The sequence below is a fragment of the Nonomuraea sp. NPDC050643 genome, from assembly GCF_040654715.1.
Taxonomy (GTDB): domain Bacteria; phylum Actinomycetota; class Actinomycetes; order Streptosporangiales; family Streptosporangiaceae; genus Nonomuraea.
In genome coordinates, this window is the sequence record NZ_JBFAIM010000062.1 from 1 (window position 1) to 56,464 (window position 56,464).

The 56,464-nt window shown below is 70.5% G+C and carries 52 protein-coding genes and 1 pseudogene (1 of these 53 cut by a window edge); 37 read left to right on the plus strand and 16 right to left on the minus strand.

From position 1 onward, the window contains the following. The 10 genes from AB0I15_RS50605 to AB0I15_RS50650 form a co-directional block, all read left to right on the plus strand. Positions 1-816, plus strand: an 816-nt coding sequence (locus AB0I15_RS50605) for a hypothetical protein (protein ID WP_358113656.1), incomplete at its 5' end; no start/stop codon positions are given. A gap of 11 nt (positions 817-827) precedes the next feature. Beyond that, positions 828-1,970, plus strand: a complete 1,143-nt coding sequence (locus AB0I15_RS50610) for a GNAT family N-acetyltransferase (RefSeq protein WP_358113658.1) — start codon at positions 828-830, stop codon at positions 1,968-1,970. 167 nt (positions 1,971-2,137) lie between these two features. Continuing rightward, the gene (ruvC, locus tag AB0I15_RS50615) at positions 2,138-2,668 is read left to right on the plus strand and encodes a crossover junction endodeoxyribonuclease RuvC (RefSeq protein WP_358113660.1); all 531 of its coding nucleotides are present in this window, start codon (positions 2,138-2,140) and stop codon (positions 2,666-2,668) included. Positions 2,669-2,927: 259 nt separating this feature from the next. After that, positions 2,928-3,548, plus strand: a complete 621-nt coding sequence (gene ruvA, locus AB0I15_RS50620) for a Holliday junction branch migration protein RuvA (protein ID WP_358113662.1) — start codon at positions 2,928-2,930, stop codon at positions 3,546-3,548. Positions 3,549-3,632: 84 nt separating this feature from the next. Further along, positions 3,633-4,664 (plus strand): Holliday junction branch migration DNA helicase RuvB, encoded by a 1,032-nt coding sequence (gene ruvB, locus AB0I15_RS50625; RefSeq protein WP_358113664.1) that lies wholly within the window; start codon positions 3,633-3,635, stop codon positions 4,662-4,664. A gap of 211 nt (positions 4,665-4,875) precedes the next feature. Next, complete coding sequence (yajC, locus tag AB0I15_RS50630; protein WP_358113666.1) at positions 4,876-5,265, plus strand: preprotein translocase subunit YajC; 390 nt, start codon at positions 4,876-4,878, stop codon at positions 5,263-5,265. Positions 5,266-5,356: 91 nt separating this feature from the next. Further along, positions 5,357-7,201: a protein translocase subunit SecD gene (gene secD, locus AB0I15_RS50635; RefSeq protein ID WP_358113668.1), complete on the plus strand. Its 1,845-nt coding sequence runs from the start codon at positions 5,357-5,359 to the stop codon at positions 7,199-7,201. A 1-nt stretch (position 7,202) separates the two neighbouring features. Continuing rightward, entirely contained in the window at positions 7,203-8,195 is a 993-nt protein-coding gene (gene secF, locus AB0I15_RS50640; RefSeq protein WP_358113670.1) for a protein translocase subunit SecF, read from the plus strand. A gap of 130 nt (positions 8,196-8,325) precedes the next feature. Continuing rightward, on the plus strand, positions 8,326-8,844 hold the full coding sequence (locus AB0I15_RS50645; protein WP_358113672.1) for an adenine phosphoribosyltransferase: 519 nt from the start codon (positions 8,326-8,328) through the stop codon (positions 8,842-8,844). Between the two features lie 188 nt (positions 8,845-9,032). Continuing rightward, entirely contained in the window at positions 9,033-11,225 is a 2,193-nt protein-coding gene (locus AB0I15_RS50650) for a bifunctional (p)ppGpp synthetase/guanosine-3',5'-bis(diphosphate) 3'-pyrophosphohydrolase (protein WP_358113674.1), read from the plus strand. 24 nt (positions 11,226-11,249) lie between these two features. Here AB0I15_RS50650 and AB0I15_RS50655 read toward each other — a convergent pair whose 3' ends face one another. The 3 genes from AB0I15_RS50655 to AB0I15_RS50665 form a co-directional block, all read right to left on the minus strand. Further along, positions 11,250-12,341 carry a cupin domain-containing protein gene (locus AB0I15_RS50655; RefSeq protein WP_358113676.1) on the minus strand — a complete coding sequence of 364 codons (1,092 nt, stop codon included), beginning with the start codon at positions 12,339-12,341 and terminating at the stop codon, positions 11,250-11,252. 227 nt (positions 12,342-12,568) lie between these two features. Further along, the gene (locus tag AB0I15_RS50660; RefSeq protein ID WP_358113678.1) at positions 12,569-13,798 is read right to left on the minus strand and encodes a DUF349 domain-containing protein; all 1,230 of its coding nucleotides are present in this window, start codon (positions 13,796-13,798) and stop codon (positions 12,569-12,571) included. 62 nt (positions 13,799-13,860) lie between these two features. Further along, positions 13,861-14,730 carry a peptidylprolyl isomerase gene (locus AB0I15_RS50665; protein WP_358113680.1) on the minus strand — a complete coding sequence of 290 codons (870 nt, stop codon included), beginning with the start codon at positions 14,728-14,730 and terminating at the stop codon, positions 13,861-13,863. A gap of 138 nt (positions 14,731-14,868) precedes the next feature. Between AB0I15_RS50665 and AB0I15_RS50670 the strand changes: the two genes are divergently transcribed. Genes AB0I15_RS50670 through aspS form a run of 3 tightly spaced genes read left to right on the plus strand, consistent with a single transcriptional unit; the run spans position 14,869 to position 18,603 of the window. Beyond that, entirely contained in the window at positions 14,869-15,549 is a 681-nt protein-coding gene (locus AB0I15_RS50670) for an MBL fold metallo-hydrolase (RefSeq protein WP_358113682.1), read from the plus strand. Then, positions 15,549-16,811: a histidine--tRNA ligase gene (gene hisS, locus AB0I15_RS50675; RefSeq protein ID WP_358113684.1), complete on the plus strand. Its 1,263-nt coding sequence runs from the start codon at positions 15,549-15,551 to the stop codon at positions 16,809-16,811. The genes AB0I15_RS50670 and hisS overlap by 1 nt, the downstream gene beginning before the upstream one ends. Before the next feature lie 55 nt (positions 16,812-16,866). Then, positions 16,867-18,603 carry an aspartate--tRNA ligase gene (aspS, locus tag AB0I15_RS50680; RefSeq protein ID WP_358113686.1) on the plus strand — a complete coding sequence of 579 codons (1,737 nt, stop codon included), beginning with the start codon at positions 16,867-16,869 and terminating at the stop codon, positions 18,601-18,603. Positions 18,604-18,669: 66 nt separating this feature from the next. Here the strand turns inward: aspS and AB0I15_RS50685 are convergent, their stop codons facing one another. After that, complete coding sequence (locus AB0I15_RS50685; RefSeq protein ID WP_358113688.1) at positions 18,670-19,596, minus strand: peptidylprolyl isomerase; 927 nt, start codon at positions 19,594-19,596, stop codon at positions 18,670-18,672. 168 nt (positions 19,597-19,764) lie between these two features. Between AB0I15_RS50685 and AB0I15_RS50690 the strand changes: the two genes are divergently transcribed. The 18 genes from AB0I15_RS50690 (at position 19,765) to AB0I15_RS50775 (ending at position 38,951) form a co-directional block, all read left to right on the plus strand. After that, on the plus strand, positions 19,765-20,244 hold the full coding sequence (locus tag AB0I15_RS50690) for a DUF2231 domain-containing protein (protein WP_358113690.1): 480 nt from the start codon (positions 19,765-19,767) through the stop codon (positions 20,242-20,244). A gap of 9 nt (positions 20,245-20,253) precedes the next feature. Next, positions 20,254-21,558 carry a replication-associated recombination protein A gene (locus AB0I15_RS50695; protein WP_358113800.1) on the plus strand — a complete coding sequence of 435 codons (1,305 nt, stop codon included), beginning with the start codon at positions 20,254-20,256 and terminating at the stop codon, positions 21,556-21,558. Beyond that, positions 21,555-22,301 carry a cyclase family protein gene (locus AB0I15_RS50700; protein WP_358113692.1) on the plus strand — a complete coding sequence of 249 codons (747 nt, stop codon included), beginning with the start codon at positions 21,555-21,557 and terminating at the stop codon, positions 22,299-22,301. The genes AB0I15_RS50695 and AB0I15_RS50700 overlap by 4 nt, the downstream gene beginning before the upstream one ends. A gap of 24 nt (positions 22,302-22,325) precedes the next feature. Beyond that, entirely contained in the window at positions 22,326-23,201 is an 876-nt protein-coding gene (locus AB0I15_RS50705) for an oxygenase MpaB family protein (protein ID WP_358113694.1), read from the plus strand. Positions 23,202-23,286: 85 nt separating this feature from the next. Then, the gene (locus AB0I15_RS50710; protein ID WP_358113696.1) at positions 23,287-23,673 is read left to right on the plus strand and encodes a DUF948 domain-containing protein; all 387 of its coding nucleotides are present in this window, start codon (positions 23,287-23,289) and stop codon (positions 23,671-23,673) included. Beyond that, a complete protein-coding gene (locus AB0I15_RS50715; protein WP_358113698.1) occupies positions 23,670-23,900 on the plus strand; it encodes a hypothetical protein in 231 nt (76 codons plus the stop codon). Before AB0I15_RS50710 ends, AB0I15_RS50715 begins: the two co-directional genes overlap by 4 nt. A gap of 21 nt (positions 23,901-23,921) precedes the next feature. Further along, on the plus strand, positions 23,922-26,594 hold the full coding sequence (alaS, locus tag AB0I15_RS50720) for an alanine--tRNA ligase (protein WP_358113700.1): 2,673 nt from the start codon (positions 23,922-23,924) through the stop codon (positions 26,592-26,594). Between the two features lies 1 nt (position 26,595). After that, on the plus strand, positions 26,596-27,075 hold the full coding sequence (gene ruvX / locus AB0I15_RS50725) for a Holliday junction resolvase RuvX (protein WP_358113702.1): 480 nt from the start codon (positions 26,596-26,598) through the stop codon (positions 27,073-27,075). Between the two features lie 556 nt (positions 27,076-27,631). Beyond that, a complete protein-coding gene (mltG, locus tag AB0I15_RS50730) occupies positions 27,632-28,813 on the plus strand; it encodes an endolytic transglycosylase MltG (RefSeq protein ID WP_358113704.1) in 1,182 nt (393 codons plus the stop codon). 211 nt (positions 28,814-29,024) lie between these two features. Further along, the gene (mltG, locus tag AB0I15_RS50735) at positions 29,025-30,176 is read left to right on the plus strand and encodes an endolytic transglycosylase MltG (protein ID WP_358113706.1); all 1,152 of its coding nucleotides are present in this window, start codon (positions 29,025-29,027) and stop codon (positions 30,174-30,176) included. A gap of 220 nt (positions 30,177-30,396) precedes the next feature. After that, a complete protein-coding gene (locus tag AB0I15_RS50740) occupies positions 30,397-31,266 on the plus strand; it encodes a shikimate dehydrogenase (RefSeq protein WP_358113708.1) in 870 nt (289 codons plus the stop codon). 579 nt (positions 31,267-31,845) lie between these two features. After that, the gene (gene infC, locus AB0I15_RS50745) at positions 31,846-32,433 is read left to right on the plus strand and encodes a translation initiation factor IF-3 (RefSeq protein WP_358113802.1); all 588 of its coding nucleotides are present in this window, start codon (positions 31,846-31,848) and stop codon (positions 32,431-32,433) included. 125 nt (positions 32,434-32,558) lie between these two features. Beyond that, on the plus strand, positions 32,559-32,753 hold the full coding sequence (rpmI, locus tag AB0I15_RS50750) for a 50S ribosomal protein L35 (RefSeq protein ID WP_090761693.1): 195 nt from the start codon (positions 32,559-32,561) through the stop codon (positions 32,751-32,753). A gap of 23 nt (positions 32,754-32,776) precedes the next feature. Continuing rightward, positions 32,777-33,160 carry a 50S ribosomal protein L20 gene (rplT, locus tag AB0I15_RS50755; RefSeq protein WP_358113710.1) on the plus strand — a complete coding sequence of 128 codons (384 nt, stop codon included), beginning with the start codon at positions 32,777-32,779 and terminating at the stop codon, positions 33,158-33,160. Between the two features lie 120 nt (positions 33,161-33,280). Next, entirely contained in the window at positions 33,281-34,084 is an 804-nt protein-coding gene (locus tag AB0I15_RS50760; RefSeq protein ID WP_358113712.1) for an RNA methyltransferase, read from the plus strand. A 50-nt stretch (positions 34,085-34,134) separates the two neighbouring features. After that, positions 34,135-35,226 (plus strand): ATP-binding protein, encoded by a 1,092-nt coding sequence (locus AB0I15_RS50765; protein ID WP_358113714.1) that lies wholly within the window; start codon positions 34,135-34,137, stop codon positions 35,224-35,226. Positions 35,227-35,355: 129 nt separating this feature from the next. Continuing rightward, positions 35,356-36,396, plus strand: a complete 1,041-nt coding sequence (gene pheS / locus AB0I15_RS50770) for a phenylalanine--tRNA ligase subunit alpha (protein ID WP_358113804.1) — start codon at positions 35,356-35,358, stop codon at positions 36,394-36,396. Next, a complete protein-coding gene (locus tag AB0I15_RS50775; protein WP_358113716.1) occupies positions 36,396-38,951 on the plus strand; it encodes a phenylalanine--tRNA ligase subunit beta in 2,556 nt (851 codons plus the stop codon). Before pheS ends, AB0I15_RS50775 begins: the two co-directional genes overlap by 1 nt. A 49-nt stretch (positions 38,952-39,000) precedes the next feature. On the opposite strand, the pseudogene AB0I15_RS50780 reads toward AB0I15_RS50775, so the two are convergent. Further along, positions 39,001-39,093 (minus strand): annotated as a pseudogene (locus tag AB0I15_RS50780) (Uma2 family endonuclease); the annotation flags it as partial. Positions 39,094-39,257: 164 nt separating this feature from the next. Between AB0I15_RS50780 and AB0I15_RS50785 the strand changes: the two are divergent. Further along, complete coding sequence (locus AB0I15_RS50785; RefSeq protein WP_358113718.1) at positions 39,258-39,491, plus strand: hypothetical protein; 234 nt, start codon at positions 39,258-39,260, stop codon at positions 39,489-39,491. A 90-nt stretch (positions 39,492-39,581) separates the two neighbouring features. Next, on the plus strand, positions 39,582-40,325 hold the full coding sequence (locus AB0I15_RS50790) for a metallophosphoesterase family protein (RefSeq protein WP_358113720.1): 744 nt from the start codon (positions 39,582-39,584) through the stop codon (positions 40,323-40,325). Between the two features lies 1 nt (position 40,326). Here AB0I15_RS50790 and AB0I15_RS50795 read toward each other — a convergent pair whose 3' ends face one another. From AB0I15_RS50795 to AB0I15_RS50810, 4 genes are all read right to left on the minus strand, one after another. Beyond that, the gene (locus AB0I15_RS50795; protein ID WP_358113722.1) at positions 40,327-41,616 is read right to left on the minus strand and encodes an MFS transporter; all 1,290 of its coding nucleotides are present in this window, start codon (positions 41,614-41,616) and stop codon (positions 40,327-40,329) included. Between the two features lie 129 nt (positions 41,617-41,745). Further along, the gene (locus AB0I15_RS50800) at positions 41,746-42,096 is read right to left on the minus strand and encodes a nuclear transport factor 2 family protein (RefSeq protein ID WP_358113724.1); all 351 of its coding nucleotides are present in this window, start codon (positions 42,094-42,096) and stop codon (positions 41,746-41,748) included. A gap of 35 nt (positions 42,097-42,131) precedes the next feature. Then, a complete protein-coding gene (locus AB0I15_RS50805; RefSeq protein WP_358113726.1) occupies positions 42,132-42,539 on the minus strand; it encodes a hypothetical protein in 408 nt (135 codons plus the stop codon). Between the two features lie 155 nt (positions 42,540-42,694). Further along, positions 42,695-44,356: a class I adenylate-forming enzyme family protein gene (locus AB0I15_RS50810; protein WP_358113728.1), complete on the minus strand. Its 1,662-nt coding sequence runs from the start codon at positions 44,354-44,356 to the stop codon at positions 42,695-42,697. 361 nt (positions 44,357-44,717) lie between these two features. Between AB0I15_RS50810 and AB0I15_RS50815 the strand changes: the two genes are divergently transcribed. From AB0I15_RS50815 to AB0I15_RS50825, 3 genes are all read left to right on the plus strand, one after another. Next, positions 44,718-46,334: an endo-1,4-beta-xylanase gene (locus tag AB0I15_RS50815; RefSeq protein ID WP_358113730.1), complete on the plus strand. Its 1,617-nt coding sequence runs from the start codon at positions 44,718-44,720 to the stop codon at positions 46,332-46,334. Positions 46,335-46,474: 140 nt separating this feature from the next. After that, the gene (locus AB0I15_RS50820) at positions 46,475-47,290 is read left to right on the plus strand and encodes a maleylpyruvate isomerase family mycothiol-dependent enzyme (protein ID WP_358113732.1); all 816 of its coding nucleotides are present in this window, start codon (positions 46,475-46,477) and stop codon (positions 47,288-47,290) included. A 148-nt stretch (positions 47,291-47,438) separates the two neighbouring features. Next, positions 47,439-47,639 carry a hypothetical protein gene (locus tag AB0I15_RS50825; RefSeq protein WP_358113734.1) on the plus strand — a complete coding sequence of 67 codons (201 nt, stop codon included), beginning with the start codon at positions 47,439-47,441 and terminating at the stop codon, positions 47,637-47,639. On the opposite strand, the gene AB0I15_RS50830 is transcribed toward AB0I15_RS50825, so the two are convergent. The 6 genes from AB0I15_RS50830 to AB0I15_RS50855 form a co-directional block, all read right to left on the minus strand. Further along, on the minus strand, positions 47,636-47,995 hold the full coding sequence (locus tag AB0I15_RS50830) for a hypothetical protein (RefSeq protein ID WP_358113736.1): 360 nt from the start codon (positions 47,993-47,995) through the stop codon (positions 47,636-47,638). The genes AB0I15_RS50825 and AB0I15_RS50830 overlap by 4 nt on opposite strands. Before the next feature lie 99 nt (positions 47,996-48,094). After that, a complete protein-coding gene (locus AB0I15_RS50835) occupies positions 48,095-48,700 on the minus strand; it encodes a VOC family protein (protein ID WP_358113738.1) in 606 nt (201 codons plus the stop codon). A gap of 49 nt (positions 48,701-48,749) precedes the next feature. Further along, a complete protein-coding gene (locus AB0I15_RS50840; protein ID WP_358113740.1) occupies positions 48,750-49,112 on the minus strand; it encodes a hypothetical protein in 363 nt (120 codons plus the stop codon). A gap of 75 nt (positions 49,113-49,187) precedes the next feature. Beyond that, positions 49,188-50,009, minus strand: a complete 822-nt coding sequence (locus tag AB0I15_RS50845; RefSeq protein WP_358113742.1) for a carbohydrate ABC transporter permease — start codon at positions 50,007-50,009, stop codon at positions 49,188-49,190. After that, the gene (locus tag AB0I15_RS50850) at positions 50,006-50,923 is read right to left on the minus strand and encodes a sugar ABC transporter permease (protein ID WP_358113744.1); all 918 of its coding nucleotides are present in this window, start codon (positions 50,921-50,923) and stop codon (positions 50,006-50,008) included. The genes AB0I15_RS50845 and AB0I15_RS50850 overlap by 4 nt, the downstream gene beginning before the upstream one ends. Continuing rightward, positions 50,920-52,275, minus strand: a complete 1,356-nt coding sequence (locus tag AB0I15_RS50855; protein ID WP_358113746.1) for an extracellular solute-binding protein — start codon at positions 52,273-52,275, stop codon at positions 50,920-50,922. The genes AB0I15_RS50850 and AB0I15_RS50855 overlap by 4 nt, the downstream gene beginning before the upstream one ends. 77 nt (positions 52,276-52,352) lie before the next feature. On the opposite strand from AB0I15_RS50855, the gene AB0I15_RS50860 reads away from it, so the two are divergent. Beyond that, entirely contained in the window at positions 52,353-53,552 is a 1,200-nt protein-coding gene (locus AB0I15_RS50860) for an ROK family transcriptional regulator (RefSeq protein WP_358113748.1), read from the plus strand. Between the two features lie 29 nt (positions 53,553-53,581). Here AB0I15_RS50860 and AB0I15_RS50865 read toward each other — a convergent pair whose 3' ends face one another. Beyond that, positions 53,582-56,464: the 3' portion of a glycoside hydrolase family 38 C-terminal domain-containing protein gene (locus AB0I15_RS50865; protein ID WP_358113750.1), read on the minus strand. 111 nt of this gene lie beyond the right edge of the window; only the last 2,883 of its 2,994 coding nucleotides appear in the window; its start codon lies beyond the right edge, outside the window; it ends in the stop codon at positions 53,582-53,584.

Consider the following 56,464-nt stretch of genomic DNA (forward strand, 5'->3'; position numbering starts at 1 on the left):
CCGGCCGGCGCGCCCGCGCAGGGGCCCATGGCCGGGGGCGCCGTCGCCGGTGAGGGCGGCCGGGGCGGCGGCGGGCCCGTCTGGACGGTCGCCGGGGCGGTGGCACTCGTCATCGTCACCGGGGTCGGGCTGTGGCTCACCTGGCCGTGGATCGACGGTGTGCTCGCCTCGCCCGGCACCCCGGCCGGCGACCTGCGGACACAGGTCAACACCTGGGTTCCCGCCGTCGCGGGCGCCCTGGTCTCGGTCGGCGTCGCGTACCTTGCCGCGCTCGGCATCGGCGGCCTGCGCCCGCTCGGACGCGGCAGCGAGTGGCTGCTGCTGGCGTTCGCGCCCTGGCTGTTCGTCGGCCCCGGCCCGCTCGGCAGCGCCAACTGGCAGAACATCCGCAACCTCGGTCTCATCGACACCTTCGCCGCCCTCTTCCCGCCCCTCCTCGTGAGCGTCCCCGCCCTGCTGGTGCTCACGCTGCTGTGCAAGGGCCTGGCCGAGCGGGCCGGCGGAGACTTCTTCGGCGGCGTGTTCCTGCCGTCGCTCCCCATGGCGGGCATCCTCGCCGGCGGCGTCGCCCTCGTGAACGCCCACGACCTGCTCTGGCCGATGCTGGCCGCCCAGAAGCCAGGCCTGTTCACCGTCCCTGTCGCCCAGGCGGCCCAGCTCAACGGCTTCGCCACCCGGGGCCCCGACGTCGCCGCCGCCACGCCGCTGGTCGTCGTCGCCGTCGCGCTGGCGGCCCTCGTCGCCGCCCAGTGGCTCTACCTGGACCGACTCGCCATCGCGACAAAGGGTTCGCGAGCGTACACGCCCTCTGCATAGGTTGGCTCCTTGTGGAAATTCGCGATCTGACTCCTGAAGACCTGGACGCCGCCCTCGATCTCCGCAGGCGCGCCTTCGGCCCTCTTGACGCCTCCGACATCGAGAGATGGCGCAAGGCGGTGCTGCCGGTGCTCGGCGAGGGCCGCTATCTGGGCGTGTTCGACGGCACCAGGCTGGCCGCCGCGGCGCGGCTGCGCCCGTTCACGCAGTGGTGGCACGGCAGGCCGCAGCCGATGGCCGGGGTCGCCGGGGTGACGGTCAGCCCTGAAGACCGGGGGCGCGGCGTCGGCAGTCGCATCATGCGGGCCGTCGTCGAGCGGGGAGCGGCGCTCGGGGACGCGGTCTCGGCGCTCTACCCGGCCACCACGGCCATCTACCGCGCGATCGGCTACGAGCACGCCGGCGCCCAGTACAACGTGCGCCTCCCGGCCGAGTCGCTGCGCCAGATCCGGCCGTCGGGCCTGGCCAAGCTGCGCAGGATGGGGCCGGACGACGCCGCGGAGATCGTTTCCGTGCTCCACCGGGTCCACGGCGCGGCCCGGTCGAGCGGGCCCGTCTCCTGGGACGAGCAGACCTGGCGCCTGTGGCTCGGGAACGAGGACGACTTCCTCTACCTCGCCGACGACGGCTTCGTCGTCTACCGGTGGCGGGGCGAGGACATGGAGGTCGAGAACCTCGTCGCCGCCTCCGCCGACACCCTGCGGGCGCTGTGGTCCCTGGTGGGCAGCGCGTCCTCGATCGCCAGAGAGGTCGTCGCCTCCGTGGCGCCCGACGACCCGGTGCTGTGGCTGCTGCGCGAGCGCTCGGTGGAGGAGGTCAAGCAGCGGCGCTGGATGTTCAGGGTGCTGGACGTGGCCGCGGCGGTGGAGCGCAGGGGCTATCCGGCGCACGTGGCCTGCGAGGCCGTCGTCACCGTGGACGACCCGATCAGGGGGCGGGGCGCGTGGCGGCTGGAGTTCGCGGGCGGCTCGGGCGCGGCCACCTCGGTCGAGGAGTCGGGCCTCACGCTCACGGTGAACGGCTTCTCGGCCCTGTACGCGGGCATCCCCACGGCGACGCTCCGGCTCAGCGGGCTCATGACGGGGGACGACCGGTACGACGAGGCCCTCGACGCGGCCTTCGCGGCCAAGCCGTACATGCTCGACTACTTCTGACGGACGCGCCCGCCCCGGTCGCCGTTCCCGATGCCCTTTGGCCCCTGTACCGGCGGTTTCGGCCGCCATGACCGCGCACCGGACGGGCGTTTCCCGGTGCGCGGCCACTCCGGCCGGGGTAAAGTCTCGTGCCGAACAGATGTTCGGCGGCGCGGGGAGGCAGGCCGGTGCGGGTGATGGGCGTCGATCCGGGGCTGACCCGGTGCGGCCTGGGCGCTGTCGAAGGGCGCCCGGGGGCGCCGCTGACGCTGGTGGCCGTCGGGGTGGTGCGCACCGGGGCCGACGAGGAGCTCGGCGCCCGGCTGGTCGGCATCGAGGCGGGGATCGAGCAGTGGCTCGACGACGTCCGGCCCGACGCGGTGGCGGTCGAGCGCGTCTTCAGCCAGCACAACGTACGCACCGTGATGGGCACCGCCCAGGCGGCGGGCATCGCGGTGCTGTGCGCGGCCAGGCGCGGCCTCCCGGTGGCGCTGCACACGCCGTCCGAGGTCAAGGCCGCCATCACGGGCAGCGGCACGGCCGACAAGAAGCAGATCGGCGCGATGGTGACCCGGCTGCTGCGGCTGAGCGAGATGCCCAAGCCCGCCGACGCGGCCGACGCGCTCGCCCTGGCCATCTGCCACACCTGGCGCGGCGGCGCCCAGCACCGCCTGGCGGAGGCCCTCGCCAAGGCCACCCGCAAGGACACCGGCCGATGACCGGCCCGATGACCGGCCCGATGACCGGCCCGATGACCGGCCCGATGACCGGCCCGCGCATCGGGCGTCGCCCGGCCCGGTCAGGCCCGTGCCCCGGGCCGCGCACGACCCGGGACCCATCGCGCGAGACACGCGAGGGTCGGGGACGCCGGCGGAGACGGGCGGATCAGCAGGTGGCGGCAGGGATGGGAGCCGGAGCGGTGACGGAGCCAGTGACGGGGGCAGGGCAAGTGACGGGGCCAGTGACAGGGGCGGGGCTGTGATCGCGTCGGTGGCGGGCAGGGTGACCGCGATCGCGCCCGACGGAGCCGTGATCGAGGTCGGCGGCGTCGGCATCCTCACCCACTGCACACCGGGCACCCTCGCGACCCTGCGGATCGGCGAGGACGCGCGCCTGGCCACGTCGCTGGTGGTGCGCGAGGAGTCGCTCACCCTCTACGGCTTCGCCACCGACGACGAGCGGGCCGTGTTCGAGCTGCTCCAGACGGCCAGCGGCGTCGGCCCCAAGCTGGCGCTGGCGATGCTGGCCGTGCACACGCCCAACAACCTGCGGGTCGCGGTGGCCAGTGCCGATCTCAAGGCGCTCACCCAGGTGCCGGGCATCGGGCAGAAGGGGGCGCAGCGCATCGTGCTGGAGCTCAAGGACCGGCTCGGCACACCGGAGGAGGCGGTCAACGCGGCGCTCAACGGCGGGCGGCGGGTCGCCGCGTGGCGCGACCAGGTCCACTCGGGGCTGGTGGGGCTGGGCTACTCCAGCAAGGACGCCGACGAGGCGATCGCCGCCGTGGAGCCCGACGCCGACGCCGACCTCCTCGCCGGCCGCCAGCCCCAGGTCGCCGCCCTCCTCAAGGCCGCGCTCCGATCCCTGAGCATCCGATGACCGCCGCATCCTCCGTCAGGGCTCCGCGAGGCGGGGAGCCCGCGGTGTGCGGTGGCCAGGTGACGAACGTGAGGAGGTGCCGGCGTGGAATATGAGAGGGAGATCCTCTCGTCCGAGGCCGGGGGCGACGAGCTGCAGATCGAGGCCGCGCTGCGCCCTAAGCGCCTCGGCGAGTTCATCGGCCAGGCCCGCGTGCGCGAACAGCTCTCCCTCGTCCTCGAGAGCGCCCTGCGCCGCCGCCGGCCGCCCGACCACGTGCTCATGAGCGGCTCTCCAGGGCTCGGGAAGACCACCCTGGCCATGATCATCGCCGCCGAGCTGAACGCGCCTCTGAGGATCACCTCAGGCCCGGCTCTGGAGCGCGCAGGCGACCTGGCCGCCATCCTCTCGACCCTCACCGAGGGCGAGGTGCTGTTCATCGACGAGATCCACCGGATGGCCAGGCCCGCCGAGGAGATGCTCTACCTCGCGATGGAGGACTTCCGGGTCGACATCATCGTCGGCAAGGGGCCGGGCGCCACCGCCATCCCGCTCGACATCGCGCCCTTCACGCTCGTCGGGGCCACCACCCGCGCCGGGCTGCTGCCCGCCCCGCTGCGCGACCGGTTCGGGTTCACCGCCCACATGGACTTCTACGAGGTCGGCGAGCTGGAGCAGGTGCTCTACCGCTCGGCCAAGCTGCTCGGCCTCGCGCTGCCGGGCGAGGGCGCCCACGAGATCGCCAGGCGGTCCCGCGGCACGCCGCGCATCGCCAACCGGCTGCTGCGGCGCGTGCGCGACTTCGCCGACGTGCGGACCGACGGCGTCATTGACCGCGATATCGCCTCGGCGGCACTGAACCTTTATGAAGTCGATGCCGAAGGGCTCGACCGGCTCGATCGGGCGGTGCTCGGCGCGCTGCTGAGGAAGTTCGGCGGCGGACCCGTGGGCCTGTCGACGCTCGCGGTGGCCGTGGGGGAGGAGCCGGAGACCGTCGAAGTGGTGGCCGAGCCGTTCCTCGTACGACAAGGTCTGCTGGCCAGGACCCCGCGCGGCCGTGTGGCGACCGCCGCCGCGTGGATGCACCTGGGTATGACACCGCCACCAGATGCGTTCGGAGCCTCACTTTTCGACTGATTACAGAACGGTTGCAACCGTTTCAAAATGGGAACTTCCCCGCGCGCCGAAACGCTGCCTCGTTGCCGCGTTTCGCAACAAGCGCCTACACTCCGTGGCTTGGCTGGCTGTGTAGGCTGACGGGCTGAGCGGCGCGGCCCGAAGCAACGCACGGAATTTCCGGCGCGAGGCCGGTGTCAACTTCTTGTACGACAATGGAAGGTCGCCCCTTATGGACATGGGACAACTCGGAAGCATCCTGCCGCTGATTCTTCTGGTGGTGGTGTTCTACTTCCTGCTGATCCGCCCTCAGCGCAAGCGCCAGCAGGAGGCGGTCCAGATGCAGAACTCCCTGACTCCCGGCGCGCGGGTCATGACCACGACCGGTCTGTTCGGCACCGTGGTCGCGGTGGACAATGAGGACGTCGTCCTCGAGGTCGCCCCAGGGATCGAGACCCGCTGGGTCAAGGCCGCCATCGGCCGCGTCGTCACGCCCGGCGACGCCCCGGCGGACGACGAGCCGGTCGCTCATGAGGCCGAGCTCGGCGAGGATGGCAAGAAGGAGTCCGAGGCCACCGTGGAGCGCAACGGCGACCAGGACTCCAGTACCAAGCAGTCCTGACTAAGCTCTGCGACAAACCCCTATCTGAAAGAACTGACGACCAGTGGCCCGACCGACCAGCCGCCACAGCCGACCGGGGCGTACGCTCCTGGTGCTTCTGGCGCTCATCCTCGCCCTGGGCGGGACGATGTTCCTGCAGAAGGCGTTCACGCCCAAACTGGGGCTCGACCTCGCCGGCGGCACGACGGTGACTCTGTCTCCCGTGACCCAGAACAACGCGGCTCCGCCAGAGGAGATCCTCGACCGAGCGGTCAACATCATCCGCGATCGGGTCAACGGCACCGGAATCTCCGATGCGGAGGTCGCCAAGTCCGGCGACAACATCATCATCTCCATCCCGGGCGTCGGTCAGAGCGAGGCCATCAAGCTGGTCGCGACCACCGCGGAGCTGCGCTTCCGCCAGGTTCTCGCCATGGCGGCCACGCAGGTCCCGCAGGACCTGGCGACCAACGCGCCGACGCCGAGCACCGCGCCGTCGGGCTCCGGCAGCCCGACGGCACAGCCGTCCGGCCAGCCGTCCACGCAGCCGTCCGCCTCGCAGTCGGCCGGCGCGCCGAAGCAGTCCGACGCCCCGGCCCAGCCCAGTGCCTCGCCCACGGGCAAGGCACTGTCGTCCGCGCTCACCGCCCCGACGCCCGCGGCCTCCGAGCCCGCGCAGACCGGGACACAGAACGGGACACAGAGCAAGGGGCAGAAGGCCGACCCGTCCGCGCAGCCGTCCGCCACCCAGCAGGACGGCAAGAAGCAGGACACCAAGAAGGACCAGGACGCCAAGGCCACGCCGTCGGGCAGCCCGACCGGCCAGGCCAGCGCGCCGCCGGAGCAGGACCCGTCCGCCGGCATCGACACCTCGGGCATCGACCCCAAGGTGTTGGAGCAGTTCGGCAAGCTCGACTGCGCCAACCCGGCCAACCGCGGCCAGGGTGTGCAGGACGACCCGAACAAGCAGGTCGCGGCCTGCGAGACCGACGGCTCGTACAAGTACGTTCTTGACGTGGCCAAGGTCGTCGGCACCGACATCGACACGGCCTCGGCGGGCATTCGCCAGGGCACCACCGAGTGGATCGTCCAGCTCGACTTCAAGAGCAAGGGCGCGGGCGAGTGGAGCAAGCTCACCACGACCGCCTACAACTCGCAGGAGCCGCGCAACAAGGTCGCGGTCGTGCTCGACGGCGTCGTCATCACCGCGCCCAACATCATCAGCCCGATCCCCGGCGGCCGGGCCGAGATCACGGGCGGGTTCGACCAGCTCAGCTCCACCAACCTGGCCGACCAGCTCAAGTACGGCGCGCTGCCGCTGAAGTTCAACCGCAGCTCGATCGACACGGTCTCCTCGACCCTGGGCCAGGACCAGCTCGAGGGCGGCCTGGTGGCGGGCCTGATCGGCCTGGCGCTCGTGCTCGTCTACTGTCTGCTCTACTACCGGGGCCTGGGCATCGTGGCGGTGCTGAGCCTCGTGGTCGCCACGATCATCACCTACACGTCGGTGGTCGTGCTCGGTCACAACGCCAACTTCCGGCTGTCGCTGCCGCACATCATCGGCCTGGTGGTCTCGATCGGCATCACCGCCGACTCCTTCATCGTGTACTTCGAACGCATACGTGATGAGATGAAGGAAGGTCGGCGGACGCTGCGCGCGGCCGTCGAGGTGGCCTGGGTCCGTGCCCGGCGCACGATCCTGATCGCCGACGCCGTCATGTTCATCGCCGCGATCGTGCTGTACTTCCTGGCGGTGGGCGGTGTGGCCGGGTTCGCGTTCGCGATGGGCCTGACCACGCTGATCGACGTCGTGGTGGTGTTCCTGTTCACCAAGCCGTTCATCGCTCTGCTGGCGAAGGTGAAGTTCTTCGCCAAGGGGCACCCGCTGTCGGGTCTGGACGCCGAGCGCATGAGCGAGGTCTCGACCGGCCGCACGACCACTCCGCAGGAGGCCTGAGATGGGACTGGGGCGTCGCCTCTATCGCGGCGAGATCGATGTCGACTTTGTCGGCAAATGGAGGCTGTGGTACAGCCTCTCCGGATTCCTGCTGCTCATCTCCCTCGCGGGGCTGCTGATCAACGGGCTCAACCTGGGCGTGGAGTTCAGGGGCGGGTCGGTGTTCTCGTTCAAGGCGCAGGGCACGAGCATCGAGCAGGTCCGCGAGGTCTTCCAGGAGCAGGGCGTTCACCAGCCGATCGTGCAGACGGCCGGCGACCGCTGGAGGGTCACCACCGAGACCCTCTCGGAGAGCACCACCAACCAGGTGCAGACCGCCGTCTCCAAGGACTTCAACGTCCCCGCCAACCAGGTCGACATTCAGTCGATCGGCGCGTCCTGGGGCGGTGAGGTCTCCCAGAAGGCCTGGCTCGGCCTGGGCGTGTTCATGCTGGCGATCATCCTGTACCTGTCGATGGCGTTCGAGCCGAAGATGGCGCTGGCCGCCATCGTCGCGCTCATCCACGACCTCGTCATCACGGCCGGCATCTACGCCTGGTCGGGCTTCGAGGTCACGCCGGCGACGCTGCTGGGCTTCCTGACCATCCTCGGTTATTCGCTCTACGACGCGGTCGTGGTGTTCGACATGATCAAGGAGGTCACGGCCAAGCTGGGGCACACGTCGAAGCAGACCTACTCGATGGCGGCCAACAACGCGCTGAACCACACGCTGATCCGGTCGCTGAACACCTCGCTGGTCGCGATCCTGCCGGTGGCGGCCATCCTGTTCATCGGCACCACGCTGCTCGGCGCGGGCACGCTGAAGGACCTGTCGCTGGCGCTGTTCGTCGGCATGATCGTCGGCACGTACTCGTCGCTGTGCGTGGCCACGCCGCTGCTGGTGACGCTGAAGGAGCGCGAGCCGAAATACCAGGCCATTGCCAGGAGGCTCGCCTCCACGGGAGGTGGCAAGGGAGCCAAGGGCTCCAAAAGCGCGGCCGTAGCCAAGGGGTAGCCGCCACGGCATCCCCGTACGACGCCCTCGCCCCGCACCGGGGTGAGGGCGTCGTCGTGTCCGAGAAGGTGTGGCATGCACCATCATGGAGCCCGGCAGACGGCCGGTGGAGAAATGCGAGGGAACCGCCATGAGTGAGCTGAGCACGCTGATCCTGGACCGGATCAGGGACGTGCCCGACTATCCGAAGCCGGGGGTCATGTTCAAGGACATCACCCCGCTCCTGGCCGACCCGGTCGCGATGGCCGCCGTGGTGGAGGAGCTGGCCGGGTTGCACCAGGTGGACAAGATCGTGGGGATCGAGGCGCGGGGGTTCATCCTGGCGGCGCCGGTGGCGTACCGGGCGGCGGCGGGGTTCGTCCCCGTGCGCAAGAAGGGGAAACTGCCCGCCGCGACCCTGGAAGAGTCCTACGATCTGGAGTACGGCTCCGCGACCATCGAGGTCCACCGTGACGCCTTCACGCCCGGCGACCGGGTTCTCGTCGTCGACGACGTGCTGGCCACGGGAGGCACCGCGGTGGCGGCGCTGGAGCTGGTCAAGAGGGCCGGAGCCGAGGTCGTCGGCATCGCCGTGCTGATGGAGCTGGCCTTTCTCAAGGGACGTGAGCGGCTGACGGGGGTGGATCTGCACTCCCTCGTGATCGTCTGAGCCCGGCCCGCGGCGGCCCAGGTTCGCCGCCTGGATACACTGGGGGATCTGGACTCGAAACGTGAGGAGCCATTGCGTGAGGAGTCTGTGTGCCCCGTGATGTGGTCGTGCCCGACGTAACCGACTCTGGCAACGCCGAGGCGCCCGGCGTTCCAGCGGTGCGTCGAAGGCGGTTTGGGGGTGGGGCCATGAATCCGGTGCTGGAGCCGTTGTTCCGGACGGTCCGTGCCACCCATCCCAAGGCCGACCTGCGCCTGATCGAGCGTGCCTACGACGTCGCCGCCTACCACCACCGCGACCAGAAGCGGAAGTCCGGCGACCCGTACATCACGCATCCGCTCGCCGTCGCGACGATCCTGGCCGAGCTCGGCACGGACGACGAGACGCTGTGCGCGGCGCTGCTGCACGACACGGTCGAAGACACCGCCTACAGCCTCGACGAGCTGCGCGGCGACTTCGGCGACACGATCGCGTCGCTGGTCGACGGCGTCACCAAGCTCGACAAGGTCAAGTTCGGCGACGCCGCGCAGGCCGAGACCGTCCGCAAGATGGTCGTGGCCATGTCGCGCGACATCCGGGTGCTGATCATCAAGCTGGCCGACCGGCTGCACAACATGCGCACCATGCGCTACCTGCCGGAGCACAAGCGCCACCAGAAGTCCCGGGAGACGCTGGAGATCTTCGCCCCGCTGGCCCACCGCTTGGGGATGAACACGATCAAGTGGGAGCTGGAGGACCTCGCCTTCGCCATGCTCTACCCCAAGCGTTACGACGAGATCGCGCGCATGGTGTCGGAGCGGGCGCCGCGCCGTGACCTGTTCCTGCAAGAGGTCATCGAGAAGGTCTCCGGCGACCTGCGCGAGGCGAAGATCCGCGCGGTGGTCAAGGGCCGGCCGAAGCACTACTACTCGGTCTACCAGAAGATGATCGCCCGCGACGTCGCCTTCGACGACATCTACGACCTGGTGGGCATCCGCGTGCTGGTCGACAGCGTGCGCGACTGCTACGCGGCGCTCGGCACGATCCACGCCCGGTGGAACCCGGTGCCCGGGCGGTTCAAAGACTACATAGCGATGCCCAAGTTCAACATGTACCAGTCGCTGCACACGACGGTGATCGGTCCCGAGGGCAAGCCCGTGGAGCTGCAGATCCGCACCCACGCGATGCACCACCGGGCCGAATACGGCGTGGCCGCGCACTGGAAGTACAAAGAGGAGGTCGGCGCCCCCGGCCCCACGGGCAAGGTCAAGCCGGGCAGCGACATGGCCTGGCTGCGCCAGCTCCTCGACTGGCAGAAGGAGACCTCCGACCCGGGCGAGTTCCTCGAGTCGCTCCGCTTCGACCTGTCGGTCTCCGAGGTCTACGTGTTCACCCCGAAGGGCTCGGTCATCGCCCTGCCCGAGGGGGCCACGCCGGTCGACTTCGCCTACGCGGTCCACACCGAGGTCGGTCACCGCTGCATCGGCGCGCGGGTCAACGGGCGGCTGGTGCCGCTGGAGTCGCGGCTCGGCAACGGCGACACGGTGGAGATCTTCACCTCGAAGTCGCCCGACGCCGGGCCGTCGCGCGACTGGCTGAAGTTCGTCAAGTCGGGCCGGGCCCGCAACAAGATCCGGCAGTGGTTCTCCAAGGAGCGCCGCGAGACCGCGATCGAGGCCGGCAAGGAGGCCATCGGGCGGGCCATGCGCAAGCAGGGCCTGCCGCTGCAGCGGCTGATGTCGGGCGAGGCGCTGCTGGCGCTGGCGCGCGACCTGCGCTACCCCGACGTGTCCGCGCTCTACGCGGCCGTGGGCGAGGGGCACATCGCGGCCCAGACGGTCGTGCAGAAGCTGGTGTCCTCGATCGGCGGCGTCGACAGCGCCGAGGAGGACATCGCCGAGACCTCGCTGCCGACCCGGCTGCGCGGCCGCCCCCGTGGCGGTGGCGGCGCCGGCGTGGTGGTGGCGGGCGACGCCGACGTGTGGGTCCGCCTGTCGAAGTGCTGCACCCCGGTGCCCGGCGACGACATCGTCGGATTCGTCACCCGGGGCCACGGCGTGTCCGTGCACCGGGGCGACTGCACCAACGTGCAGCAGCTCAAGTCTCAGCCCGACCGCCTGGTCGAGGTGAGCTGGTCGCCGAGCGACGACAGCGTGTTCCTGGTGGCGATCCAGGTGGAGGCGCTCGACCGGCCGCGGCTGCTGTCCGACGTCACGCGCACGCTCTCCGACCAGCACGTCAACATCCTGAGCGCCTCGGTGACCACTTCCAGGGACCGGGTGGCGATCAGCAAGTTCACCTTCGAGATGGGCGATCCCAAGCATCTGGGCCACGTCCTGAAGGCCGTACGCAACATCCAGGGCGTGTTCGACGTCTACCGCGTCAGCGGCGCCGGCAACTGAGCCCCCTGCGCCGGCACCGAGGGCTCAGTGCTGGCGCAGGTCCGGCAGGTTGACCACGATGGCCTCCTGCGTGCTGCGCGCGATCACCACGACCGCCTCCTCGGACGGGTCGGGGTTCTCCTCGCGGTGCGGCACGTACGGCGGCACGAAGACGTAGTCGCCCGGCCCGGCGTCGATGCGGACCTCCCGCTCGTCCTCCAGGAACACGAACGACGGCGTGCCGCTGACGACGTAGATGGCCGTCTCGGAGGCTCCGTGGTGGTGGTCGGACGAGCGCAGGCCGGGGGAGACGTGCGTCTGGCCCATCCACAGCCGCGAGGAGCCGGTCGCGGCTCCGCTGACGGCGGCCAGGCGGCGCATGCCCGGGCTCTGCGCCGTCTCGCCGGAGAGCTCTCCTGAGGCCACGTGACGCAGCGGCCGGTGGAAGGGGTCACCCTGACTGCGGTAACCCTCCCACAGGCGTCCTCCGGCCCGCTCGAGCACGTTCGTGGCCACCACCGTCAGCCGGGCGGGGTCGTCGCGGGCGGCGAGCAGCTCAGCGGCCAGATCGGCATCATGAGTGCGCAGCTCGCGCAGCAGCCACTTGCCCGTGCCCAGCCACCCCCGCCCCACGCCCAGCGCCGTCCTGGCGGTGGCCTGGACGATCTCCCAGGCGATGAACGCCCGCTCGCCCGAATCCGTCGCCCCCGCCAGGTCGTCCAGCAGGTCCGACAGCAGGTATCTGGCCCGCTCGGCCTGGCCGGACGTCAGCGTGGAGGGACCGGCCGACAGGCGCTCGCTCAGGGCGCTCTGCAGGTCGCTGGCCCGGCCGCCGGTCCTGTCGGTCAGCACGGCGCCCTCGGCGCAGATGCGCGCCAGAGTGGGCCGCCGCTCGTCGAAGCCGCTGTCGATGTAGGCGGCCAGGCTGGTCTCGCTGTGCGCGAACAGCTCGACCGGCCACTCGCGCCAGCGCAGCGTCTCGCGATAAGGGCCGGCCAGGCCGTCGAGCACCACCACGACGTCGAGATCCGAGGTGTGGGTGCGGCGCTCGGTGAGCACGCTGCCGCCGACGAAGGCGTACAGGGCGCCCGGGAACATCTCTTCGACGAAGGCGCGCGCGGCGGTGACGGGATCCATGCTGGCCAGAGTAGATCGGTGACGCCGTCGCTCGCCGCCCGAATCGGGCGACGGCGTCACGGGCGGGCGCAGAAAACCGGCCACCCCGGTACAGGACGCGGCCGAACGCGGCCGGCGCGGGCTCGGCGTCCCGCACCCGGATCCGGCCGAACGTGGTCAGCGTGCGTCCGGCGCCCGGCACCCTCGTGTCCGGGGTCCGGCACCGGATCCGGCCGCCCGCGCCGGGTTCAGCTGAACTCGGTCAGCGTGCGCTCGGCCTCCTCCAGCCACGAGCGGCGGGCGATCAGGGCCTCCTCGGCCTCCTTGACGTCCTTGGCGCGCCCGGCGGTCTGCGCCTTGGCCAGCCGCTTCTCCAGTTGCTCGATCGAGGTGCGGAGCTGGTCGACCGTGCTCTGGGCGCGGGCCCTGGCCTCGGGGTTGGAGCGCTTCCACTCGGCGTCCTCGGCCTTGCGCACGGCCTCGTCCACCTTGCGGAGCCCGCCCTCGAGCCGGTCGCGCTGCTCGCGCGGCACGGGCCCCGCGGCCTCCCACCGCTCGAGGATGTGCCGCAGCGCGCCCCTGGCCGTGCGCACGTCGGTCACCGGCAGGATCTTCTCCGCCTCGGTGAGCAGCTCCTCCTTGACCTGCGCGTTCGCGGCCAGCGAGGCGTCACGCTCGGCGAAGACCGCGGAGCGGGCCTGGAAGAACTGGTCCTGGGCGCCCTTGAAGCGCGCCCACAGCTCGTCCTCGGCCTCGCGCGAGGCGCGCCCCGCGTTCTTCCACTGCTGCATCAGCTCGCGGTAGATGGCCGCGGTCGCGCCCCAGTCGGTCGACTCCGCGATCGCCTCGGCCTCGGCGACGATGCGCTCCTTGGTCGCCCGCACACCCTCGCGCTGCTCGTCGAGCCCCGCGAAGTACTGCTTGCGCCGCTTGGCGAAGGCCGTGCGCGCCGCCGACAGCCGCTTCCACAGCGCGGCCTCGGTGACCCGGTCGATGCGGTCGGCCGCCTTCCACTCCTCGACGAGCTGGCGCAGCCGTTCGCCGCCGGACTTCCAGTGGGTGGTCTCGTCGGCGATGCGCTCGGCCTCGCCGACGATGCGCTCCTTGACCGTCCTGGCCTCGGCCCGCGCGTGCTCGCGGGCCGCCTTGACCTCCTCGCGGCGCTGGGCGACGAGCTCCGTCAGACCGTCGAGCCGGGCCGTCAGCGCGGCCAGATCACCTACGGCATGGGCGTCGGCGACGGCCTCGCGCAGCTTGGCGATGCTCGCCTCGGCCTGGGCCGGGGCCAGGTCGGTGCCCTTGACGCGCTGCTCGAGCAGCTGCACCTGGCCGGCCAGCTCGTCGTACTTGCGATGGAAGTAGGCCAGTGCCTCTTCGGGTTCACCGGCCTGCCAGGAGCCGACGGCCCGCTCTCCCTCAGCCGTACGCACGTAGACGGTGCCGTCGTCGTCTACCCGGCCCCACGGGTCGGTGCTCACCGTGTCCTCCCGCACTATCCATCAGACCCTTCGGGACTACTTCGTCCCTAGTTTGTATTACGTCAGCTCTTGCCGGCGATTGTCACGTCTTTGATTTCGATGGATTGCTTTGGCGCTCCTGTCCCGTCTCCCATGTCGGCGATGACGCCTGCTTTGTTCACCTTGTCCAGGATGTCGAGCCCCTTGGTGATCGTACCCACCGGCGTGTAATCCGGCGTGAGCCCGATGTCGCCGTAAACGAGGAAGAACTGGCTCCCCGTGCTGCCCGGCGCCTGGGTCTTGGCCATGGCCATCACGCCGCGCGTGTACTTGGCGCCCTGAAGGTTCTCCTCGGCCATCACGTAACCGGGGCCGCCGGAGCCGTCCTGGCTCTTGCCGTCGGCCTTGGCGGTCGGGTCGCCGCACTGCAGCATCGGGAACTTCTCGCTCCCGAGCCGGTGGCACTTGCTGCCGTCGTAGTACTTCTTCTTCGCCAGGAACTCCAGCGAGTTGGTCGTGCAGGGCGCCTTGGCGTTGTTGAGCTCGACCACGATGTCGCCCTGGTTCGTCTTGAACGTCATCGTCTTCGTCGCCGGCTCGGTCTTCACCTTCGTCGGCGGCATGCCGACGTCCTTGACCTGACCGCCGCTCGCGTCGGCGACGTAGTCGCACGTGCCCGTCGCCGCGTCGAACGGCTTGGGCCCCGTGCTCGGCGACGCCGCGGCCGTGTCGGCCGGCGACGCCGAGGGCGACGCGGCCGCCTCCGTCGCCGGGTCGTTGCCCCCGAGCAGCGCGACCGCGGCCACGATGCCGCCGACCACGATCACCACACCCGCGGTGGAGCCGATGATCGCCGTGCGCTTGGCCTTCTGCTCGCGCTCGATGCGGCGCTGCATCTGCCGCTCGTGGTGCTCGCGTGCCAGCTGCTTCTGCCGGTCCTTCCCCGTGGCCACCGCTTTGCCTCCCATAGTCAATCAACTGAGGTGGGCGAATCGTATCGGCCAACGGGTAATGATTCGCAGCCCGGCGACCCGCACCGGTACCCTTCAGTTACATTCCCATTGGCTTTTCGACGAGATCACCTGAGGCAGATGCTCATCGCCGGCTTCCCCGCAGGGGCCTTCCAGACCAATTGTTACGCTGTCGCGCCTGCCGCCGGCGAGGAGTGCGTGATCGTCGATCCTGGTCAGGACGCGACAGAGGGCGTGGACGAGCTGCTGCGCGAGCACCGGCTCAAGCCGGTCGCGGTCCTGCTCACCCACGGCCACCTCGACCACGTCTGGTCGGTGGCCCCCGTCTGCGGCGCGCGTGACGTCCCCGCGTGGATCCACCCCGACGACCGCCACCTGCTGAGCGACCCGGCCGCCGGCTGGTCCGGCACCAGCGCCTCGCTGTTCGGCGGGCTGACGCTGAGCGAGCCCGACGACGTGCGCGAACTGTCCGACGGCGCCGTGCTCCAGCTCGCCGGCCTCGAGCTCGTGGTCGACCACACGCCCGGCCATACCAAGGGGTCGGTGACCTTCCGGCTGCCCGCCGACGAGATCATGTTCTCGGGCGACCTGTTGTTCGCCGGCTCCATCGGCCGCACCGACCTTCCCGGTGGCGACTACGCGACCATCCTGAGCAGCCTGGCTACCAAGTGTCTGCCGCTGCCTGACGATACGGTCGTCCTGCCGGGCCACGGACCACAGACCACGATCGGCCGCGAGCGCGCGACCAACCCATATCTGAAGGAAGCAGCGCCGCACGCCGGTCCCACACGAGGGATCTAATGAGCTTCCAAGCACCGAAAGGCACCTTCGACTGGCTGCCGCCCCGCTCCGAGCGGGTCCTCGCCGTACGCGAGGCACTGACCACGCCGCTGCGCCTGGCCGGATACGGCTACATCGAGACACCTGTCTTCGAGGACACACAGTTGTTCGCCAGGGGCGTAGGCGAGTCCACGGACATCGTCTCGAAGGAGATGTACACCTTTCCCGACAAGGCCGGCCGATCCCTGACCCTGCGCCCCGAGGGCACGGCCTCGGTCGTGCGCGCGGTGCTGCAGCACAACCTGCACAACGGCCAGCTCCCGGTGAAGCTGTGGTACTCCGGCAGCCAGTTCCGCTACGAGCGCTCGCAGAAGGGCCGCTACCGCCACTTCTGGCAGGTCGGAGCCGAGGCGCTCGGCTCCGAGGACCCGGCGCTCGACGCCGAGCTGATCGTGCTGGGCACGCGGGGGTTCGCCTCACTCGGGCTGAAGCAGGTCAAGCTGCTGGTCAACTCGCTCGGCGACAAGAACTGCCGGCCCGCCTACCGGGCGTCGCTCCAGGAGTTTCTGCGCGGGCTCGATCTCGACGAGGACACCCGGGCGCGCATCGAGATCAACCCGTTGCGGGTGCTCGACGACAAGCGGCCAGAGGTGCAGGCGCAGCTCGGGGGCGCTCCGCTGGTGGTCGATCACTTGTGCGCGGCCTGCAACGCCTACCACGAGGAGGTCCGCGCGCTGCTGACCGCCTCTGGGGTCGAGTTCGAGGACGACCCGCGCCTGGTCCGAGGGCTCGACTATTACACGCGCACCACGTTCGAGTTCGTGCACGGCGGGCTCGGCTCACAGTCGGCCGTGGGCGGCGGTGGGCGCTACGACGGGCTCAGCGAGATGCTCGACGGCCCGCCGCTGCCCAGCGTCGGCTGGGCACTCGGCGTGGATCGTACATTCCTGGCGATGGAGGCCGAGGGCCTGCTCGGCGACGACACCGCACAGGAGCGCGTCCAGGTGTACGGTGTCCCGCTGGGTGACGACGCTCGCCGCCGCATGTTCCTGCTCGTCGGCGAGTTGCGCGAGGCGGGCGTCAACGCCGACATGGCCTACGGCGGCAAGGGGCTCAAGGGTTCGATGAAGGGTGCCGATCGCTCGGGCGCCCGGTTCGCGCTGATCCTGGGCGAGCGTGACCTCGCCGCCGAAGCCGTGCAAGTGAAAGACCTGGCCACCGCCGAGCAGACCGAGGTGCCGCTGGCCAAGGTCGTCGACGTCTTGAAGGGGAAGGTGCAGTGACCGGCGAGTCAGGTCCGCTGCCTCCCCTCTCCTATCCGTATGAAGGGAAAGTGCAGTGATCCGCACGCATACCGCCGGGTCGCTCCGCGAGGAGCACGCCGGGCAGCAGGTGACGCTGGCAGGATGGGTGGCGCGCCGCCGTGACCACGGCGGCGTCGTCTTCATCGACCTGCGTGACGCCTCCGGCTCGGCGCAGGTGGTCTTCCGCGAGGAGGACCACGCCCACGACCTGCGCGCCGAATACTGCGTGCAGGTCGTCGGCCAGGTCCGGGTGCGCCCCGAGGGCAACGAGAACCCCGACCTGCCCACCGGCGCGATCGAGGTGGTGGCCGACCGGGTCGAGGTGCTGAGCGAGTCCGCGCCGCTGCCGTTCCCGATCGAGGGCAACGTGGGGGTGTCGGAGGAGGCGCGGCTGAAATACCGCTACCTCGACATCCGCCGCCAGCAGGTGGCCCACGCGATGCGCACCCGCTCCAAGGCCACCTACCTGGCCAACGAGGTGATGCACGAGCTCGGCTTCGTCTACGTCGAGACGCCGACGCTGACCCGCTCCACGCCCGAGGGCGCGCGCGACTTCCTGGTGCCGGTGCGCCTGCAGCCCGGCAACTGGTACGCGCTGCCGCAGTCGCCGCAGCTCTTCAAGCAGCTTCTTCAGGTGGCCGGCCTCGAGCGCTACTACCAGCTCGCCAAGTGCTACCGCGACGAGGACCTGCGGGCCGACCGGCAGCCGGAGTTCACCCAGATCGACGTCGAGATGTCCTTCGTGGACCAGGAGGACGTCATCGCGGTCGGCGAGCAGCTGATCGGCCGGATCTGGAAGGAGATCCTCGGCTACGAGCTGCCGGCGCCGCTGCCGCGCATGACGTACGCCGACGCGATGGCCCGCTACGGCTCCGACAAGCCTGACCTGCGCTTCGGCCAGGAGCTGGTCGAGATGACCGAATACTTCGCCAGCACCTCGTTCCGCGTCTTCCAGGCCGACTACGTGGGCGCCGTGGTCATGCCGGGCGGCGGCGCGCAGACGCGCAAGGAGCTCGACGGCTGGCAGGAGTGGGCCCGCTCGCGCGGCGCCAAGGGCCTGGCCTACGTGCTCGTCCAGGAGGACGGCACGCTCGGCGGCCCGGTCGCCAAGAACCTGTCGGAGGAGGAGTTGTCCGGGCTGGCCGAGAAGGTGGGCGCCAGGCCGGGTGACGCGATCTTCTTCGCCGCCGGTGCCAGGAGCGCCGCCCGCGACCTGCTCGGCGCGGCCCGCCTGGAGATCGGCCGGCGCTGCGACCTCATCGACGAGTCGCAGTGGTCGTTCCTGTGGGTCGTGGACGCGCCCATGTTCGAGGAGGACGGCGAGGGCGGCTGGACGGCCGTGCACCACCCGTTCACGGGGCCGAAGCCGGAGTGGGCCGACAACTTCCAGGACCACCCGGGCGAGGCGCTGGCGTACGCGTACGACATGGTCTGCAACGGCATGGAGATCGGCGGCGGCTCGATCCGTATCCACCGGGCCGAGATGCAGCAGCGCGTCTTCGACGTGCTCGGCATCTCCAAGGAGGAGGCGGAGAGCAAGTTCGGCTTCCTGCTGGAGGCGTTCAAGTACGGCCCGCCCCCGCACGGAGGCATCGCCTACGGCTGGGACCGCATCTGCATGCTGCTGTCCGGCGGCGACTCCATCCGAGACGTGATCGCGTTCCCGAAGACGGCCTCCGGCTTCGACCCGCTCACGGGCGCGCCCACGCCGATCACGTCCGACCAGCGCAAGGAGGCGGGCGTCGACGCCACGCCCAAGCAGCAGCAGTGACCTCCTGAGAGGTGAGAACACGGCAGGCGCCCCGCGTGGCGGGACGCCTGCCGTGTTCCGTGTGCCTCAGGAGAACGTGATCCGCTTGATGATCACGGGGTTCTTCGGGGCAGTCGTGCCGCCGTCGCCCGTGATGTCGGCCTCGTTGACGATGAGGTCCTTGCCGCTGGCGGCCAGGCCGACCAGCATGTCCATGCCCTCGCTGACCATGCCGACGACGTTGTAGCCGTCGCCGATCTGGATGTTCTCGTCCGACAGCGAGATGGCGAACTGGCTGTTGTTCTGGCCCGCCGCGTCACCCGCCTGGGTCAGGAAGACCACGCCCTTGCCGACCGGGATGTCGATGTTCTCGTCGGTGAAGACGTAGCCGGACGTGCCCTGGCCGTCGGTCGGGTTCTTGCCGTCGGCCTTGGCCTGCGGGTCGCCGCACTGCAGCAGGTGCACGCCGGACACGTCGGGCGTGACCAGGCGGTGGCACTTCATGTCGTTGTAGAACTTCTTCTGCGCCAGGAACTGCAGCGAGTTCACCGAGCACGGCGCCGCGTCCGTCATCAGGTCGACCACGACCTTGCCCCGGTTGAGCTCGATCGTCATCTTCTTCAGCTTCATGTTGGGCCGCTTGCCCGGCAGCCCCACGAACTTGTTCGGCACCGACTTCTCGCGCTTGTACGAGCACGTCACCGGCCCGGTCTTGGCCGGCGTCGGCGAGGTCGCGGGCTCGCTGGGGCTGGCGCTCGCGCTGGCCGAGGCACTGGCCGAAGCACTGGCCGAAGCGCTCGCCTGCGCGCTGGCGGAGTCCCCGTCATTGTTGACCAGGGTCGTGGCGGCGAAGACGCCGGCCGCGACCACGACGACGGCCACGCCCGCGCCGATCAAGGTGTTCCGCCGTGCCTTGGCGGTCTGGTCGGCGGCCCGCTTGGCCTGCCGCTCCTTGTGCTCCCGCGCCAGCTCTGCCTGGCGGTCTTCCTCGTTCTGGCGGTCGTCGCCGCTCACCGCTATGTCCTCTCATTTTTGCCCGTGCATGACCAAACAACTCCGCGAATGCTACCGGCCTCCGATATGTGACGGACGTAAGTGGCGAAAGCCGTAGCTGCGACACCTGAGGTCGCGAACCATATGGTGCTGCCATGCGTAGTTGAAACGAGCACTAAGGAGCGACCCATGTTCGACCAGATCCTGGGCCTGCCGGCCCACCCCTTGATCATTCACTTCGCGGTGGTGCTGACCCCGCTGCTCGTCGTCGTCGCGGCGGCCTACGCGCTGGTGCCCCGCTGGCGCCCGTACGTGGCGTGGGCGGCGGTGCTGCTCGCCCTGGCCTCGCCCGGCGCGGTCTTCGCGGCCAAGCAGAGCGGCGAGAGCCTCAAGGCGGCCCGCTTCTCCACGGCGGAGGGCGAGCTGGCCACCCGCATCTCGACCCACCAGGGCTTCGCCAACCCGCTGCTGCTGTCGGTCCTCGGACTGGCCGTGGCGACCCTGCTGCTCGTGTACGTCACCCGCCCGTCCCGCGACTCCGTCGGCCGCGACCGTCTGGGTCGTCCGGTCACGCTGACCCTGTCGGGCCTGACGCTGGCGCTGGCCGCGGTGGCGGGCTACTACGTCTTCCAGGCCGGGGACTCGGGCGCGAGAGCGGTCTGGGCCTAGTAATCTCGCATTGTGGATAGCCTGTTCGATTCGGCGGCTGAGGAGGCCACCCCGCAGCCGCTCGCGGTGCGGATGCGTCCGCGTTCCCTCGACGAGGTGATCGGCCAGCGTCACCTGCTCGGCCCCGGCACCCCGCTGCGGCGCCTGGTCGAGAGCGAGGCTCCCATGTCGCTGTTCCTGTGGGGGCCGCCGGGCACCGGCAAGACCACGCTGGCCTATGTGGTCTCCAACGCCACCAAGCGCCGCTTCGTCGAGATCTCGGCCGTGTCGGCGGGCGTCAAGGACGTCCGGGCCGCCATCGACAACGCCCGCCGCGAGCTGGGCATGACCGGCCGCCAGACCGTGCTGTTCGTCGACGAGGTGCACCGCTTCAACAAGGCCCAGCAGGACGCCCTGCTGCCCGCGGTGGAGAACCGCTGGGTCACCTTCATCGGCGCCACCACGGAAAACCCGTTCTTCTCGGTCATCTCGCCGCTGCTGTCCCGCTCGCTGCTGCTCACGCTGGAGTCGCTGACCGACGACGACGTACGGGCGGTGCTGGAGCGCGCGGTGTCCGACCCGCGCGGCCTGGGCGGGCGGGCCACGCTGGCTCCGGAGGCCCTGGAGCACCTCGTCCGCCTGGCGGGGGGCGACGCGCGCAGGTCGCTGACCTACCTGGAGGCCGCGGCGCTGCTGAGCGACGATCTCACGGTCGAGGTCGTGGAGAAGGCCGTCGACAAGGCCGCCGTGCGTTACGACCGGCAGGGCGACCAGCACTACGACGTGATCAGCGCGTTCATCAAGTCGATGCGCGGCTCCGACGCCGACGCCGCGCTCCACTACCTGGCCCGCATGATCGAGGCGGGGGAGGACCCGCGCTTCATCGCCCGCCGCATCGTCATCTTCGCCTCCGAAGACGTCGGCATGGCCGACCCGACCTGCCTGCAGACCGCGGTGGCCGCCGCGCAGGCGGTGCAGCTCATCGGGCTGCCCGAGGGGCAGATCAACCTGGCCCAGGCGGTCATCCACTGCGCGATGGCGCCCAAGTCCAACGCCGTGGTCAAGGCCATCGGCGCGGCCGTCGGCGACGTCCGCAAGGGGCTGATCGGCCAGGTGCCCGGCCACCTGCGCGACGCCCACTACCAGGGCGCCGCCAAGCTCGGCCACGGCGACGGCTACAAATACCCGCACGACTTCGAGCACGGGCTGGTCCGCCAGGACTACGCGCCCGAGCAGATCCGCGACAAGCGCTACTACGAGCCGACCCGGCACGGCGCGGAGGGCCCGGTGGCCGAGCGGTGGGCCAAGATCCGCAGCTTCCTGCGAGGGACATGACCGACCACCGCGCCTCCTTCGACGCCGCGATCACCTTCGGCAACGGCGGCGACCTCGTCGTGCACGGCTTCCGCGTCGACCTGCCCGGCCCCGACACCGCCGAGAGCGAGATCGCCGCGCTGTTCGTGGCCTCGCTCGGCCTGCTCATGACCGACACCGTGCGGCTCACCGACCTGCGAATCTTCGCCGAGCCGCACAAGGGCACCAGGGGCGGCCCGTCCGACCGCCGCCAGGCCCTCGAAGCCCCCGAGCGGGGCGCGCTGGTCGAGCTCGGCCGCCTGCCGCACGAGGGCGGCACCCACCTCGAGGCGCCCGGTGGCGACCTCGCCGCCGTCCCCCTGGGCGGGGCCGTCGACGTTCCCGCCGTCGTGGTGCGCGTCACGGGGGCCGGCCGGCGCACGATCGACGTGGGCTCGCTGGCCGCCTTCGACGTACGCGGCCACGCCGTCCTCCTGCACACCGGCCTGCGCGCGGGCCACCGCCTCACCCCCGAGGCCGCCGCCTGGTCGCTGGAGCACGGCGCCGCGCTCGTCGCCACCGACGCCGACCGGCTCGAAGACGACGCCCGGGACGTGCTTCTCGGCGGGGGTGCGCCCGTCGTGGAGGGGCTCACCGGGCTGGAGGGCCTTCCGCCCACCGGCATCCTGTTCACGGCCGCGCCGCCACGCCTCCAGGGCGTCGGACGCGCCCCGGTACGCGCCTACGCCCGCGTTCCCAAGATTGTGGAAAGCCGTACTAAATAGCCGTTCAAGGGGAATCACCACCGTGTGACGGCGACTGTTACCCCCGGCGGCGGCCTCTTCGGCCCCCGGTCGATCACCTGGCGGATCCACACCGAGACGCCCGCCCTGCCGGCCTCCCTGCGCGCCTTCCAGCTCCAGGCCCTGCGCCCCCGCACCATCCGCGGCATCGCCCAGAACTGCCTCCTCGACGACCCCGAGGTGGCCCGCGCCCGGCTGCGGCACCAGCTCGACTACGTCACCGTGCGCACCTTCGGCACCCGAGAGCAGGCCGAACGGCTGGGCGAGCGCGTACGCCGCGTCCACGCCCGCCTCATCGGCCTCGACCCCGGCACCGGCACCCTGTTCCGCGTGGACGAGGAGGAGAACCTGCGCTGGGCCCACTGCGCGGAGACCTCCTCCCACCTGGAGATCGCCAAGCGCTCCGGCGTCCGGCTCACCCCCGCCGACTGCGACGCCTACGTGGCCGAGCAGCGGCGCAGCGCCTGGCTCGTGGGCCTGACCGACGCGCCGGGCAGCACAGCGGAGCTCGACGACCACCTCGACGGCATGCGTCCCCTCCTGTCCGCCACCGACGAGGCCCGCGACGCCCTGCGCCGCAGTGTCAGCCCGCCGTTCCCGCTCCGGCCGTCGTTCTGGCGGGCGCTCGTGGCGGACCCGCTCACGGTCGGCTCGCTGCCCGCCGCCGGGGCGCTCGCGTTCGCCACCCTGCCCGCCTGGGCCAGGCGGATGTACGGCCGCGGCGGCGACGGCGCGGCGGAGCACGCCGCGGGCACGGCGCTCAGGGCCCTGCGCTCGGCGGCCATGGCCATGCCGGAACGACTGGTGGCGCCGGAGGTCAGGGCGGCGCGCGGCCTCATGCGAGCGGTCACGGAAGTGCCAGGGGCCGACGTGGCGGCCTGATCACGGTCGCCTTCCGCACTAACGTTGTCACTCGAACGCGATAGGGTCTTGCCGTTCCGGCCCAGCGTACGAGGGAGATGAGCGGATGCTTACCGCTGGAGAGGTCGCCGGGCTGATCGCGGCCACGGGCTGGATGGTCCTGGTCTGCGTTCTCGTCATGGTGCTCGTCAAGCTCGCCCGGCTGCTCACGGAGACCACCAAGGCGGTCTCCGACCTGAACAACCGCCTGATACCGATGCTCGACGACATGAGCGTCACGGTCAACGAGACCAACAGGCAACTGATCGCCGTCGAGGCCATCGCCAAGGACGTCAAGCAGGTCAGCGGCCACGCCGCCAAGCTGAGCGCGGTGACGCAGACCATGTTCACCGGGCCGCTGATCAAGGTGTCCTCGCTCGGCCACGGCGTGCGCCGGGCCATCGAGGCCCGCCGGCCGCCCAGGCGGAAGGCGCAGCAGGGACGGCCGCGATGATCCGACGGCTGTTCTACCTGTCCCTTGGCGCGTTCCTGGCCCTCTGGGTGATGCGCAGGCTGCAGGCGCTCCATCCCGACCACGTCGCCCGCCGGACCGCCAACGGCGCCGCGGGCATGCTCAGGCGGGTGAGAGACTTTACCCACGACGCGCTCGGCGAGGCCGCGGAGCGCGAAACCGAGTTGCGGGCCCGCTTCGGGCTCGACAACCCTGAAGACAACCACTGACTACAGCAAAGGATGGCCACCATGGAGTCGGCAGAGATCGCCCGCCGCTTCCTGCGCTTCTTCGAGGAGCGTGGGCACAAAGTCGTGCCCTCGGCCAGCCTGATCGCTGAGGACCCCACGCTGCTCCTCGTTCCTGCCGGTATGGTGCCGTTCAAGCCGTACTTCCTGGGGCAGCGCAAGCCTCCGGCGTCCCGGCTGGCCACGGCGCAGAAATGTGTGCGCACCCCCGACATCGAAGAGGTCGGCAAGACCACCAGGCATGCCACGTTCTTCCAGATGCTGGGCAACTTCTCCTTCGGCGACTACTTCAAGGCCGAGGTGATCCCGTTCGCGTGGGAGCTGCTGACGCGCTCCGAGTCCGACGGCGGCTTCGGTTTCCCCGAAGACCGGCTCTGGGCGACCGTCTACCACGACGACGACGAGGCGTACGACATCTGGCGCAACCGCGTCGGCGTTCCCGAGGAGCGCATCCAGCGCCGCGGCCTGGAGGACAACTACTGGCACATGGGCGTGGCCGGCCCCGGCGGCCCCTGCTCGGAGATCTACTACGACCGCGGCCGCGAATACGGCAAGGAGGGCGGCCCCGTCGCCGACGAGGACCGCTACCTCGAGGTGTGGAACCTCGTCTTCATGCAATACCAGCTCAGCCAGGTCCGCAGCAAGGTCGACTTCGACGTGGCGGGCGAGCTGCCGGCCAAGAACATCGACACCGGCATGGGCCTCGAGCGCATGGCGACGATCCTGCAGGGCGTCGACAACCTCTACGAGATCGACACCACCTACAAGATCCTCGACAGGGCGGCCGACCTCACCAAGACGCGCTACGGCCGCGACCACCGCTCCGACGTCAGCCTGCGGGTCATCGCCGACCACGTGCGCACCGGCACCATGCTGGTCGCCGACGGCGTCATGCCCGGCAACGAAGGCCGCGGCTACGTCCTGCGCCGCATCCTGCGCCGGTCCATCCGCAACCTGCGGCTGCTCGGCTCCGGCGACGAGCGCTACATGCACGAGCTGACCGACGTCGCGATCAACGTCATGGGCGAGCAGTACCCCGAGCTCAAGAACGACGCGCCGCAGATCCACGCGGTCGTCGACGCCGAGGAGGCGAGCTTCCTCGGCACGCTCCGCACCGGCACCGCGATCTTCGACGTGGCCGTCGAGGAGACCAAGCGCAAGGCCGGCAGCATGCTGCCCGGCGACCAGGCGTTCAAGCTGCACGACACCTACGGCTTCCCCATCGACCTGACGCTGGAGATGGCGGCCGAGCATGGGCTCAAGGTCGACGAAGAGGGCTTCCGCCGGCTCATGAAGGAGCAGCGGCAGATGGCCAAGGCCGACGCCGCCGCGAAGAAGACCGGCAACGCCGACATCTCCGTCTTCGGGCAACTGCTCGAGGCGGCGGGCAAGGTCGAGTTCCTCGGCTACGACCAGACCGAGGCCGACACCAGCGTGGTGGGCATCCTCGTCGACGGCGTGTCCGTCCCGGCGGCGGGCGCGGGCACCACGGTCGAGGTCGTGCTGGCGCGCACCCCGTTCTACGCCGAGGGCGGCGGCCAGCTCGCCGACCAGGGCGTGATCCGCACCAGCGGCGCGGAGGTCGAGATCGTCGACGTGCAGTCGCCGCTGGCGGGGCTCGTCGTGCACCGCGGCAAGATCCGCAGCGGCGAGCTCAAGGCCGGCGACGAGGCGCAGGCCGAAATCGACCTCGAGCGGCGCCGCGCGATCTCGCGCAGCCACAGCGCCACCCACCTGGTCCACCGCGGCTTCAAGAACGCGCTGGGCGAGACGGCGGCCCAGGCCGGCTCGGAGAACTCGCCCGGCCGCTTCCGATTCGACTTCACCGCGGCGGGCGCGGTCCCGCAGAGCGTCCTGCGCGACGTCGAGGACGAAGTCAACGCCGTGCTCATCAACGACCTCAAGGTCAACGCCTTCTACACCTCGCAGGCCGAGGCGAGGGCGATGGGCGCGCTGGCGATGTTCGGCGAGAAATACGGCGACGAGGTCCGCGTCGTCGAGATCGGCGACTACTCGCGCGAGCTGTGCGGCGGCACCCATGTCCACAGCTCCGGCCAGCTCGGCCTGGTCAAGGTGCTGGGCGAGCAGTCGGTCGGCGCGGGCGTGCGCCGCGTCGAGGCGCTCGTCGGCATCGACGCCTTCCGCTTCCTGGCCCGCGAGAGCGTGCTGGTCGCCCAGCTCACCGAGCAGCTCAAGGCGCGCCGGGAGGAGCTGCCCGAGCGCATCGAGGGCATCGTCACCCGGCTGCGCACCGCGGAGAAGGAGCTGGAGAAGGTCCGCTCCGCGCAGGTGCTCCAGGCGGCCGGCGATCTGACGACCCAGGCGCGTGACCTGCAGGGTGTCTCCGTGGTGACACACCGCGCGCCTGATGGAACCGGCGCCGATGACCTGCGTAAGCTCGCGCTTGATGTGCGTGGCAGGTTCCCGGCCGACCGGCCGGCGGTCGTCGTGATCGCCGGTGCCCCCTCCGACCGGCCGGTGGTGGTTGCCGCGGTCAACGAGGCGGGGCGCGAGCGGGGGCTCAAGGCCGGGAAACTGGTCGGCGTCGCCGCCAAGGCTCTTGGGGGTGGCGGTGGCGGCAAGGACGATGTCGCGCAGGGCGGTGGCACACGCGCGGAGGCGATCGGCGACGCGCTGCGCATGGTCGAAGAGGCCATCTCGGGGCAGCTCAGCTGATATGAGATTCGGTTCACGGATCGGCGTCGACGTCGGTTCCGTACGTGTCGGCGTGGCCCGCAGCGACCCATCCGGGATGCTGGCCACGCCGGTAGAGACCGTCAGGCGGGGCAAAGGCGACCTCGACCGCATCGCCGCGATCGTCGCCGAGCACGAGGCGATCGAGGTCGTGGTGGGGTTGCCCACCTCGCTGTCGGGGCGCGAAGGTCAGGCCGCGGGGCTGGCGCGCGAGTTCGCCGCCAAGCTCGCCGCCCGGCTCGCGCCGACGCCCGTGCGGCTGTTCGACGAACGGCTGACCACGGTGGCCGCCCAGCAGGGGCTACGGGCCAGCGGGGTGCGGGCCAAGAAGCAGCGCAGCGTCGTGGATCAGGCGGCGGCGGTCGTGCTGCTGCAGGACGCGCTCGACTCGGAGCGCGCGACGGAAAGACCACCAGGCAGGCCCGTCGAACCGCCCCCAGCGGCCGACGGACCTGCCTCATGAGCGGCCTGCCAACGGACACGACCGCCCTTTGCCCCACGCGGCTCACACGCGGGGCGACGGGCGGAGTGCGCCGTGCCACGACACTCCGGGAGACCGTTCGGGTCAGGACCGCGGGTGTCACGACGGCTCGCGTCAGGCCGGCTCGCGTCGCTCCGGCTCTCGTCACGATCGGGCGTGTTGCAACGGCCTGTGTGATGACGGCTCTCGTCACGACGGTGCGCCACACAGCAGCGCGTTTCACGGCTGCCCGCGTGGCGGTGGCGCGCCTTTCGACCGTGTCCCTTTCGAGCGCGCGTCTCACGGTCGCGCGCCTTTCGACCACGCGCCCCGCGACCACGCGCCCCGCGACCACGCGTCTCACGATCGCTCGGGTTACGGGCTCGGGGGGCGGCGAGGTCGGGGTTGCCGAGGCGCTCGCCGCCCGTGTCACGGGCGCGTGTGGCGGGGCGGGGCACCGGGGTGTCGGCCTGGTGGTCGGCCTGGTGGTCGGCGCGGTTCATGTGCGGCTCGCTCGGGTTCTCCGGGACGGTCGTGTGATCCCGAGCGGGGTGATCGTGTGAACGGCCCGCCCGAGGACGAGGACGACGTCGGTGACGTGATCCCGTTCCGGCCCGGGGACACCACCCCCGAGGACGCCGAGGACGGTGAGCGACGGGAAGGGGAGGCCGTTCCCGAGGCGGAGGTCATCCCGCTGCCCGCGCGGCGGCAGGGGGCCATGCGCAGGGCCGGGCTGCTGTCCGCCGGCCTGGTCGCCGGGGTGCTGGCGCTCGGGGTGGGGGCCATCGCGGTGCTGAAGCCGTACCTCAGTCCTGATGACTTCGAGGGGCCTGGCAACGGGGCGGTGACCGTGCGCATCTCGCCTGGTTCCAGCGCGGAGGCCATCGGGTCGGCGCTGGCCGATGCCGGGGTGGTGGCGAGCGTGCGGTCGTTCGTGAAGGTGGCGGAGGATCGCGCCGTCAGCGACCGGCTGCGGCCGGGGCACTATCGGCTGCGCAAGGGCATGGCCGCGGGCGCGGCGCTCGACCTGCTGCTCGCGCCCGCGTCCAGGGTCGTGCGGCGGGTCACGGTGCCCGAGGGGATGCGTACGTCGGAGGTGCTCAGCCGCGTGGCCAAGCTGGCCGGGCTGCCGCTCAAGGAGTTGCAGGGCGTCGACAAGGACCTCGTCGGCCTGCCCTCGTACGCCAAGGGCCTTGAGGGGTTCCTGTTCCCCGCCACGTACGAGATCGAGCCCGGCGACACGGCCGTGGACGTACTGGCGGCCATGGTCGAGCGCTTCACCACCGCCGCCCGAGACGTCGACCTGGAGGAGCAGGCCGCGCGGGTGCGCCTGAACCCGCTCCAGGCCGTCACGGTGGCCAGCATGATCCAGGCGGAGGGCGGGACCGACGAGGACTACCCGAAGATCTCCAGAGTGATCTACAACCGCCTCGAGAAGGGCACCCCGCTGGAGATCGACAGCACCGTCCTGTACGCCCAGGGCCGCCGCACCCTGAAGGTCACGGAGAGCGACACCAAGGTGGACTCTCCGTTCAACACCTACCGCCATCGGGGGCTGCCGCCCGGCCCCATCGCCAATCCCGGCGAGAAGGCGCTGATGGCGGCGCTGAACCCTGCGGAAGGCGATTGGCACTGGTTTGTAACCACGGATCCGAAGCATAGAATCACCAAATTCACCAATAAAGAGAGCGAGTTCGTGAGATACCGGGAAGAGCTGAACAAGAACCTCGGGGCGAGCTGATGTTCAACGAGACCCCCTCTCTCCCTACGCGAAAGCCCCAAAACGGGGCATGCGCGCTCTTCTCGTCCTTTAGCATGGCTACTCAGAGTGATCTCCGTCGGTCATGGGAACATGTCCGGCGGATCCCCCAGTTTCGCTCGGTGACCCCAGCCGGTTCTGCGGTTCCGCTTGACGTCTGGCGGGCACTACCGGGAGATTGGCCAGCGCACCTATGAACGATCTCGATCTGAACACCTTGCTCGGCGCCGAGGACGACGAAGGCGCCACCCGGCGCGGCGCCCGTGGCGGCAAACGCGGCGGCCGCAGGCGTCGCCGCCGCCGCAACCGGGGCGGATTCATGGCGCCGTTGCTCGCCTTCTTCGTGCTGGCGGGCATCCTCGGCGGCGGCGGATATTACGGCTACCTCTGGCTCAGTGACGCACTCGTGCCCGACGACTACACCGGCCAGGGCACAGGCGAGGTCGTCATCGAGATCAAGGACGGCCAGAGCGCTTCCGACGTCGCGCTGGAGCTGGAGAAGCAGGGGGTCGTGGCCAGCGCCAGGGCCTTCACCAACGCCGTCGCGAACGCGAACAAGAGCGCCTCGCTGCAGCCCGGCGAGTACAAACTGCGCAAGAAGATGTCGGCCGCCAGCGCGGTGGCCATGCTCGTGCCGGAGAACCGCCTGCTCGCCACGGTGACGATCCCGGAGGGCCGGCGCCTGTCCGACACGCTCGCCCTGCTGGCCAAGGCCACCGACAAGCCGGTCAAGGAGTTCACGGCGGCGGCCAAGGACACCGGCGACCTCGACCTGCCGTCGTACGCCAACGGCAAGCTCGAGGGATACGCCTTCCCGGCCACGTACGAGTTCCGCCCGAAGACCACGCCGAAGCAGATGCTGTCGGACATGGTCAAGCGGTTCAACCGCACGGCCGAGACGGTGGACCTGGCGGGCGGGGCCAAGGCGCTCGGCCACACGCCGCACGAGATCATGATCATCGCCAGCATCGTGCAGGCCGAGGCGGGCCGGCAGGTCGACATGCCCAAGATCGCCCGCGTCATCTACAACCGGCTCGAGCGTAAGCCGCAGATGAAGCTCGAGATGGACAGCACGGTCATGTACGCGCTGGGCAAATACCGCACCGCGGCGACCATCGCCGAGACGAAGACGAAGCATCCATACAACACGTACATGTACCTGGGGCTGCCGCCCGGCCCGATCACCAACCCCGGTGACCACGCGATCGAGGCGGCGCTCAACCCGGCCAAGGGCCCCTGGCTCTACTTCGTCGCCACCGACCCCAACAGCGACGTCACCAGCTTCGCCACCACGGAGGCCGAGCGCCAGGCGCTCCTGGCCGAGTACAAGGCGAACGGCGGCTAGGACTCAAGGCGGCTCAAGGCGGACGGCGGTCAAGGCCGCAAGGCTTGTGGCGGCCGGAACCGTCGGGCGGGCGGATCCGTAAGGCGGCAGGGCCATAAGGCGGCAGGGGTGAGGTCTGCGGCGGCTCGCCTGGCACCACGACGACGGCGCGCGACCGGATGGTCGTGCGCCGTCGTCATGTCCGGGCGATAAGGTCTTCCTGTTCGGAGAAGGAGTGTGGATGCGGGCTGCGGTGATGGGGTCGCCCATCGGCCATTCGCTCTCGCCCTACCTGCACAGGGCCGCCTACCAGGCGATGGGGCTCGGTGGGTGGAGCTATGAGGCGTTCGAGTGCGACGAGGCGCGGCTGCCGGGGCTGCTGGCGGAGCTGACGCCCGTGCGCGGCCAGGCCGGCGCCGGTGCGGACGCCGGTTCGGACGCCTGGGCGGGGCTGTCGCTGACCATGCCGCTCAAGCGGGCCGTGCTGCCCCTGCTCGACACCGTCTCCGCGCTGGCCGTGGAGGTGGGCGGGGCCAACACCGTGGTGTTCCGCGACGGGTCGCGCCACGGTGACAACACCGACGTCTACGGCATCGAGCGGGCGCTGGCCGAGGCGGGGGTGCCCGCGCCGCGCTCGGCGACCGTGCTGGGCGGTGGGGCCACGGCGGCCTCCGCGCTGGCGGCGCTGCGCAACCTGGGCCTGTTCTCGGCGACGCTGCTGGTGCGCGACCCCTCGCGGGCGGGCGAGACGGTGGAGGTGGCCGAGCGGCTGGGTGTGGCGCTGGCGGTGGAGACGTTCGACAAGCTCGACGCGCTCACCGGCGTCGACCTGGTGGTCTCCACGCTCCCGAGCGGTGCCGCCGACGTCTTCGCGGACCGGCTGGCGCGGGTGCCGGCGCTCTTCGACGTGGTCTACGCACCCTGGCCGACCCGTGCGGCGGAGGCCGTGCGGGCGGCGGGCGGCACGGTGGTCGGAGGGTTCGCGATGCTGCTGCACCAGGCGGTGCGGCAGGTGGAGCTGATGACGGGCCGCACGGACGTACCGGTGGAGGCCATGCGCGCGGCGGGCACGGCCGAGATCGCCAGGCGATCGGCCGACCGCCCGGGTTGACGATCTCCACGCCGAGCCGCACGGCCTTGACCACGAGCCCGGTCATCGCCTCCCTCGGTCCCGGTCTCGAGCCAGGCCCGGTCGTCGCCCGGCCCCGGCCTTGATCTCTGGCCCGGTCGTTGCCTTGGCCTGGTCTCGACCCCAGGGTTGTCGGCACGGCCCGGTCTCGACCTCACGTGCGGTCGGTGTCTCGGTCGCGGCGCTGACCTCTGGCCGGATCTTCGCTCCAGGGGTTCGGGTTCAAGCTCGATCGTCGCCTCGGGGCCGGTGGAGGTCCGCGCCTCATCTGGGCAGGCGATTTGGCCGGCGGGGATGATTCGAGAGGGCTTCGTGGTTGTGGTAATGTAGCTCTCTGATCGGTCCGGCATGCCTTGCTGGACGCGCAAGCGGAGGTCTCCCTCCCACCCGAGTCACCGCGAGGTGGCCGGGTCCAGGATCACGCCGGACTCTCCGGGGAGCTCGAGGCCACGAAGCCACAGAGCTCAGTGGCCCCGCATGCGCGACGTGCGGGGCTTTTCGCGTCTCAGCGGGAAGTCTTGACACGACGAGCACGTAGGGATCGCAAACCTAGGAGGCCCCATCAGCACTGAGCCCCGCATCAACGAGCGTATCCGAGTTCCCGAGGTTCGCCTCGTGGGCCCGAACGGCGAGCAGGTCGGCATCGTCTCCATTCACGATGCCCTCAAGCTCGCCCAGGAGGCCGACCTTGACCTCGTCGAGGTCGCGGCCACGGCTCGACCGCCCGTGTGCAAGCTCATGGACTACGGCAAGTTCAAGTACGAGTCCGCGATGAAGGCGCGCGAGGCGCGCAAGAATCAGGCGCACACGATCATCAAGGAGATCAAGCTCCGGCCGAAGATCGACCCGCACGACTACGAGACCAAGAAGGGTCACGTGGTGCGGTTCCTCAAGGCGGGGGACAAGGTCAAAGTCACGATCATGTTCCGTGGGCGTGAGCAGTCCCGGCCCGAGCTCGGGTTCCGGCTGCTGCAGCGGCTGGCGGACGACGTCCAGGAGCTGGGGTTCGTGGAGTCCCACGCCAAGCAGGACGGCCGTAACATGATCATGGTGATCGGTCCGCACAAGAAGAAGGCTGAGGCCAAGGCCGAAAAGGCCGCGGCCAAGGCGCAGCGTGGCGGCGAGGAGCCTTCCGTACCGGAAGCGTGACCCGCAGTTGGGGTTAGCCTTACAACCGCGACCCCAGCCAGCCACCGGCAGACGAAGACGCCGCTACCGGGCCGGCCAGCACCGGCCCGGCCTGCGGCACGACCGAAACGAGGAGAGACGGCGACATGCCGAAGATGAAGACGCACAGCGGTGCGAAGAAGCGGTTCCGGGTCACCGGCACCGGCAAGATCAAGCGTCGCCGTGCCAACCGCGCGCACTACAACGAGTGGAAGTCGTCCACGCTGACGCGCCGTCTCAAGAACGAGGTCGTCCTTTCCGACGCCGACTCTAAGAAGATCAAGAAGCTGCTCGCCAAGTAGCGCGAACCCCCGGGGAGAAGAACATGGCACGCGTGAAGCGGGCGCTCAACGCCAAGAAGAAGCGCAAGGTCGTCCTCGAGAGGGCGAGCGGTTACCGTGGCCAGCGGTCACGGCTGTACCGCAAGGCCAAGGAGCAGATGCTCCACTCGATGACGTACGCCTACAGGGACCGCAAGGACCGTAAGGGCGCCTTCCGCCGTCTGTGGATCCAGCGGATCAACGCCGCTGCCCGTCAGAACGGCATGACCTACAACCGCCTGATCCAGGGTCTGCGTCTGGCCAACATCGAAGTCGACCGGAAGATCCTGGCCGACCTCGCGGTCAACGACATCCAGACCTTTGCCACGCTCGTCGAGGCCGCCAAGAAGGCGCTCCCGGCGAACGTGAACGCTCCGGCCGCGAGCTGAGCGATTGCCTTAAGTGAGGGCCCACCGATGACGGTGGGCCCTTTGTTGTCGAAGGACGTGTCTTAGGGCGTCGTCTGAGAGCGCTGTCGAAGAGCGCTGTCGTAGGACCAGGGGGAGAGCATGGCGGGGTCCGAGCTGACCAACGTGAGATCGCCGCGGGTGAAGGCCGCCAGGCGGCTCGCCAAGCGGGCCTTCAGGGAGCAGGACCGCCGGTTCCTGGCCGAAGGGCCCCAGGCGGTACGCGAGGCGCTCAAGCTCGCCGGCGTGACGCTGGAGCTGTTCAGCACGGCCGAGGCCGAGCTGCGCCACCCGGAGCTGATCACCGAGGCCACGCTCCAGGGCGTCCCCGTGCACCGGGCCAGCGGCGAGGTCATGTCGGAGCTGTCCCAGACCGTGACCCCGCAGGGGCTGGTGGCCGTCTGCAGGCTCGTCCACGTGCCGCTGGAGGAGTCGCTGGCCGGGGAGCCGCGCCTGGTGGCGCTGCTCGCGCACGTGCGCGATCCGGGCAACGCCGGCACCGTCATGCGGGCGGCCGACGCCGCCGGGGCGGACTCGGTGATCTTCACCGACGCGTCCGTCGACCCGTACAACGGCAAGTGCGTACGCGCCAGCGTCGGCAGCCTGTTCCATTTGCCCGTCACCATCGGTGCACCGGTGGGCGCCGCCGTGCGTCAACTGAGGGAGCGGGGCCTGCGCGTGCTGGCGGCCGACGGCGCGGGCAAGCACACGCTCGACGACGTCGATCTCTCGGGACCCACCGCGTGGATCTTCGGCAACGAGGCCTGGGGACTGCCGGAGGATGTACTGGCCGAGGCGGACGATGTGGTCAGAGTGCCCATCTACGGACAGGCTGAAAGTCTGAACCTGGCCACCGCCGCGGCGGTATGCCTTTACTCCTCGGCCAGGGCGCAGCGAGTGTCGTAGGTGGCCGGAAACCCGCTATTGTCGGCGTTGTAGGCGGAGGAGGCGAGGTCGTGCACGGCGCAGAAACCGACGGGCGGGTGGTGGCCGCCGCGTGCACGATCGCCATTGACGACCTTCCCGACGGCCTCATCGTGACCGACCGATACGGGTGTGTGGTGGCCGTCAACCGGGCCGCCGCGAGGCTCACCGGCGTCGCCATGGAGCGCGCGATCGGGCGGCACATGAACGACGTCTACCCGTTCCGGGATCATGATGGGCGCGACTGGTGGAAGGCGCTCGACCCCGAGGGCGGGCTGCGTACGCGGAGCAGGGTGCCCGAGCGGCCGCTGCACCTGCCGGGCGGTCAGGAGCTCTACGTCGCGGCCAGGCTCGTGCGTGAGCCGGAGCGCTGCGGCGAGGTCGAGCGCGTCACGATCACCCTGCGCGACGGCGGCGCCCGCGCCCGGCTGGAGCGCAGCCGCGCCGACCTCGTCTCCACCGTGGCCCACGAGCTGCGCTCGCCGCTGACCAGCGTCAAGGGGTTCACGGCCACGCTGCTGGCGAAATGGACCCGCTTCACCGACGAGCAGAAGCGCGTCATGCTCGAGACCGTCAACAACGACGCCGACCGCGTCACCAGGCTCATCACCGAGCTGCTCGACGTCTCGCGGATCGAGTCCGGGCGGCTGGAGGTGCGCCGCCAGGTCGTCGACGTCCCGGCCAGGGCGCGCCGGCTCATCGCGGGCCGGGTCGCGGCCGGCGAGAGCGAGGAGCGCTTCAAGCTGATCGCCGACGACGACCTGCCGGAGATGTGGCTCGACCAGGACAAGGTCGACCAGATTCTAGGTAATCTGGTAGAAAACGCGGTGCGCCACGGGCGTGGCACCGTGACGATCGACATCGAGTCCGTCGAATGGGGAGTTGCCGTGTCGGTGCGCGACGAGGGCGAGGGCATCGAGCCCGAGCTGGCTCCGCGCGTCTTCAGGCAGTTCTGGCGGGGCGGCAACAGCCGCAGGCGCGGCGGCACCGGGCTCGGCCTGTTCATCGTGAAGGGCCTGGTCGAGGCGCACGGCGGGACGATCAGCGTGCAGCGGGCGCCCGAGGGCGGCGCGGAGTTCCGATTTACCGTGCCCACCGGCACCCCCGACTTCGTGACGCCGTAGCGAGCGAGTCGGCCCCGGTGGGCGGGTCCCACTAGACTCTTTCCGCTCAAGCCCTGGATACGGAGCTCACTCTTGTCTGACTACGACCCCGTCGAGGTGACACCGTTGCATGCCGACGAGGTGTCCCGCATGGAGGCCGACGCCATCGAGGCGATCAAGACGGCCGCCGACCTCGACGCACTCAAGCAGGCCAGGCTGGCGCACGCGGGCGACCGCTCGCCCATCGCCCTGGCCAACCGCGAGATCGGCGCCCTGCCGCCGGCCGCCCGCGCCGAGGCCGGCAAGCGCGTCGGCGGCGCCCGCAAGGCGATCGGTGAGGCGCTGGCCGCCCGCCAGGCCGAGCTGGAGGCCGAGCGCGACGCGCGCGTGCTCGTCGAGGAGACCGTCGACGTCACCCTGCCCTGGGACCGGCGGCCGCGCGGCGCCCGCCACCCGCTGACCACGCTGCAGGAGCGCATCGCCGACGCGTTCATCGCCATGGGATACGAGGTGGCCGAGGGGCCCGACCTCGAAGGCGAGTGGTTCAACTTCGACGCGCTCAACATCGCCAAGGACCACCCGGCCCGCTCCGACCACGACACGTTCTTCGTCGGGTCCACCGACTCCGGCATGGTGCTGCGCACGCAGACCTCGCCGGTGCAGGTCCGCGCGCTGCTCCAGCGCGAGCTGCCGGTCTATGTGATCTCGCCGGGCAAGACGTTCCGCACCGACGAGCTCGACGCCACCCACACCCCGGTCTTCCACCAGACCGAGGGGCTGGCCGTGGACGAGGGGCTGACGATGGCCCACCTCAAGGGCACGCTCGACCGGTTCGCGGAGGTGATGTTCGGCAAGGGCATCACGACCCGCTTCCGGCCCAACTATTTCCCGTTCACCGAGCCGTCCGCCGAGATGGACCTCAAGTGCTTCGTCTGCCGCGGCGCCTCGGCGATCCCCGGCAACCCGCCCTGCCGCACCTGCAAGTCCGAGGGCTGGATCGAGTGGGGCGGCTGCGGCATGGTCAACCCGCGCGTGCTCATCGCGTGCGGCGTGGACCCCTCGCGCTACTCCGGCTTCGCGTTCGGCATGGGCATCGAGCGCACGCTGATGTTCCGCCACAACGCCGAGGACATGCGTGACATGGTCGAGGGAGACGTCCGCTTCACCCTCCCGTTCGGAATGGAGATCTGATGAAGGTCCCGCTTTCCTGGCTGCGGGAGTATGTCGATCTCCCGGCGGTCACCGCCCACGAGGTGGCCGACAAGCTGACCGCGGCCGGGCTCAAGCTCGAGTCGATCACCTCCCACGGCTACGACGTCAAGAACGTCGTGGTCGGCGAGGTCCTCGAGATCGAGGAGCTGGCCGGGTTCAAGAAGCCGATCAGGCACTGCAAGGTCGAGGTGGGCGAGGCGATCCCGCGCGAGATCGTCTGCGGCGCCTCCAACTTCGTCGTCGGCGACCGGGTCCCGGTCGTGCTGCCCGGCGGCGTGCTGCCGGGCGGGTTCGAGGTCGGGGCGCGCAAGACGTACGGGCGGATGTCCGAGGGCATGATCTGCTCCGAGCGTGAGCTGGGTCTGGGCGACGACCATGGCGGCATCATGGTGCTGCCGCCCGACACGCCGCTCGGCGCCGACGTGGTCGAGCTGCTCGGGCTGCGTGACGACGTGATCGAGCTGGAGATCACGCCCGACATCGGCTACGCGCTGTCGATCAGGGGCGTGGCGCGGGAGGCGGCGACCGCGTTCGGGGTGCCGTTCCGCGACCCCGCCGACGTCGACCTGCCCGCCGACACCGAGCCGTCCTGGCCGGCCTCGATCGCCGACCCGAGCGCGTGCGACCGGTTCGTGCTGCGCGAGGTGCGCGGCTTCGACCCGTCCGCCGAGAGCCCGCTGTGGATGCGCGTACGCCTGACGCGCGCCGGCATGCGTCCGGTCTCGCTGGCCGTCGACATCACCAACTACCTGATGCTGGAGCTCGGGCAGCCGCTGCACGCGTTCGACCGCGACAAGCTCGACGGCGAGATCGTCGTGCGCCGGGCTCAGCCCGGTGAGCGGCTCGAGACGCTCGACCACGTCGTACGCGAGCTCGACCCCGACGACATCCTCATCACCGACCAGTCGGGGCCGATCTCGATGGCCGGCACGATGGGCGGCCTGGAGACCGAGATCTCCGACGCCTCGACCGACATCGTCATCGAGGCCGCCCACTTCTCCGCCACCGGCATCTCGCGCGAGTCGCGCCGGCACGGGCTGGTGTCGGAGGCGTCCAAGCGGTTCGAGCGGGGCGTGGACCGGGAGCTGCCGCTCGTCGCCTCGTGGCGGGCCGTGCGGCTGCTGGCCGAGCTGGGCGGCGCGAGCGTGCGGCCCGGGGTCACCCACGCCGAGGTCGAGGTGTCGCCCGCGCGCATCGCGATCCCGCCCGACTACCCGAGCCGGGTGGCCGGGGTCCCCTACGCGAAGGAGACCGTGGTCACGCGGCTCGAGCAGGTCGGCTGCGTCGTCGTCGACGGCGACGACCCGGCCGTGCGCGAGGGCGGCGTCGACCCCACCGGCGTGGTGACCGGCGGCGCGCTGGCGGCCAAGCTGGCCGTCACCGGCGACGACATGATCACGGTGACCCCGCCGTCCTGGCGGCCCGACCTCACCGACCCCAACGACCTGGCCGAAGAGGTCATCCGGCTGGAGGGCTACGAGAACCTGCCGTCGGTGCTGCCCTCGGCTCCGGCCGGCGCCGGGCTCACCGAGGGGCAGCGGCTGCGCAGGAGGGCCGGCCGGGCGCTGGCCGAGGGCGGCCACGTCGAGGTGCTCAACTACCCGTTCATCAGCCCCGACGACTTCGACCGGCTGTTGCTGCCCGCCGACGACGCGCGGCGCACGGCCATGCGGCTGGCCAACCCGCTGTCGGAAGACGAGCCGCTGATGCGCACGACGCTGCTGCCGGGGCTGCTCAAGGCCCTGGTCCGCAACGTCGGCCGCGGGTTCTCCGACGTGGCGCTGTTCGAGACGGGGCCGGTCTACCGGCCGCGCGCGGGCGCTCCCGAGGTGGCTCCGGTGCTCGGGGTCGAGCGCCGGCCGACCGCCGAGGAACTGGCCTCGATCGAGGCGGCGCTGCCCGACCAGCCGCTGCGGGTGGCCGTGGTGCTGAGCGGGGAGTTCGAGCGCTCCGGCTGGTGGGGCGACGGGCGCGCGGCCTCCTGGGCCGATGCGGTGCAGGCCGCCCGGCTGGTGGCGGCCGAGGCGCGGATCGAGCTGTCCATCAGCGCCGACCAGCACGAGCCCTGGCATCCCGGCCGGTGTGCCGCCCTCTACGTGGGTGACACGCTGGTGGGGCACGCGGGCGAGCTGCATCCGCGGGTCATCGAGGCCTACGGGCTGCCGGCCCGCACGTCGGCGATGGAGCTGGAGCTGTCCCGGCTCGAGGCGGCCATGTCCGGGCCGGTGCAGGCGCCTTCGGTGTCGGCCTATCCCGTCGCCACGCAGGACGTCGCGCTCATCGTGCCGGACTTCACGCCGGTGGCCGATGTCGAGGCCGCTCTGCGCGATGGGGCCGGGGAGTTGCTGGAGTCGATCCGGCTGTTCGACGTCTATGCCGGGGAGCAGGTGGGCGAGGGGAACAAGTCGCTGGCCTACTCGATGCGGTTCCGGGCGCCTGACCGTACGTTGACGGTGGAGGAGACGACGGCGGCCCGGGACGCGGCGGTGGCGATGGCGGCCGACCGCGTGGGGGCCCAACTGCGGAGCACGTGAGCTTGGTCACGAGGGCCGGTACGGCGGATGCCGTGCCGGCCCTTCCGCGTCAGATGCGGTCGATCTCGGTGAGGTCGATGTCGAGATCGAAGGGGACGGCCGGCTTGACCCGGTCATGATGGATGCCGGTGAGGGCGTAGGACCTCTGCCGCGAAACCCTGCGGCGGCGGAAAGACCCAGTCGGGGAGCGAAGGGTGCGTCATCCTGACGATCGCCGCTTCGGCGGTCATGGGCCAACGCCACCAACCTGATGTGCTCACGCCGGGTGAACGTCAGGACACCATGGGAGAAGGCGGAAAGCTGGTCATGAGGCAGTTGCTGGTTTTCGGTGAGCGGGATGACGCCGAAGAGGTCGCGGAGACGCTGGGGGAGTGGTTTGCGGGGCTCGGGGTGCCGCGGGTCGTGCGGGAGACGCTCGCCGGGGAGGACGACGCCGAGGACGCGCAGTGGCTCGTCGTTCTCGAAGGGGCGGACGAGGGCTCGCTGGCGAAGATCGATGAGCTGGTCGAGCGGTACGACGGGTGGCGGGAGGCGGGCTGAGGTGTTCGTCGGGTGGCGGGAGGTGGGCTGAGGTGTTCGTCGGGTGCGAACATCGGCACCCGGGGGCCGCCGGGAGGGCAGAGTGGCGGTATGCGAATCGCGGTGCTGTCCGATGTGCACGGGGTGCTGCCGGCGCTCGAGGCCGTGCTGGCCGAGCCCGAGGTGGCCGCGGCCGACCTGATCGTGCTCACGGGAGACGTGGCCGCCGGGCCGATGCCCGTGCAGACGCTGGATCTGCTGGTCTCGCTGGGGGAGCGGGCGCTGTGGGTCGGCGGGAACGCCGACCGGGAGCTGGTCGAGGTGGCGGCCGGCAAGGTCAGCCCCTACCCGTCGTCGCAGTGGGCGGCGGGAGAGCTGCGGGGCGATCAGGTCGCGTTGCTCGGTGGGCTGCCCGCGCGGCAGGTGGTGGAGCTCGGGCGGCTGGGCACCGCGCTGTTCGTGCACGCGACGCCGCGCAGCGATGAGGAGATGATCCTCGTCGACAGTTCACTGGCGCGGTGGGCGGAGGTGCTGGCGGGGGAGGGCGCCGACACCGTGGTGGTGGGCAACACGCACATGCCGTTCGTCCGGCTGGCGGACCGGGTGCTGGTCGTGAACCCGGGGTCCGTGGGGATGCCCTACGGGAGATACGGGGCGCAGTGGGCGTTGCTCGACGGGGAGAGCGGGGCGGTGACCCTGCGCACCACGCCGCTCGACGCCCGGCGGGTGGGGGAGCGGCTGGTGGCCGAGAGCGGGTTCGAAAGGATCGGGGAATGGGTCGCCGAATATGTGACCAGCGTCTACTCCGACGCCGACGCGCTGGCCGCCTTCGCGAAGGCGGAGCGGCGGGAGTGAGTCAGGCGGTGGCCTGGGCCGCCGCCGCCTGCCGGCGGGCCTTCTCCGACAGGGCGTGCTCGTCGGTCCTGGCGTCGTAGCGGCGGAATCTGGGCAGGGCGGCGGCCAGGCCCAGCACGGCGCCGACGCACAGCAGGCCGCCCGCTCCGAGGGAGAAGCGGGTGCCGCCGAAGTTGGCCATCAGGCTGGCGCGGGTGTTGCCCAGCATCGGGCCGCTGGCGTAGGAGAGCAGCTCGATGCCGGCCAGGCGGCCGCGCAGCTCCGGTGGGATGGTCTGGTTCCACATCGTCATGCGGAAGATGCCACTGATCATGTCGGCGGCGCCCGCCAGCGCGATGCAGACGAAGACCAGCCAGACGTTGGGTGCCAGCGCGGTCAGCGCCATGGCCGCGCCCCACAACGTCGCGGCGACGATCACGCCGAGACCCTGCCGCTGCACCCGGGCCGTCCATCGGCCGGTGACCGAGGCGATCAGGGCGCCCACCGCCGCGGCCGAGTAGAGCAGGCCGAGTGCCTCTGGCGCCCGCAGCTCGTCGGCCAGGAACGGGAACAACGCCGTCGCCATCGCGAACACCATCGCGGCGATGTCCACCAGGTACGTGCCCATCAGGTCACTGCGGCCCACCGCGTACCGGACGCCCTCGACCAGCGACTTCAGCGACGCCGGCGCGGCGTCCTCGGCCGGCGGGAGCGAGCGGACGCGCCACAGCAGGACCAGGGACAGCGCGAAGGTCAGCGTGTCGAGGCCGTACGCCGCCGCCACGCCCAGCTTCGTCACCAGCAGGCCGCCCAGCGCCGGGGCCACGATGGCGCCGAAGTTCCAGCGCAGGCTCGACAGCACCGCGGCCGCCGCCTGCTGGTCGTGCTTGACCACCTGCTGGATCACGGCCTCCAGGCTGGGGCGCTGCAGGCAGGCGATGCCGGTGGAGACGGCGCCCATCACGTACAGGACCCACACCTGGGGGTTCGGGAGCATCGCGTTGACCATGAGCGCCGTGGTGGTGATCAGCAGGCCCAGCTCGCTCAGCACGATGATCTTGCGGCGGTCGAGCGCGTCGGCGATGGCGCCGCCCCACAGGCCGCACACCACCATCGGCACGAACTCCGCCAGGCTCACCAGCCCGACCGCCAGGTAGGAGTCCGTCAGCTCCTTCATCTGGTACGGCACCGCCACCAGAGTGATGAACGTGCCGAACATGGTGATGACACCCGACGAGAACAGCAGCCGATAGTCGCGCGAATCGCGCAACGGGCTCAGATCGATCGACAGGTGATGAAGAAGGCGTTTCACTCCGGTCAGCACGAGTTCTGATTGTCCGACAGGCGCCGGGTACAGGGCAAATGCATTTCCGGGGACGCGACAACGGCCCCCGGGGCATCCGGAGGCCGTTGCGTGGGCGGGGTGCGGGCGGGGTGCGGGTCAGCCCGGGACCTTGTCGAGGAAGCCCAGGACCTTGCGGATCCTGCCGTCCTCGGCCAGCTCCACCACGTCGAACCCGATCGCGACCGGCTCCCCGCCCTCGGGGCCCAGGTGCCAGGTGAAGCGGGCGGTGTGGTGGTGGGCGTCGTACGTCTCGCCCGGGGTGAAGACCAGACCGGGGAACATGCCCTGTGCGCCCTCGATGACCGCGGCGATCCCGTCGTGGCCGGCGACGTCGGCGAGCGGGTCGGTGTAGGTGGCGTCCTCGGTCCACAGGCCGGCCACGGCCTTGGCGCGGGCGGCGGGGTCGGTCTCGTTCCAGGCGGCGACGTAGCGTTCGATGAGAGTCATGATCGGTCTCCTTGGAGGTCGGTCGGTATTCGAGGTCAGTGGGTACGGCTCCTGCGCAGGCCCATGATCTGCAGTTCGGCGAAGCCGGCGACCACGAGCGCCTGGGCGATGGCCCAGATGGCGCCGATGGTGGTGAAGTCCGCCGCGCCCGCGACGACGGTGCCGACGCTGCCCAGGGTCCAGATGACGTTCAGGGCGATCACCGCCTTGGTGGCGGCCGGGCTGATCGGGCGGCGAGTGGCCAGGAGGCCGACGGCGGCGCCGTACACGAGGAGGAAGACGCCGATGCCGCGCAACAGGCCCGCGTCGGGGCCGAGCAGGGTGCTCACGGGGGCGGCCAGGGCGAGATAGATCAGCCCGTTGCCGCCGGTGACGACGGCGTCGGCGGCCAGGGCGAGACGCAGGAACTTCGTCCGGTCGGCGGTCACGGTCAAGGCGGTCATTTCGGGCTCCTTCGCTGGCTGAGTGCGACACCTGAAAGATGTCAGCCAGGGGGTAGGGGCCGCGATTACGCGCCAGGTAAGGGCAGGCCGTCGCACACGCGCCGACCAGCGGGAAGACAGAAAATGTGAGGGCCGTCACAGCGGCCCTCACGCGGTCAGCCGCCCAGGATCTCCCTGCGCAGGTGGGTCTTGAGGATCTTGCCGCCGGGGTTGCGGGGCAGCTCGCCCTCGCGGAACCACACGTGCTCCGGGATCTTGAACTTGGCGATGCGCTTCGCCAGGAACGTCCTGAGCTCCTCTGGTGTGACCGTCTTGCCGGGGGCCAGGCGGACGACCGCCCCGACCTCCTCGCCCAGCTCGTCGTGCGGTACGCCGATCACCGCCGTGTCGTCCACGGCCGGGTGCTCGAACAGCGCCGCCTCCACCTCGGCGCAGTAGACGTTCTCGCCGCCCCTGATCACCATGTCCTTGGCCCGGTCCACGATGTAGACGAAGCCCTCGTGGTCGATCTTGGCCAGGTCACCGGTGTGCAGCCAGCCGCCGACGAACGTCTGCGCCGTCGCCTCCGGCTTGTTCCAGTAGCCCATGATGACGTTCGGGCCGCGTACGCACAGCTCGCCGACCTCGCCGGGCGGCAGTTCGGCGCCGGCCGGGTCCACCACGCGCACGTCCACCACCGCGGCGGGCAGGCCGATGCTGTCGGGCCTGGCCTGGTAGTCGGCGCCGCCGTTGCCGATGGCCAGGGCGGTCGTCTCGGTCATGCCGTAGCCGTTGGAGGGGGCGCGGTCGGGCAGGTTCTGGGTGATGCGCTCCAGCAGCCTGGGCGGGGCGGGGGCGCCGCCGTAGCCGAGGGTGGTCAGGGACGACAGGTCGTACTTGCCGAAGTCGGGGTGGGACATGAGCTGCCAGGCGTTGGTGGGCACGCCGATCATCGCGGTGACCTGCTCGCGCTCGATCAGGCGCAGGGCCTGCTCGGGGTCCCACTTGTACATGAGCACCAGGCCGCCGCCGCTGAACATCGTGGTGGTCAGGGCGGAGAAGCAGCCGGTGACGTGGAAGAGGGGCACGGTCAGGAGCGTGATCCGGCGGGTTCCGGCCGCGGCCGCGATGTCCTTGCCGGCCAGGGCGGTCGCGCGCATGAGGCCGTACGCGACCGTCATGGGGGACTGGCCCAGGTTGCGGTGGCTGCCGAGGGCGCCCTTGGGGTTGCCGGTGGTCCCGGAGGTGTAGAAGATCGTGGCCGGGTCCTCGGAGGACAGCTCGACGTCCGGCAGCCTCACGTCGGCGACCACCTCTCCCATGACCTCGTCGAACGCCCGCGCCCCCGCCGGAGCCTCGCCCCTGGCCACGATCATCGGCACGCCCGTCCCGGCCAGCCGGACCGCGCGCTCGCCGTCGGCGATCAGCACCTTGGCGCCGCAGTCGTGGACGCCGTAGGCCAGCTCGGTCTCGGTCCACCAGGCGTTCAGCGGTACGGCGATGCCCCCCGCCGCCAGCACGGCCGAGAACGAGACCACCCATTCCGGGTAGTTGCGCATGGCCACGGCCACCCGGTCGCCCTTGGTCACGCCGTACTCCTCGACCAGGCGGCCGGCGAGGGTGGCCGCGCGGCGGAAGTGCTCCTCGAACGTGATGTGCTCGTCCTCGTACGCCAGGAAGACCTTGTCGCCGTGGAACCTGCTCATCTCCAGCAGGGCCCGGAAGTGGGCCGGTGCGTGCTTCCACGTGCGTACGCCGGTGTCGCCGATCTCCTCGATCTCGAAGAGCTGGCCTGGACCGGTGAGCTGGGCCTGGACCTGGGCGTGCGAAAGAGACATGCGCAGAACTCCCGCAGTGGACGATTATTCCGGATAAATCACAGTACCGACCGGTAGGTACGTCGCGCTAGAGCAGGAAAAATGGGCATGTCGCACCCTTTGTGGGGGTGGTTGGTCTTTGATGTTCCCGGGGGCTCCGGGCCGGGAACCTCGATGAAAGTTTCATTTTCTGGCCGATAGTTTCTGCCCGCCAACTGCTGCTTTGGTGTCGGCTCAGACCTGCCATTGACCCTGCACGCGCATGTCAATACCGTCGGCGATGCGGTCCTGTCCGGGCCGAAAACTTTCGGAACCGAGTGCCTGCCTCCGGAGGTAGATGTCCGTGCATTCGTCGCTTGTCAGAATCCTCACCCTGCTGGGGATGCTCGCAGCCTTCCTCCTGCCCGCCACCGCGGCCGAAGCGTCCGGTCCCCTGCGCACGCACGCGCAGGCGCGGAGCAAGTTCATCGGTGCGGCGCTCGCGACCAGCCCGCTGTCCAACGAGACCGCCTACCGCAACATCGCGGCCACCGAGTTCAACCAGATCACCGCCGAGAACGCGATGAAGTGGGACGCCACCGAGCCCAACCCGGGCCAGTTCAACTTCTCCGGCGCCGACGCCATCGTCAACTTCGCCAACCAGAACAACCAGCAGGTCCACGGCCACACGCTCGTGTGGCACAGCCAGACGCCCGGCTGGGTGCAGAGCCTCGGCGCCAGCGCCATGCGCACGGCCATGCAGAACCACATCAGCCAGGTCGTCGGCCGCTATGCGAGCAACGCGGCCGTGGTCTCCTGGGACGTGGTGAACGAGGTGTTCGAGGACAACGGCAACATGCGGACCTCGTTCTGGTACAACACGCTGGGCCAGAGCTACATCGCCGACGCCTTCCGCGCCGCCCGCGCCGCCGACCCCGACGCGCGGCTGTGCATCAACGACTACAACGTCGAGGGCATCAACGCCAAGAGCACCGCGATGTACAACCTGGTCTCGTCGCTGCGCCAGCAGGGCGTGCCGGTCGACTGCGTCGGCTTCCAGGGCCACCTCGCGATCCAGTTCGGCTTCCCGAACGACCTCCAGCAGAACCTGCAGCGCTTCGCCGCCCTCGGCGTCCAGGTCCGGATCACCGAGCTGGACGTGCGCATGCAGATGCCCAGGGACTCCACCAAGGACGCCACCCAGGCCACCTACTACCGCAACGTCGTCAACGCCTGCCTGGCCGTCAGCGCCTGCGCCGGGGTGACGATCTGGGGCTTCACCGACAAGTACTCGTGGGTGCCCGACACCTTCCCCGGGCAGGGCGCGGCGCTCATCTACAACGAGAGCTACCAGCAGAAGCCGTCGTACACCGCCGTGCACGACGCCCTGGCGGGCGGCACCACCACCGACCCCACCCCGCCCACCACACCCGGGACACCGAGTTCGAGCAACGTCACCTCCAACTCCGCCACGCTGACCTGGACCGCCTCCACCGACAGCGGCGGCAGTGGCCTGGCCGGCTACAACGTCTACCGGGAGCAGGGCACCACCGACACGCAGCTCGGCCAGAGCACGACCAACTCGATCACGCTGACCGGGCTGACCCCGAGCACCCAGTACCAGGTGTACGTACGGGCGCGTGACGGAGCCGGGAACCTGTCCGGCAACTCGGCGCTGGCCACGTTCACCACCACGGCGGGGCCCGGCGGCGGCGGTGGCTGCACGGCGGTGGGCACCGTGCAGACCCAGTGGAACAACGGGTACGTCGTCCAGCCCGTCACCGTCACCAACGGCGGCACGTCGGCCATCACCGGCTGGACCGTCACCTTCACCCTGCCCGCCGGCCACACGCTGTCCGGCTCGTGGAACGCGGCCGTGACCATCAGCGGGCAGACCGTGACGGCCAGGAACGCCGGCCACAACGGCAACCTGGCGCCGAGCGCGAGCACCAGCTTCGGCTACCAGGTCAGCCGGCCGAACGGCAATACGCAGACCGTCTCCGGGTACACCTGTGCCTGACCGGCCATGAACGAGGATCCCCTGGAGCCTGCCCGGCCTGCCCGCCCGGCTGTCGGAACCGCTCCAGGGGATTCTCTCCGGCGGGAGATATTGACAGTTAAACCGTTGAGGTCTGTCGTTCGCCGTAGGAGGTGAACGGCATGAACGAATGGGATGCCACCTCGTACGCCGGAAAGGACACCATCCTGCGGGTCGTCCGGGACGAGGCCGAGCGGATGTTCGCGCTGGCCGAACCCGAGGAGGCCTGGGAGGCTCCGACCGCCTGCACGGGCTGGACGACGCGCGACGTGGTCGCGCACATCGTCGACACGACGGAAGGGTACTTCGCCGCCTTCGAGGTCGCCCGGGGTGGCGGTGCGCCCGGCACGGCGTACGGGCTGCCCGGGATGGGGGCCCGCGTCAACGAGCAGGCCACGGCGCTGCGCGGGATCCCGCAGAAGGAGCTGCTCGACCGGCTCAAGGCGGACTTCGAGCGGATGCAGGCGATCCTGCGCGACCTCGGCGAGGACGAATGGGGCGGGCTGACCGTCCCGCACTTCTACATGGGCCCGCTGCCGGCCTTCTTCTACGCGGCCGGGCAGCTCATGGACTACGCGGTCCACTCCTGGGACATCCGCCAGGGCACCGGCCGCGCGCACGGGCTCTCGGGTGAGGCGGCCGACCTGCTGGTGCCGTTCATGTTCGTGCTGTGGCAGTCGACGGTCAAGCAGGGGCCGGAGCCGGCGGCGTTCGACCTCGGGATACGGGTGGGCGGCGTCAACGGGGGCGACTTCCGGGTCTCGGTCGGGGGCGGCGGGATGACGTACGAGAAGGGGAGCCTGGACGGGCTGCCCGCGGTCATCGAGTTCGACGCCGGGAGCATGGTGCTCACGACGTTCGGGCGGAGCAACGCGGGGACGGTCCGCGGCGATCTGGCACTCGCGGAACGGTTCCTGAACCTGTTCTTCCGCATCTAGCCCTGGCCTGCGGCCTGGTGACCTGCCGGTGTGAGGGCCGGCAGGTCACCGGACCGGATGGTCCGCGGGCCTCGAGTCCGGTACGGTCCGGCCGCGAGCCGCTTCGCGTATGCATGTCCTTGACGTCAGCGTTGAGGAGGCGGTTCGCGTGGACCCGTCCATGGCCCTACTGGTCGCCGCGATGGTCGTCGGCGTGCTCGTCCTGGCGGGGTCCAGGAACCCCAAGGTGAAGTGCTGGCGGTGCGGTGGCGGGAAGGTGCTGCGCTCGTGGCTGCTGCCGTGGCGGTACCGCTCGTGCCCGCGGTGCGGTGGGGACGGGGAGCTCCGCGGGTTCTTCGGGCGGCGCTAGCGCGGAGCCTCGAGGCCCGGCTGGACCGGGCCCGACACCGGGGTGACGTTGGCCCGGAGCACCAGGCCGAGCAGCATCGACAGGACCGTCACGGTGGCGCCGATCTGGTCGGCGGTGAACTCCAGCCCGAATCCGGCCACCGCGGTCATCAGCGCGGTCACCGCCCCCGTCAGGGCGGAGACCACGAACGGCCGGGTCATGATCGCGACGATGATGGCGATCACGGCGCTGGCGACCGTCGAGATCGTGGCGACCTGGACCTGTGACAGGCCGAGTCCGAAGGCCACCAGGAGCGCGACCAGTGCGTTGATCGCGTACAGGATGGCGGCCGGCTCCTGGCCGAAGATCTTCTTCATGACGCCTCCGCAGGTCTGGTTCACACCCGAGACGGAGGTGACGATGCTGAAGCTCGTCCTCGGCGTTTCCCGTATGGTGAACCCTGCCTCCGGAGAGCGTCAAGGCTCCAGCGTGATGCCTTCGCGCCGCAGGTCCTCGATGATGCCGTCCACCAGGCGGGTGGCGACCGTGTGGTGGAGCCGGCCGTCGTCGCGGAGCTCGCGTACGGCCGGTACGGGGTCAGGGTCGGCGAACAGGCGCTCGTCGGAGTAGTCGACCGGCCTGCCGGTCGGGTCGACGGTCCACCAGGACGCCTCCAGCGCGATGCCGTTGGGGTCGCTGAAGTAGATCGAGCGCAGGAACCCGTGGTCGACGACGTCGGTGACCTCGCAGCCGTGCGCCTTGAGCCGGTCGCGGAGCCTGATGAGGGCCTCCTCGTCCGGCAGGTGCAGGGCCAGGTGGTCGAACTGCGCGGCCTTGGCGTACGGGACGCCGGCGGGCTTGGCGAAGCTGTCGAGGGCCTGGTCGGTGTACTCGAAGAAGGCCACGGTGTTACCCGTGCCGACGTCGAAGAAGTAGTGCCTGAACGCGGGGATGGCGAGGGTGGTGACGAGGCGGGCGTCGAGCACGCCGTGCCAGAAGCGCACGGTGGCGTCCATGTCCGCGGTCACCAGGGCAAGGTGGTGCACGCCGCGCCAGTGCACCGTTTCTGGGGTCGCAGCCATGGGCCAACCGTACGCCTTTCAACTACCTCCGGTAAGACATGAGTTCGTTTCAGGGGGTGGTGGCGCAGTGGTCTTGACCGGTGCCGACCGGGCGGACGCACACCTTGTCGCCGGTGACGAGGCCGGAGGTGGGGCGGAACTCGCCTTCGAGCGCGGTGCCCACGAGGTTGCTGGACAGGCTGCCCGAGGCGGGCATGCCGTTGAGGGTGAGGGTGAAGGCGGCCGGGGAGGGGGCGGGCTGGAACCGGAACCAGAAGCGGTAGTCGCCGGGGGTGCCGCGGATCTCCTGACAGGCGAGAGCCTCCGGCGGGCAGGTGGCCGCGGTCGCCGCCGGGGTCGTTCCGAACACGAGGGCGAGGCAGGTGAGGGCGAGCGCGGCGGTGGCGATGGATGACTTCGGCCCTGGGCGCATGTGGCTCCACTCGTTGCGCGAGATCTTGACATCACTTTCTAACCCGTTGTGCAGGTGACGACAAGAGGTGGACGATCAGCCCTTCACCGAGCCGGCGAAGTTGAACGAGCCCGCCAGATACTTGTTGACCGCCACGTACAGGACCACCGCCGGAGCCGTGTAGAGGATGGAGAAGGCGGCGAGCTGGCCGTAGGCGACCTGGCCGTACTGGGAGAAGAAGGTGTAGATCGTGACGGCCGCGGGCTGCTTCTCCGGGGCGTCCAGGAGGACGAAGGGGGCGAAGAAGTTGCCCCACTGGCCGACGAAGACGAAGATCGCCACCACCGCGATCCCGGGCGCCATCAGGGGGCCCACGACGGATCTCAGCGACTGGATCCAGCCGGCGCCGTCCACCCAGGCGGCCTCCTCCAGGCTGACCGGCACCCCGTCCATGAAGTTCTTCATCATCCAGATCGAGAACGGCAGCGAGCTCGCCGTCAGGAACAGCACCATCGCCGGCACCGAGCCGTACAGGTTGAACCGGAAGAACATCGCGTAGACCGGGACCAGGATCGCCGTCACCGGCAGGCCCGTGGTGAACAGAAGGGTCAGCATGAAGGGACGCCGGAAGCGGAGCCCGTAGCGTGAGAGCGGGTACGCCGCCAGCCCCGCCACCAGGACCGTCAGGATCGCCGTGGAGCCCGAGATGACGATCGAGTTGATCAGCGGGAGGATGATCGTCTCCCAGGTCAGGACGGCCTTGAAGTTGTCCAGGGAGAAGGTGAGCGTCGGCGCGGCGGCCAGCGTGGCCTCCGGCTGGACCGAGGCGATGAGCACCCACAGGAACGGCCCCAGGAAGGCCAGCGTGATGAGCAGGAGGGAGAGCCAGGCGGCACTCCTCGCGGCGATTCTCGTCATGCGTCCTCCACCTTGATCAGGCGCAGGTAGATCAGGGAGAACAGGGCGCCGATCACCAGCATGACCAGGGCGATGGCCGAGCCGTAGCCGATCTCGAAGTACCGGAACGCCTGCTCGTACATGTACAGCGGCGTGGTCTGGCTGGCCGTGCCGGGGCCGCCGGCCGTGAGGGCGTAGATGAGGCCGAAGCTGGCCAGGGTCTGCAGCGTGATCAGCATGAGGTTGGCCATGATCGAGCGGCGGATCAGCGGCAGGGTGATGTGCAGCAGGCGGCGGGCCGGGCCCGCCCCGTCGACGGCGGCGGCCTCCACCAGGTCGGCGGGGACCTCCGACAGGGCCGCCGAGTACACCAGCATCGAGAACGCCGTGCCGCGCCAGATGTTGGCCAGGATGACCGCGACCATCGGGGCCGTGTAGAGCCACTCCTGGGAGATGCCGAGCACGGCGTTGAGCGTGCCCTCCTCGGCCAGGAACGAGAACCAGCAGGCCGCCGCCACGATCTCGGGCATCACCCAGGCGGCGATGACGACGCCGTTGACCACGCTGCGCGTCACCCGGCCGCGGCCGCGCTGGAGGAGGGCGATGATCAGGCCCAGGGTGTTCTGGCCGATGACGGCGGAGCCGATGACGAAGATGAACGTGAGCAGGAACGAGTTGAGGAAGTTCGGGTCGGCGAACATCCTGGTGAAGTTGTCGAAGCCCACGAACCGGGAGTTCACCGAGGCCGAGCCGGTGAGCGTCTCGTTGGTGAAGGCGATGTAGACGCTCCACAGGATCGGGCCCGCCAGGAACAACGCCAGCAGGACCAGCGCGGGGCCGAGGGGGAGCAGCCAGCGCAGGGTCCGCCGCCGCCGTGACGAGCCGCCGGGCGGCGAGCTCGTCACGGGCGGGGACGGCGCCGTGGCGACCGTCATCGAGCCAGGACCTTGTCGGCGCCCCCGACAGCCGTCGGCAGGGCCTTGGCATAGGCCGCCGCGGCCTCCTCAGGGGTCTGGGCGCCTGTGGTGACCGCCTCCATCGCCTCCTGGACCTGGGCCGACACCTTCGGGTAGACCTCGTAGGCCGGCCGGTAGTGGGTGACCGCGGCCAGGTCCGTGAAGAACTTGACGCTCGGATTGTCGGCGCTGTAAGCCGGGTCGGCCGCGACGTCCTTACGGGGGGCCAGGTCGCCCGTGCCCACCGAGTACGTCATCGAGTTCTGCTTGTTCGTGGCCACCGTGATGAAGTCGAACGCCTCCTGCTTGTGCTTGGTGTACGCGCTCATCGCCATGACCCAGCCGCCCGACATGCTCACCGCGCCCGGCTCCTCGCCGTTCTGCGTCGGCATGGCCGCCCAGCCGATCTTGTCCTTCCACTCCGGCCACGGCTTGGTGCTGGTCGGCTTCCAGGCCGCGGCGGTCCAGGCGCCGTCGAGCGAGATGCCGAGGGTGGCCTTGGGGAACCACTCGTAGGTGACCTTGTCGGCGAGCTTGGCGTTGTGGGCGTCGGCCTGCTTCGGGCCGAGCTCCTCGCGGTAGATCGTGTTGACGAAGGTCAGGGCGTCGGTGAAGGTCTTGCCGCCGGCGACCCACTTCTTCTGGGCGTCGTCGTAGAGGGTGCCGCCGGGGGTGCCGTACAGGAGCATCTCGAAGCCCTGCATGGTCGCGGCCTCGCCGTGGATCTTGGTGGAGTACATGCTGAACGGGATCACGCCCGGCAGCTTCTGCTTGATCGTGCGGGCCGCCGTCAGCACGTCGTTCCAGCTCTTCGGCTCCCACGGGACGGGCAGGCCGGCCTTGGCGAAGACGTCCTTCTGGTACCACAGGCCGCGCGTGTCCGTGCTGATCGGGACGCCGTAGATCTTGCCGTCGCCGCCCTTGGCGGCCTGCTTCACCGAGTCGGGGAACTGGCTGCTCCAGTCGGGCCACTTGGCCAGGTAGTCGTCGAGCGGGGCCAGCTTACCCGCCGCGACGTCCGCGTTGACCTGGAAGGTGTCGTGGTAGTAGAGATCCGGCGCCGAGTCCGGAGAGCGATTCAACAGCGCCAGCTTGGTGTAGTAGGCCTCGTTGTTGCCCTGGACCGGGGTCAGCTTGATCGTGACTCCGGGGTGGGCGGCCTCGTACTGCTTCTTGGCGTCGCCGAGCATCTTCTCCAGATGCGGCCACGTGGGCTCGACCTTGTAGAGGACTTCGAGTTCCTTGCCGCCGTTGGTGCTCTGCGAGGCGCCGCCGCCGCAGCCGGCCACGGCTGTCAGCAGCAGGAGCGAACCGGCCAGCGTACGTCTCATCACGGACTCCCCCTGTTTCCTTGGGTTGCGGAGAACGTAAATCTTTTTGATTTACTAAGTCAACACTCTGTGGTGACATGGCTCACATGCAGCAGGGCACCAACCTGCCGAAGGTGGGGAGCTACAACCGCGCGGTGGTCCTGGAGGCGATCCAGGCGTCCGACGGGATCAGCCGGGTGCAGATCGCCGCCGTGGCCGGGCTCACGGCGCAGACCGTGTCGGTGATCGTGCGCAGGCTGCTGGAGGAGGGGCTGGTCGTCGAGGACGGCTCCGCGCCGTCGAGCGGTGGCAAGCCGCGCACGATCCTGCGGGTCGACGCGCGGGCGGGCTACGCGGTCGGCGTGCACTTCGACCCCCTGGAGCTGTCCTGCGTGCTGGCCGACCTGGCGGGGCGGCCGGTCGCCCGGCTGCACCTGCCGGTCCGGCCGCGGGCCCGCCCCGACGCCGTCATCCGCCAGATGGCCAGGTCGGCGCGGCGGATCCTCCGGGAGGCCGGGGTGCCGGACGGCAAGGTGCTCGGGGTCGGGCTGGCCTGCCCGGGTCCGCTGGACGGCGAGGGCGTGATGGTGTCCCCGCCGCGGCTGCCCGGCTGGGACCGGGTGCCGATCAAGGGGCTGCTGCACGAGTACACGGGCTTTCCGGTGACCGTGGACAACGACGCCACGGCGGCGGCGATCGGGGAGCGGTGGGCCGGCATCGCCCGGTCCACGCCCAGCTTCGCCTACCTCTACCTCGGGACGGGCATCGGCGGCGGGCTCGTCCTGGACAACCAGGTCTACCGGGGCAGCTCGCTGAACGCCGCCGAGTTCGGGCACATCACGGTCGAACCGGACGGGCCCGAGTGCTACTGCGGCAACCGGGGGTGCGTGGAGGCCGTGTGCTGCCCGAGCGCCATCGAGGCGGCCATGAACAGCGGCGGCCCCGCCGGGCGCGCCCCCGGGCACGCCGCCATCTGTGCGGCGGCCGCCGCCGGGGAGCCCGAGGCGCGCCGGGTGATCGAGCGGGTGGCGGACCGGCTCGCCGACGCCGCCGTGAGCGTGGTGAACATGCTGGACATCGACCTGCTCGTGCTCGGCGGGCCCGCCCTGCGGGAGGTGGGCGAGATCTATCGGGAGGTGATCGCGCGGGCCGTGTCGGCGCGGCCGCTGGCCCGGCGGCTGCACGCGGTCCGGGTGGAGACCTCGCCGATCGCGGCCGACGCCGCCGCGATCGGCGCGGCCTCACTGGTCTTCCATGCCACGTACGCGCCCCGCCTGGGCGCGCTGCTCAGCGGATAGGGCCCCGCCGGGGCGGTCGGGCGGGGCGGTCAGGCCCGCTTGAGCCGCAGCGTGACCAGCTCGAACGGCTTCAGCGCCAGGGACAGCGCCTCCTCAGGACGCCGCGGTTCGCCCGTGGGCCGCTCCAGCAGGTCCGTCGTGACCACCTCCGCGACCGGGAAACCCGCCCGCAGCGTGGCGCGGGCCCGGCCGCCCCTGGACTCGTGGAAGCGGACGATCACGTCGCCGCTCTCGTCGTCGGCCAGCTTCACGGCGGTCACCACGACGGCGTCGTCGTCGACCGCGACCAGCGGCTCGACCTCGGCGTCGCCGGGCACGCGGCGCTCCGGCTGGTTGATGGACCAGCCCTCGCGGACCGCGTCGCCGATCTCCGCGCCCGGCACCAGCGCGTGGCGGAAGACGTGCACGCCCTGGTCGGTCTCCGGGTCGGGGAAGCGCGGGGCGCGCAGCAGCGAGACGCGCAGCGTCGTCACCGTGCCGCCGTCCTCGACCGTACGGGTGACGTCGTGGCCGTAGGTCGAGTCGTTGACCACGGCGACGCCCCAGCCGGGCTCCGCCACGTGCACGAAGCGGTGGTTGCACGCCTCGAACTTGGCGGCCTCCCAGCTCGTGTTGGTGTGGGTGGCGCGGTAGGAGTGGCCGTACTGGCTCTCGGAGGCGTACCGGTCGGCGTGCACGTCGAAGGGGAAGGCGAGCTTGAGGAACTTCTCCGTCTCGTGCCAGTCGACCTCCGTGCCGATCTCGAGCCGGCCCTCGCTGAGCGTGAGCCGCTGGGTCACCGACGAGGCGCCGAACGAGCGCCGCACCACGACCGTGCCGTCCTCCAGGCCCACCTCGTCGGCCTCGGTCAGGTCGGTGACCGTGTTGCGGTAGAACTCGTCCACGTCCCAGGCGTCCCACTTGTTGGGGAAGTCGGGGTGGATCTGCAGCAGGTTCGCCGCCCGGCCCGGCGCGACCGTCTCCCGGCCGGCGGTCAGGTCGTAGGCGGAGACCACCAGGCCGCGCCCGTCGATCTCGACCCGCACCGCGCCGTCCTCGAGGACGTAGCCGCCGCCCTCGCGGGCGCGCGCGTCCGTGGCGCGGGGGAGCGCGGGCCGCGTGGCGCCACCGGCCGGCACGCCGTGGCGGGCGTGCGGTGCCCCGTTGAAGACCAGCGTGCCGCCCGACGGGTCGCCCGCCAGTGCGCGCTGCGCCGCGTCGATGATCGCGTTGAGCTCCCCGGCCACCACCTCGTACGTCCTGCGCGCCTCCCGGTGCACCCACGCGATCGACGAGCCCGGCAGGATGTCGTGGAACTGGTGCAGCAGCACCGTCTTCCACAGCCGGTCGAGCTCCGCGTACGGGTAGGCCGCCCCGGCGCGCACGGCGGCCGTCGCCGCCCACAGCTCGGCCTCCCGCAGCAGCGCCTCGCTGTGCCGGTTGCCCTGCTTGGTCTTGGCCTGGCTGGTGAGCGTGGCCCGGTGCAGCTCCAGGTAGAGCTCGCCGGTCCACACGGGCGGGTTGCGGTATTCGGCCTCGGCCTTGGCGAAGAACTCGGCCGGCGTCTCCCAGGTGACGGCGGGCGAGCCCTCCAGGTCGCGTACGCGGGCCGCCTTGGCCACCATCTCCCGCGTCGTGCCGCCGCCGCCGTCGCCCCAGCCCGTCGGGGCCAGGGAGTGCCGGGCGACACCCTTGTCCTTGAAGTTGCGGGCGGCGTGCGCCAGCTCCCGGCCCTGCATCGAGCAGTTGTAGGTGTCGACCGGCGGGAAGTGCGTGAAGATCCGCGTCCCGTCGATGCCCTCCCACAGGAACGTGTGGTGCGGGAACGTGTTGGTCTGGCTCCACGAGATCTTCTGCGTGAGCAGCCGCTTCGACCCGGCCGCCTTGATGATCTGCGGCAGCCCGGCCGCGAATCCGAACGTGTCCGGCAGCCACACCTCCTCGTTGTCCACGCCGAACTCGTCGATGAAGAACCGCTTGCCGTGCACGAACTGCCGGGCCATCGCCTCCGAGCCGGGCATGTTCGTGTCGGACTCCACCCACATGCCGCCCGCGGGGACGAACCTGCCGGTGGCCACCGCCTTGGTGACCTTCGCCCACACCTCGGGCCGGTGCTCCTTGACCCACGCCCACTGCTGCGCCTGCGACATCGCGAAGATGAACTCCGGCTCGTCCTCCAGCAGGGCGGTCATGTTGGAGGTGGTGCGGGCCACCTTGCGCACGGTCTCGCGCAGCGGCCACAGCCAGGCCGAGTCGATGTGGGCGTGACCGACCGCGCTGATCCGGTGCGCCGACGGGACCGCCGGCGTCGACAGCACGCCGGCCAGCTCGGCCCGCGCGGCGGCCGCCGTGCCGCCCACGTCCTGAAGGTCGACGGCGTCCAGCGCCCGGCCGAGCGCCCGCAGCAGTTCCCAGCGGCGGGCGCCGTCGGCGGGCAGCTCGTGCATCAGCTCACCCAGCACCTCCAGGTCCATCACGAGCTGCCACACGGTCTCGTCGAACACGGCCAAGTCCATGCGGGTCAGCAGGTAGAGGGGGTCGGTCCCGGCGGTCTCCTTCTCGCCCATGTTCGTCGGCAGGAAGGGGTGGTAGTCGAGGATGACGGGGTTGGAGGCGGCCTCGATGTGCAGGCGCACCTCCTCGCCGCCCTCGACAGGAGAGCCGACGCGGACCCACTGGTTACGGGGGTTGAGCCCCTTCACCGGCGTGCCGTCGGGCCGGTAGACCAGGCCCTCGCACTGGAAACCCGGCTTGTTCTCGTCGAAGCCGAGGTCGAGGATGGCCTCGACGGTCCGGCCCGCCCATTCCGCCGGCACGGTGCCGGAGACGGTGAACCAGCTCGTGCCCCACGGGGCGCCCCACAGCCGGCCCACCTCGATCGGCTCGGGCGTCGCCGCCAGGCCCTCGGCCACCGGTACGGGCTCGTCCGGCGC

Coding starts and splice junctions, on each gene's coding strand:
- AB0I15_RS50710 (WP_358113696.1), top strand. CDS start 23,287: ATGCTTACCGCTGGAGAGGTCGCCGGGCTGATCGCGGCCACGGGCTGG.
- AB0I15_RS50805 (WP_358113726.1), bottom strand. CDS start 42,539: ATGACCGCCTTGACCGTGACCGCCGACCGGACGAAGTTCCTGCGTCTC.
- AB0I15_RS50810 (WP_358113728.1), bottom strand. CDS start 44,356: ATGTCTCTTTCGCACGCCCAGGTCCAGGCCCAGCTCACCGGTCCAGGC.
- yajC (WP_358113666.1), top strand. CDS start 4,876: ATGGACATGGGACAACTCGGAAGCATCCTGCCGCTGATTCTTCTGGTG.
- hisS (WP_358113684.1), top strand. CDS start 15,549: ATGAGCTTCCAAGCACCGAAAGGCACCTTCGACTGGCTGCCGCCCCGC.
- AB0I15_RS50840 (WP_358113740.1), bottom strand. CDS start 49,112: ATGCGCCCAGGGCCGAAGTCATCCATCGCCACCGCCGCGCTCGCCCTC.
- AB0I15_RS50655 (WP_358113676.1), bottom strand. CDS start 12,341: ATGGATCCCGTCACCGCCGCGCGCGCCTTCGTCGAAGAGATGTTCCCG.
- mltG (WP_358113706.1), top strand. CDS start 29,025: ATGAACGATCTCGATCTGAACACCTTGCTCGGCGCCGAGGACGACGAA.
- AB0I15_RS50835 (WP_358113738.1), bottom strand. CDS start 48,700: ATGGCTGCGACCCCAGAAACGGTGCACTGGCGCGGCGTGCACCACCTT.
- AB0I15_RS50650 (WP_358113674.1), top strand. CDS start 9,033: ATGAATCCGGTGCTGGAGCCGTTGTTCCGGACGGTCCGTGCCACCCAT.
- rpmI (WP_090761693.1), top strand. CDS start 32,559: ATGCCGAAGATGAAGACGCACAGCGGTGCGAAGAAGCGGTTCCGGGTC.
- AB0I15_RS50855 (WP_358113746.1), bottom strand. CDS start 52,275: ATGAGACGTACGCTGGCCGGTTCGCTCCTGCTGCTGACAGCCGTGGCC.
- AB0I15_RS50815 (WP_358113730.1), top strand. CDS start 44,718: ATGCTCGCAGCCTTCCTCCTGCCCGCCACCGCGGCCGAAGCGTCCGGT.
- AB0I15_RS50715 (WP_358113698.1), top strand. CDS start 23,670: ATGATCCGACGGCTGTTCTACCTGTCCCTTGGCGCGTTCCTGGCCCTC.
- AB0I15_RS50850 (WP_358113744.1), bottom strand. CDS start 50,923: ATGACGGTCGCCACGGCGCCGTCCCCGCCCGTGACGAGCTCGCCGCCC.
- AB0I15_RS50670 (WP_358113682.1), top strand. CDS start 14,869: ATGCTCATCGCCGGCTTCCCCGCAGGGGCCTTCCAGACCAATTGTTAC.
- AB0I15_RS50785 (WP_358113718.1), top strand. CDS start 39,258: ATGAGGCAGTTGCTGGTTTTCGGTGAGCGGGATGACGCCGAAGAGGTC.
- AB0I15_RS50800 (WP_358113724.1), bottom strand. CDS start 42,096: ATGACTCTCATCGAACGCTACGTCGCCGCCTGGAACGAGACCGACCCC.
- AB0I15_RS50690 (WP_358113690.1), top strand. CDS start 19,765: ATGTTCGACCAGATCCTGGGCCTGCCGGCCCACCCCTTGATCATTCAC.
- pheS (WP_358113804.1), top strand. CDS start 35,356: ATGGAGGCCGACGCCATCGAGGCGATCAAGACGGCCGCCGACCTCGAC.
- ruvX (WP_358113702.1), top strand. CDS start 26,596: ATGAGATTCGGTTCACGGATCGGCGTCGACGTCGGTTCCGTACGTGTC.
- alaS (WP_358113700.1), top strand. CDS start 23,922: ATGGAGTCGGCAGAGATCGCCCGCCGCTTCCTGCGCTTCTTCGAGGAG.
- AB0I15_RS50860 (WP_358113748.1), top strand. CDS start 52,353: ATGGCTCACATGCAGCAGGGCACCAACCTGCCGAAGGTGGGGAGCTAC.
- AB0I15_RS50830 (WP_358113736.1), bottom strand. CDS start 47,995: ATGAAGAAGATCTTCGGCCAGGAGCCGGCCGCCATCCTGTACGCGATC.
- AB0I15_RS50700 (WP_358113692.1), top strand. CDS start 21,555: ATGACCGACCACCGCGCCTCCTTCGACGCCGCGATCACCTTCGGCAAC.
- AB0I15_RS50760 (WP_358113712.1), top strand. CDS start 33,281: ATGGCGGGGTCCGAGCTGACCAACGTGAGATCGCCGCGGGTGAAGGCC.
- secF (WP_358113670.1), top strand. CDS start 7,203: ATGGGACTGGGGCGTCGCCTCTATCGCGGCGAGATCGATGTCGACTTT.
- AB0I15_RS50790 (WP_358113720.1), top strand. CDS start 39,582: ATGCGAATCGCGGTGCTGTCCGATGTGCACGGGGTGCTGCCGGCGCTC.
- AB0I15_RS50845 (WP_358113742.1), bottom strand. CDS start 50,009: ATGACGAGAATCGCCGCGAGGAGTGCCGCCTGGCTCTCCCTCCTGCTC.
- AB0I15_RS50740 (WP_358113708.1), top strand. CDS start 30,397: ATGCGGGCTGCGGTGATGGGGTCGCCCATCGGCCATTCGCTCTCGCCC.
- AB0I15_RS50820 (WP_358113732.1), top strand. CDS start 46,475: ATGAACGAATGGGATGCCACCTCGTACGCCGGAAAGGACACCATCCTG.
- AB0I15_RS50775 (WP_358113716.1), top strand. CDS start 36,396: ATGAAGGTCCCGCTTTCCTGGCTGCGGGAGTATGTCGATCTCCCGGCG.
- rplT (WP_358113710.1), top strand. CDS start 32,777: ATGGCACGCGTGAAGCGGGCGCTCAACGCCAAGAAGAAGCGCAAGGTC.
- AB0I15_RS50645 (WP_358113672.1), top strand. CDS start 8,326: ATGAGTGAGCTGAGCACGCTGATCCTGGACCGGATCAGGGACGTGCCC.